We start from the raw sequence: 48,795 nt of genomic DNA, 5'->3' as shown, positions 1-48,795 counted from the left end.
CATCCGTAGAACTGGTTAAACTCGCTCCTATTTGTTCAATATCCCGCCGTTGCCCACCAAAAATGGTGAGTCGACTCCGCTTATCGAGTAGCCATTTTCCTGAAATTCCATATTTAAACTTATCATCCCTAAAACCATAAGCTATAAAACCTTCAAGTCGCCATAAATCGTTTTGTCCAAAATAGGTTCGACCACCAGTCCGTAGCCTTAAACCTTCGACTTCATTAAATCCAATTGTTGAAAATATTGGACCATAATCAAAATTGATACTTGGGAATTCAATATAGCCAGAGGCCAGAATACTTCCTATATTATAAAGTGTTTTGAATTTCTTAACCGTTTTAAGGGTATCTAACATTTTATAAACACCCCTTTCGTCCTTATTTAAGGCTTCGAGTCGGTTCTTCTCCCAAAAGTCATCTTCACGATTATACACATCTGCATCATAATTATAAACCACCTTGTCGTAAAACTTTCGATCTTTTGGTTGATTAAATTTATAATTGTCATACAAGGTTGTTCGTTTCCCGTAGACACCTCTTGATCTTTCCTTTTTATTAAGTGCAAAATCCGACAAGAAATAATCGCGCTTAATCAAGAACACCGAGTCATTCAGCACTTCAAATTCTTGCTCAATATAAATCTCTTTTACCCAGTTAATGTTAGCACTTTTAGAAGCCTGAAGATTGATCTCTTTTATGGCGTAGGTAGAATCGTTAACCCAAAAGTCACCTTTAAATGTTAACTCATTCTTTCGCCTAGGGTAGTAGATAATATTGTAGCACCATTTATTATCTATATACGCACTATCGGATAACACATAATTATAGGTCTGAATACCTGTTCTACCCAATGGACTGACGAAACTTTTATCGAAGAATTTTAAGTAATTGTCATAAACATTGTAATCGGAATACAAATCATCTATAAAATCTATAATAACTTGATTATTGTCGAAGCCAGAATTTTTATTCCCGATTAAATCTTCGCGCTTTTTATTAGTAACATTATCACCATAGATTTTTTTTACGGATTCATTTAAGAAAATGGGGAGATATGTTTTTCCAGTAACCGAAGAGGTATCCACCTCTTCAAAAACAAACTCCATACCCTTAAACAATTTACTTTTTATTAATGCGCTATCTATAGTATTAAGGTCGAATTCTACTTTTTCGTACTGATCGTATTCGTATTGCTTAAACTGATTTAATCCGTTTTTGCGTTTACGCTCCCATATCTTTTTGAGAATTCTAATTGCTGGATTTTCTGAAGCTTTTTTGGATTGTTTTCCAGTAATAATAACGACTTCATCTAGTGATGATGCTTCCTCTTTTAAAACAAACTTTAAGTCATAGTTAACACGTTTGTTCAAAGGAATTTCAAGTATCTCGTAACCGATAAATGAGACTATTAAAGTTGACCAGATCTCATCAGACTCTAAATAAAACCTACCATCCTCGTTGGTGATAGTCCCTTCAGTAGAACCTTTAAATAATACATTGGCAAAAGGAACAGGCTCATTTTTTTCATCGAAAACATAACCACTAACTTTAGTTTGAGCAATTACTGTAATAAAACCAAAAAGTAAGAAGAGTGTAAGTAGTCTTAATTTCATATTTAAAAATAAACTTCATCAGCAACCATACCAAACTTATGTTTTAGGTTACTAATGAAGTTCCTTAAACGCAGAAATCTGCAATTTATTTATTTATACATTACTTTTTTTACGGCCTTTATAACATCGTTACTATTTGGCAACCATTCTTCTAAAAGTACTGGTGAATATGGCGCAGGTGTATCTGCAGTATTTAATTTTACTACAGGCGCGTCTAAATAATCGAAGGCTTCTGACTGTACCAAATACGTAATTTCGGTAGCGACATTGCCAAATGGCCACGCTTCCTCTAGGACCACCAAACGGTTTGTCTTTTTAACGGATTCTAAAACCGCATTTCTATCCATAGGTCTTACGGTGCGTAAATCGATAATCTCACAAGAAATACCTTCTTTTTCTAACTCGTCCGCAGCTTTGTAGGCTTCTTTTATAATTTTCCCAAAAGAAACGATAGTGACATCAGTACCTTCACGTTTAATATCGGCAACACCTATTGGAATAGTGTATTCACCTTCAGGTACATCCCCTTTATCACCATACATTTGTTCGCTTTCCATAAAAATTACAGGATCATCATCTCTGATAGCTGATTTCAATAAGCCTTTGGCATCATATGGATTTGATGGTACTATTACCTTTAGGCCTGGTGTATTAGCAAACCAGTTCTCGAATGCCTGCGAGTGCGTTGCTGCCAACTGACCTGCAGAAGCTGTTGGCCCTCTAAATACGATAGGGCATTTAAACTGACCACCAGACATTTGTCTAATCTTAGCTGCGTTGTTTATAATCTGATCTATACCCACTAAAGAGAAGTTAAAGGTCATGTATTCTACGATTGGACGATTACCTGTCATGGTAGAACCAATAGCAATTCCTGCAAAACCAAGCTCCGCAATTGGAGTATCAATAACGCGCTTAGGCCCAAATTCGTCTAACATCCCTTTTGATGCTTTATAGGCACCATTGTATTCTGCAACTTCTTCTCCCATGAGATAAATACTTTCATCCCTGCGCATTTCCTCACTCATGGCCTCAGCTATAGCTTCTCTAAATTGAATCGTTTTCATTATCCTTTTTTTAAACGGAAAACAAAAATAAGGATTATTAAAAAATTAAATAAATCAAATTTCTTTAAAATTTATTATGCACGCATAGTAAAAATTCGAAATAAAATATTTACCTTCGTAACCGCAATATTCTAGGGTAGATTTTACCCTAAAAATTTGTAAAATTAAGACGTTTTATGCTCTATTTACGCAAACGTTTTAGTTGCTTAATTAAACTATTTACAAATTTATAAATAATATAAATTATGAAGATTTTAGTATGTATTAGTCATGTTCCTGATACGACTTCAAAAATTAATTTCTCAGATGGTGGTACCAAGTTTGACACTAATGGTGTACAGTTTGTTATTAATCCTAATGACGAGTTTGGTTTAACCCGAGCTATGTGGTTTAAAGAAAAACAAGGAGCAAGTGTTGATGTAGTCAGTGTAGGTGGTGCTGAGACAGAACCTACTTTAAGAAAGGCACTAGCTATCGGAGCCGACTCTGCAATCCGAGTTAACACAGAAGCAACAGATGGTTTTGCTGTTGCTAAGCAACTTGCCAAGATAGTCACTGATGGTGATTATGATTTAGTGATTGCAGGAAGAGAATCTATCGATTATAATGGAGGTATGGTGCCAGGTATGTTAGCTGCTATGACCAATGCCAATTTCGTGACTAATTGCATTGGACTTGAGATAGATGGCACTAATGCTAAAGCGGTTAGGGAAATTGATGGAGGTAAAGAAGCCGTAAACACATCTTTACCATTAGTAATCGGTGGCCAAAAGGGATTAGTAGAAGAAAGTGATCTTCGTATCCCAAATATGAGAGGTATTATGATGGCTCGTAAAAAACCGTTAACAGTTGTCGAGCCAACTGAAGCAAATTCGGAAACCAAAGCCGTAAGTTTTGAAAAACCTGCACCAAAAGGAGCCGTAAAATTAGTTGATGCAGATAATATTGATGAATTAGTAAGCTTGCTTCACAATGAAGCTAAGGTGATTTAACACACAATACTTGGTCATTGAGGCTCTCGAAATGACCATATAAAATAACATCTAAACGTCGCTTCGAGAACCTCAGCGACCAAAAAATAAATATTATGTCAGTCTTAGTATATACAGAATCAGAAAACGGAAAATTTAAAAAAGCAGCTCTTGAGGTGGTCTCCTATGCAAAAGCTGTTGCAGACCAAATGGGAAGCACAGTCACTGCTGTTGCAATTAATGCAGATAATGCTGATAGTTTAGGAATCTATGGAGCCTCAAAAGTGCTTTCAATAACAGATGATACCTTAAATACTTTTAACGCCAAAAAGTATGCAGCAGTTATAGAACAGGCCGCAAAAAATGAAGCTTCTAATATCATCATATTAAGTTCTAGTGCAGATAGTAGGTATTTAGCGCCACTATTAGCAGTAGGATTAGAAGCTGGTTATGTTTCCAATGTTGTGGAAGCACCATCTAGCACTTCTCCTTTTACTGTAAAGCGCACTGCTTTTACCAATAAGGCTTTTGCCAATACAGAAATACATTCAGATGTGAAAATCGTAGGTTTATCCAACAATTCGTTTGGTGTGGTTGAGTCTGGAGGTACTGCAAATGTTGAAAGTTTTTCACCTTCATTGCCAGACTCGGGTGTTACCGTAGAATCCGTAGATAAAGCAACAGATAAGGTAAGTATTGCAGATGCTGAGATTGTTGTCTCTGGAGGAAGAGGATTAAAAGGTCCTGAAAATTGGGGAATGGTAGAAGAACTTGCAGACGTTTTAGGAGCGGCAACAGCTTGCTCAAAACCAGTATCTGATTTAGGTTGGAGATCACATGGCGAACACGTTGGTCAAACCGGTAAGCCCGTAGCATCCAATTTGTATATCGCTATTGGCATATCTGGTGCTATTCAACATTTAGCAGGTATCAATGCATCTAAAGTAAAAGTTGTTATCAATACTGATCCCGAAGCACCATTCTTTAAAGCAGCAGATTATGGAGTTGTAGGAGATGCTTTTGAAGTTGTACCTGCTCTTATAGAAAAACTGAAAGCTTTTAAAGCTCAAAACGTATAATTTTATTACCTTGTAATAGTATAAGGACTGTTTAAATTTAGATATTCTTAATAGAAAAGCGTTTTATCGAAAGTATTAAGAAAAACATCCAAATCTGCTTTTAGCAGTTGGTAAAGTCCAAATTTAAACAGTTCTTTGTGTTTTATTATTTATGAGCTTAGTTCGTTTAAATATCAAAGGGATTTCTTATAGCCAGACACAGAATGGCGCCTACGCTTTAATTCTTAATGAAGTAGACGGAGACCGAAAATTACCAATTGTTATTGGAGCATTTGAAGCACAATCCATTGCTATTGCCTTAGAAAAAGAAATTCGTCCTCCACGACCTTTAACTCACGATTTATTCAAAAATTTTGCCGACCGATTTGATATTGTGGTGAAGCAAGTTATTATTCACAAATTGGTCGATGGTGTTTTTTATTCGAGTCTGATTTGTGAGCGCGATAAAATTGAAGAGATCATTGATGCCAGAACAAGTGATGCTATTGCTTTGGCACTGCGATTTCAAGCTCCTATATTCACTTATAAGAATATTTTGGACAAGGCTGGCATCTATCTTAAAGTTAATCCTAAGAAAGAGGATGAAGAACAAGACAGTATCTTGGTTGACGACCTCATTGCTGAAGAAATCGAAACTGCAACTGCAGAACAACAAAGCTATAAAGATAAATCCTTAGAAGAACTTCACAGTCTCTTGGAAGAAGCCGTAAATAATGAAGACTACGAAAAAGCTGCTAAGATAAGAGACGAAATTTCAAAGCGCTAACCAACAACCCTCTTTATGAATCATTTTTTCAAGGCCCTTATTGCGTTATTTATTGGATTTTCTGCCATAACAGCACAAGAACTTGAAAAATCTACTAACAATCCGATTTCCGTAAAAACAGATGCCGATTCGCCTACATTGATTAATGATGTTCAGGATTTAAAAATTAACAATTGGCAGCTATTCAGACATACAGCTTATGAAAGTTATCCCGATAGTATTTCTGGTGATTTGGAGTTCATAAAAGGCAAAGAGTTTTTAGCACTTAATAAAAATGGTGAGTATTCGGCTATACTCAATAATACATTTAATAGCGGTGTTTGGCTTCAAAACAATAATCTTTTGGTATTCAAACAAAAAGTACCGACAACTATTGACATCTATTATGAAATATTAAAACAAGAAGATACCATCCTTCAATTAAAAAATGGTAATAGCGTTCTCACATATATCACAGAAGAACACCCCAATCATATTCAAAAAGAGGCTTCAACTGGTACCATAATTAAAAGTGAGGGTTTTAGTTTTAAAAGTTTTTGGCGTGGTGCATTAGGCATGATATCTTTAATATTTATTGCTTTTCTGTTTAGTAGTAATCGAAGGGCAATTAATTGGAAAACTGTTGGAATTGGCTTAATATTTCAATTACTTATAGCCATAGGTGTACTGAAAGTAGACCTTATTAAAGGTGCTTTTGAAGCTGTTGGCCAAGTATTCATAAATATTTTGGATTTTACCAGAGCGGGTAGCGAATTCTTATTTAGTGGTGTTATGGACGTAAATTCTTATGGGTTCATATTTGCTTTTCAAGTCTTACCAACCATCCTTTTCTTTTCGGCATTGACTTCTGTTTTATTCTACTTAGGTATTATTCAAAAAGTAGTACAAGCTTTTGGATGGTTACTGACTAAACTCTTAAGGATTTCAGGTGCAGAAAGCTTAAGCGTTGCTGGTAATATTTTCTTGGGACAAACCGAAGCCCCTTTATTAATCAAGGCTTATCTTGAAAAAATGAATAAGTCCGAAATCCTATTGGTGATGATAGGCGGCATGGCTACTGTTGCAGGTGCTGTACTTGCTGCCTACATAGGGTTTTTAGGAGGAGATGACCCAGCCCTTCGTTTGGTATATGCCAAACATTTACTGGCTGCTTCGGTAATGGCAGCACCAGGAGCCATTGTTATTTCTAAAATATTATATCCACAAACCGAAAAGATTAATACGGATGTTAGGGTATCCCAAGAAAAAATAGGTGCCAATTTATTAGATGCCATTGCAAATGGAACTACCGAAGGATTGAAACTTGCCGTAAATGTGGGTGCCATGCTTTTGGTATTTGTGGCATTTATTGCTATGGTTAATGGTATTCTAGGTTGGGTTGGTAATGTCACTACTCTAAATGGTTGGATGGCAGCCAACACTCCTTATCAAAGTTTTTCGCTCGAAGCCATTTTAGGAACTGTATTTGCTCCTTTGATGTGGCTCATTGGAGTGGCCAAAGAAGACATGATGATGATGGGACAATTATTGGGTATTAAATTAGCAGCAAGCGAATTTGTAGGCTATATTCAATTAGCAGATTTAAAGAATGTTTCTAATGCTACCCACCTTACTTATGAGAAGTCTATAATCATGGCCACTTACATGCTATGTGGATTTGCCAATTTTGCATCAATCGGTATTCAAATTGGTGGTATTGGCTCACTAGCACCTGGTCAACGAAAACAGCTATCTAGATTTGGTATGAAAGCATTAATTGGAGGTACTATTGCCTCATTAATATCTGCTACGATAGCAGGTATGATTATCGGATAATAGTAGTTAATAACTTTTCATATTTGAAGGGTGGTAAATTAATTTAACTTTAGGCTTTTTAGTTAAATTCGTTCCTTGAATTTATTCTTAATCTTTTAGAACGTTTCTTCCCTTGTGCTTACAATAAAGTTATAACGGCATATGGAGGGAAATACAGATAATGGGCTTATGAAACAATATCACGATTTAGTAAAGTACGTTTTAGAAAACGGTAACGAAAAAGGAGACCGAACAGGCACAGGTACCAAAAGTGTGTTTGGCTATCAAATGCGATTCGATTTAAGCGAAGGCTTTCCAATGGTTACCACAAAAAAATTACACCTTAAGTCTATTATTTATGAACTCCTTTGGTTTTTAAAAGGAGATACCAACATCAATTACCTCACAGAAAATGGCGTTCGTATTTGGAACGAATGGGCTGATGAAAATGGAAATCTAGGACCAGTTTATGGTCATCAATGGCGCAATTGGGCAAGTGAAGAGATTGATCAGATTAAAGAGGTTATCCAAACACTTAAAAACAACCCCAACAGTAGAAGAATGTTGGTCTCTGCTTGGAATCCTTCCGTATTACCAGACACATCAAAATCCTTCTCAGAGAATGTTGCCAATGGTAAAGCAGCTTTACCACCATGCCATGCATTCTTTCAGTTTTATGTCGCTGATGACAAATTATCTTGCCAACTCTATCAAAGAAGTGCAGATATCTTTTTGGGAGTACCATTTAATATTGCATCTTATGCGTTGTTTACCATGATGATAGCACAAGTTTGTGGTTATCTGCCTGGTGAATTCATCCATACTTTTGGCGACGCACACATATATAATAATCACTTAGAGCAACTAGAATTACAAATGTCTAGAGACATACGACCATTGCCAAAGATGATTATTAATCCTGATGTTAGGAATATTTTCGATTTTAAGTTTGAAGACTTTACACTTATCGATTACAATCCTCACCCCCACATAAAGGGAGTCGTTGCTGTTTAAAAAAGAAGGACATACAAACTATAAAAAAAGCGTCTCAATTGAGACGCTTTTTTGTTTCTTCCTTAAAAAGTGATTACAAGTTTAAAACACCATTCTCAGCACCTGCAAAGTCACTCCAAGCATAAGAATCTGCTTGCTCATCGTTGATGTAGGTACCATCAACAACATATCTAAATTCGTATGAGCTTTCGCTAGGTAAATCAACAGTGCCTTTAAAGATACCGTTTTTTAATTTCTTTAATTCAGTAGCTTCAGTATTCCACTCGTTAAAGCTTCCAACAACCGCTACATTTTTTGCCTCTTTTGCTGGAACAGAAAATGTTACTTTACAAACTGGCTTACTTTTTAAATACTGCTTCTTAATTGCCATAATAATTAATTTAATTCTAGGGGCAAAAGTATAAAAGAAAAAATCACAAATTAAAGTTTAAATTGCATAAGATCAAAGAATTATCATTTTCATAAAATAGCCTTTACTTTTTGATAAACTATTTAATTTTTTAGTACTTAATTTACAAGATTAACAACAATAAAATAGGGTCTTTTTAGCTGATAATCAACGATATCGTTTTCGAAAAATCTCAATTAGTACCATCATAAATTTAAAACATCGCTTTAGCTAAAAAGAGCTATCTTTATAGTCTCAAAATCGGATTATGTTCGGAAAGAAAAAACAAGTTTCTTCTATAGATAAAGACCAACTGGAACTCATAGAAAATGCACAAAAACGCATTAGACAAAAAAAGCGTTTATATATCCATTTTGTCATTTTCTTAATAGGTGCGGTATTCTTGATTCTTGCCAACACTATTCTTGGTATTGGAAAGGATTTCACCATTGCTGGCATTAATTGGTTTGTCTATGCTATTATGGCTTGGTTATTTTTATTTATATACCATTTTGTGACTGTATTTATTACCCATAAATTCATGGGCAAAGATTGGGAGAAACAACAACTCGATAAATTAGTAAACCAACAGCAACAACGCATAGATAAGTTAAAGGAGGGCTTCCTAAAGGAAGAAAGAAAGATGGCACAATCCCAAGCCTATAGTAAAACCCAAACGCTTGAAGCCGAAAAGAAAAACTCTAGAGAACTAACGATTATTGTTGCTGCTGGAGAAGATAATGCCATAGGTAAGGACAACGATCTTATTTGGCATTTAAGCAATGATTTAAAGCGTTTTAAAGCACTAACTTCTGGCCACCATATCATTATGGGTCGTAAAACCTTTGAGAGTTTTCCAAAACCTCTGCCAAATAGAACACATATTGTCATTACTAGACAAAAAGACTACAAAGCCCCAGATGGTGTCATTGTGGTCAGTAATCTTGAGGATGCCATTGATGCCGCTAGAAAAGACAATCAACCTTTCATTATTGGTGGTGGGGAAATTTATAAGCAATCCATGGCCTTGGCAGATAAATTAAAAATTACAAGGGTTCACAGTACTTTTGAAGGCGCCGACACCTTTTTTCCTGAGATAGATGCCACAAAATGGAAAGAAGTCAGCAGAACAACACATGATGCCGATGAGGACCACAAATATGCCTTTTCGTTTATAACTTATGAAAGACGGTAAATGCTCCTATTTTTCTACCGTAAAAAACTAAATCTTTGTCTAAAAAATAAACAAAATTTAGTCTCAATTCAGGAGCCACTTCCCTAGTCCATAAATTTTTTTATTTAGTTATTTGAGAATTTTCAAATGAAAAAATTCATGTACTTTTGCAGCACTAAAATTTAGTCCATATGAATGCACATATTTTTCCAGGTCAAGGTGCACAGTTTTCTGGCATGGGTTTAGATCTCTATGAAAAATCCCCTTTAGCACAAGAGTTATTTGAAAAAGCCAATGACATTTTAGGCTTCTCAATTACCGATGTCATGTTTGAAGGCTCTGCCGAAGACCTAAAACAAACCAAGGTCACGCAACCTGCTATATTCTTACATTCTGTAATCTTAGCTAAAACTTTAGGAGATACTTTTAAACCAGATATGGTCGCTGGTCATTCGCTTGGAGAATTTTCGGCATTGGTTGCAGCCGGAGCATTAACTTTCGACGATGGCTTAAAATTAGTATCACAACGTGCCCAAGCGATGCAAAAAGCATGCGAATTACAACCAAGTACTATGGCAGCTGTTTTAGGTCTAGATGACGATGTTGTGGAAAAAGTTTGCGCGATGACTGAAGGTATTGTTGTAGCCGCCAATTATAATTGTCCTGGCCAATTGGTAATTTCTGGAGAAATCGATGCGGTAAACAAAGCTTGTGAAACGCTTAAAGAAGAAGGCGCTAGGCGTGCTTTAGTATTACCTGTAGGTGGTGCATTTCATTCACCTATGATGGAACCTGCTCGTGAAGAACTCGCTGCGGCAATAGAGAGAACTACTTTTGGCAAGACCAATTGCCCTATTTATCAAAATGTTACGGCTTCAGCTGTTATCGATGAAAACGACATAAAAACCAATTTAATCTCTCAATTAACTGCTCCTGTGCGTTGGACACAATCCGTACAACAAATGATTACCGATGGCGCTATCCATTTCACAGAAGTAGGTCCTGGTAAGGTATTGCAAGGTTTAGTTAAAAAAATAAACAGAGAAGCAGAAACAAGCTCTGCAACTTTTGAAACTAACGCATAAAAATCTTCTGTTTTGAATAGAAATCTATTTATCACACTTCTCATAATATTTAATTTAGCCATAGATCAAATCTCTAAAGTATGGGTGCGTGCTAATTTTCAATATGGGGAAACTAAGAGCATTATTGGTGATAAGTTTATTATGCAATATGTTGAAAACAAAGGTGCATTTCTAGGCATGGGAAGTAATATGAACCCTACACTTCGTCTTATTTTTCTTCTGATTTTACCAACTGTAGTTCTGTTATATGTCATCTACTATATTTTAAAGACGAAAGAGCTTGATCGCCTAAGTCTTATCGCTTTTTGTTGTATTATCGGTGGTGGAATCGCCAATGTTTTTGACCGAATCGCTAGAGGTGAAGTCACTGATTTCTTTTTTATAAATTTAGGAGGAATTTTTAAAACAGGAATTTTCAATGTAGCGGACTTATCCGTTACTACTGGAATGATTATGTTGTTATTTAGTGGTGTTTTTAATAAAAAGAAAGAAGAGGTTACTATTTAATTTTTTTATAATCCACATCATTTTCATCACGAGACTAGACTCATTTTATGATAGAAAATTCTATTTATTTCTGATTTTTTGTTCCCATTTCCAGGCAGAAGCCATCGCGTCATCTAAAGTCAGTTCAGTTTTCCAACCTAGAACATTATTCGCCTTATTGGTATCTGCATAAGCTGCTATGACATCACCTTCTCTTCGACCTGCAATCTTATAATTCAATTGTTGTCCTGACACCTTTTCGAAGGATTTAATGGCTTCTAAAACAGAACTTCCTTTACCTGTCCCTAGGTTAAAAACCTCAAAATTTGACTCATTTTTATCATTTAGTAGTCTTTGTAAAGCTACAACATGAGCTTTAGCCAAATCCACAACATGAATATAATCCCTAATACAAGTACCATCTTCAGTTGGATAATCATCTCCAAAAACAGATAGCTGCTGCCGTAAACCTATGGCTGTTTGCGTAATAAATGGCACTAAATTCTGTGGCACTCCTTTAGGTAATTCACCTATTTGGGTTGATGGATGTGCGCCAATAGGATTAAAATACCTAAGGGCAATGCTTTTTAATGACGCATTAACTTTACAAGTCTCTTTAATGATTTCTTCTCCTATTTGCTTGGTATTGCCATAAGGTGATTCTGCAGGTTTTACTGGCGCATTTTCTGTAATGGGCAACTTATCTGCCTGGCCATAAACCGTACAAGATGAACTAAAGATAAAATTTTGATGCTCTAGTTTTTCTATTTCCTTCAGCACATAAACTAATGTATTAATGTTATTCTCATAATACATCAATGGTTTTTGCACACTTTCACCAACAGCTTTACTGGCTGCAAAATGAATAACTCCAGCGATGTCATTATGTGTCGCAAAAAAGCCCTCAACTTTTGACCGCTCTTTTAAATCCAATTTCTCAAAATGCGGTTTTACTCCAGTAATCGCAGTAATGCCATCTAAAACATCTATCGAAGAATTACTTAAATCATCAATTATGATGACATCAAAGCCTTCATTTTGTAATTCAACAACCGTATGAGAACCAATAAATCCAAGTCCTCCTGTTACTAATATTTTCATTGCTTAAGAATTGCTATTTATAAAGTTTAAGACTGTTGACGTAATAAATTCAATCTGTTCATGATCTAACTCGGTGTGCATTGGCAATGAAATCACAGATTTAACCAATTTGTTAGTAACTGTAAAATCATCCTCATTGTAACGCTCATCTTCATAAGCTTTTTGTTTATGTAATGGTATTGGGTAATACACTCCACAAGGAATGTTCTTTTCTTGTAAATGGGCTACCAAAGCATCTCTGTCTACTCCTTGTAGTTGTAATGTATATTGATGAAAGACGTGGCAATCGCAAGTGTCACAAATGCCATCACAGGTAGATTTACCTGTTGGAGTTACAATACTAGGATGATTTTTAAAAGCTTCTGTATATTTTCTAGCTGTATTTCGCCTTGTCTTATTGTAATCATCCAAATGTGGTAATTTAGCATCTAAAACCGCTGCTTGGATTGAATCTAATCTCGAATTCACCCCAACGACATCATGGTGGTATCTTTTATACATACCGTGATTTACTATACCTCTAATTGTATATGCCAACTCATCATCATTGGTAAAAATAGCTCCACCATCGCCATAACATCCTAAATTTTTGGATGGGAAAAACGATGTCGATGCCACATGTCCTATGGCTCCTGTTTTAGTTTTTGTTCCGTCTTTATGTGTATAGTCAGCACCAATGCCTTGAGCATTATCCTCAATGACGTAGAGATTATGCTTCTTAGCCAAGTCCATTATGGCATCCATGTCTGCCGCTAGACCAAACAAATGTACAGGAACTATCGCTTTAGTTTTTGGAGTAATTGCCTTTTCAATTGCATTGATATCAATGTTAAATGTAATTGGATCCACATCAACTAAAACTGGAGTTAATTTTAATATTGCTATCACCTCTACTGTTGCTGCAAATGTAAAATCTGCAGTAATGACCTCATCGCCTGGTTGAAGATTCAGTCCCATCATAGCTATTTGAAGCGCATCTGTTCCATTAGCACATGGGATGACATGTTTAACGCCTAAATAATCTTCTAAATTTTTTTGAAATTGATGTACTTTAGGGCCGTTTATAAATGCTGCATTGTCCACCACTTCTTGTATAGATGGATCTACAACATTCTTGATTTTTGAATATTGACCTTGTAGGTCAACCATTTGAATTTTTTTCATTTGAAGATTCTAATTAATGTGAGCAACTTTGGCTTAGGTGTAAGGCGAAAATACAAAATTGTAAGCGCTATGCCAATGCAATTAATTGAAAGAACTGTATTTTAGCACAAATCTAAATTATTGAGACAGCTCTATTCCATAGGAACCCATATTGCAGGTTTTGTGATTAAAGGTTTAGCACTTTTTAATTCAAAATTAAAATTAGGTGTTATTGGGAGAACAACAACCTTCGACAAGCTCAAAGCTTCAATTAAACCTGAGGATAAAACCTTTTGGTTTCATTGCGCATCTTTAGGAGAATATGAGCAAGGTTTACCTGTGTTTGAAGCATTAAAAGAAAAATACCCTAACTATAAAGTGGTGCTTTCTTTTTTTTCACCTTCGGGCTATGAAGTAAGAAAAAATGCAAAAATTGCTGATTTGGTAGTTTACTTACCGCTCGACACTAAAGCAAATGCTAAGCGTTTTTTGGATATGGTTAATCCTGACTATATCATTTTTGTCAAGTATGAGATTTGGCCCAATCTCTTAACAGAAATAAAAAGACGTCAACTAAAAGCCATTCTTATATCCGCGGTTTTTAGACAATCTCAAAGCTTCTTTAAGTGGTATGGTGGGTTTATGAGGTCTTCTTTATTTGCTTTTGATCACATTTTTACACAAGACAAAAACTCTAAAGTTTTACTTGAAAAAATAGGCTATCCCAACATTACCGTTGCTGGTGACACACGTTTTGACCGTGTTACTAATCAATTGAATACCAATAATATGATAATGTTTATTGAGGATTTTAAAAATGGCAAGGAATGTATTGTGTTTGGTAGTACATGGCCAGAGGACGATAAACTATTTTTAGATTACATAAACTCTAATAGGAGTAAGAAATTTATCATCGCACCACACAATATAAAACCAAGTTATATAGCTTCGTTAAAGTCTCAACTTAGGACAAAAACCGTCTGCTTTTCTGAAATGAACACTAAAAATCTTTCTGATTATAATGTCTTTATTTTGGATACTATAGGTTATTTGAGCAGAGTTTACAACTATGCTAATATTGTTTATGTGGGTGGTGCGGCAGGACAAACAGGATTACATAATATTCTTGAACCTGCAGTTTTTGGTAAACCTATAATTATTGGCAAGAATTATGGTAAATTCCGAGAAGCGAGAACACTTATTGAATTAGGTGGTGTTATATCGGTAGCAACATCTTCGGCTTTTGAATCTGCAATTAATGCTTTAATTAATGATCCCGCACTAAGCGTAGAGAAAGGAAACACCAATAAAGGATATATTAAGAAAAATCGAGGCGCAGTCGTCCAAATTATAGACGCTATACGTATATAGGCTAATTGTACTTTTAATAACTATCAAAATTTTGTTAAGGTTTCCTTAAAATTGTTATTTTAGTGCTTTAACAACAATTAACACTAAAACTATTAAAATGAAAAAAGTTGTATTAAGTCTAGCACTTGTTGCTGTACTAGGACTATCATTAACTTCCTGTAGAGAGACTAAGGAAAAAACAGATGAAGCCGTTGAAAACGCAACTGAAGCTGCAGATGATGCCGCTGAAGCTGCAGGAGAAGCCGTAGACAATGCTGTTGATGCTGCCGGAGAAGCCGTAGATGGCGCTGTTGATGCCGCAGGCGATGCTGTGGATAGCGTCAAAGAAGGAGCTAAAGAAATGGCTGATGATGCCAAAAAAGCCGCTGATGAGGCTGTTGACAAAGCTAAAGAAGCAGGAAAGGATGCTGTAGATAAAGCTGCTGATAAAGTAAAAGGTGGTGGAAACTAATTAATAATCATCATGAAACAGAGAGCCTGGTTTACATCAGGCTTTTTTTATTGATTTTATTTTGTGGATTCTCCTAATTTAAGATCAATCGGAACAATAATGGTTTGTAGTTGATGATCCTCAGTATTTAAATGGTCAATCAATAACTCTACAGACATCTTTCCAATATCAAAAGCCTTTTGGTGAATAATTGAAATTTTGGGGCTTGACAACAACTGTGTATGCTCATAACCAAAACCAATAACAGACAAATCTTTTGGAACCGTTTTCCCTATCTTTTTTGCCATGTTTATAGCGATAATACCTGTTATATGATCGATAGAAACAATGGCATCTGTTTCTGGATGGTCTCCAATATATTGGTAGACATGCGCTTCAACATTTTCGACCTTGCTGAGTTTTAAAATTTTAGGTTTCAGACCAGCATTCTCTATTGCTTTTTGATACCCATTAATTCTCAACTTGCCAACACTCAATTCTTCAATATTACTAACCAGTAGAATATGCTCTCGACTTTCCTTTTTAATCAAATATTCCGTAGCATCATAAACCGATTGAAAATCATCCACGATTACTTTATCGCAACTAATTTCGTTAACCACCCTATCAAACATTAACACAGGGATTTTATTGTCAATAACATCTGTTATATGTCCTGACTGTTCTTTGACTTGGCTCTCTCTCGCTACGGCCATTATAAAGCCATCAACACTACCGTTAGATAACAATTCTAAACTACGTTTTTCTTTTTCTAAAGATTCATCCGAAAGGCAAACAATAATATCATAATTATTAGTTGTCGCTGATGTTTCAATGCCGTGGAGAACTTGAGCAAAAAATGGATTCGTAACCGTTGGTAAAATAACACCAATGATTTTTGTCTTATTGGTTTTTAACTGCTGGGCTATACGATTGGGCTTATAGTTTAATTTGTCAGCTAACTCTATGACCCTTTTCTTGGTATTTTCACTAATTTCATGACTATCATTTAGTGCCTTTGACACTGTAGATACTGATATATTTAGGAGCTTTGCTAATTCTTTTAATGTTGTCATATTACTCATTTTAAAATCTGACCTACAGCTTTATTGACTGTATTTACAGGAAGTTTACATGTACCATTAACGCAAACATAAATCAACGTTTCATCTTGATTAAACTTATTTTTTAATAGTGGTAAATCACTTTCAGTTGTTGCCCCTGAAATAAGGATATTTGGTATGTATAATGCCTTAAGTTCTTTTAACTTATCTAGTGCTTCAGTGCCAGAAATTGCAACTTCAAAATATGGGTTGGAATGACTTAAATACAATGAGAGCCAATTGGTATAGCCAAATGGTGTCTTTAACATACCTTCATTAACATTCTTAAGCATTTGGTTAGCCAATTCTGAATACGCTTTATCAGCGTAATAATGCCCTAATTTGAATAAACATTCTGCCAAAACAGAGTTTGAAGACGAAATAACATTGTCAAAAACCTCTGTTTTTCTAGTAATAAGATTACTTGCATAATCAGATGTAAAATAAAACATTTGGGTTTCATCATTCAAGAAATGCTTTATGGTATAATCCATCAACTGCTTTGCATCCTGCAACCACTGTTCATTAAGGGTAACTTGGTAGAGGTCTAAAAAAGCTGTTATCGTGTGTGCATAATCTTCTGAAAAGCCATCAACGGTACTTTTACCGTCTTTATAACTATGGTACAACGAACCATCATCTTTAAGCTGATTCTTTTTGATAAATTTTGCATTAGCAATCGCCTTAATTAAATAATTTTCATTTCCAATAGCTTTGTAGGCATCTACATACCCTTTTAACATAAGGGCATTCCATGATGTTAATACTTTATCATCTAGCCTTGGTTTATTTCGCTTGTTTCGGGCCTTAAAAAGTTTTTGTTTCCAATCATAGCGTTTAGATTCTAAGTCCGAAAGACTAAGTTGATGGTCTGCAATAAACTCTTCATCACTAAGCGTTTTATAAAGAACATAATTAGCTTTTTCCCACTTACCTATAGTATTGATGTTATAATAGGCTTTGAATAACTCATAATCATTTTCCAATAATGACCTCAACTCATTCTCTGTCCAAATATAAAATGCTCCCTCTTCCAATTCTTCCTCAGAATTTTTACTATCAGCATCTAAAGACGAAAAAAAAGCCCCTTCTTCCGCAGATAATTCCTTATCTATAAAACCTAAAGTCTCTTCAATAATTTTCTTATAGCCCTTATTATTAGTTAGTTGATAAACTTTTGAATAAACACTAACCAATTGTGCATTGTCATAGAGCATTTTTTCAAAGTGAGGAATATGCCATCTTTCATCAACCGAGTATCTTGAAAAACCACCACCTATTTGATCATAAATACCACCATTAGCCATTTTATCTAATGTTGTTAATACATAAGCTTTTAATTCCTCTCTGTCCGTTTGAAAGCTATAGCGCAATAAAAAGTCTAAATGACCAGGCATAGGGAACTTTGGTTCACCTTTTTGACCACCCCGCTTAAAATCCAAGGACTTTTTTAATTCATCAACTGCAGCACTTAAAGATATGGCGTCGAACTCAACAGGCTCATCATTTACAATTATTAAGTCAGAATTCTTTACACCTTCTGTAAGCTTCTCTGCATAGGCAATCATCTTTTCGGGATTATCTTTATAAAGCTGAGACACATCTTTTAATATTTTTGTCCACTGCGCTTTTGTAAAATAAGTACCTCCAAAAACAGGTCTACCATCAGGAAGCGTAATACAATTTAGCGGCCAACCTCCTCCTCCTGTCATTAGTTGCACGGCGTTCATATATACCTGATCGACGTCTGGTCGTTCTTCGCGATCAACTTTAATATTTATAAAATTAGCATTCATCAGCTTGGCGATAGAATCATTCTCAAAACTCTCTTCCTCCATAACATGACACCAATGGCAAGCTGAATAGCCTACGGAAATAATTATGAGTTTGTTCTGTTCTTTGGCTAACTGTAAAGATTCATCATTCCAAGCTTTCCAAGCTACAGGATTATAAGCGTGCTGTAATAAATATGGGCTGGACTCATTAATGAGATCATTAGCCTTTTTTGTGTTCTCATTCTTTGCAGTAGTATTATTTTGAGAACATCCCATCAATAATAGTATTGAAATGATATAGTAACCTATGTGTCTTAGCATTTAATCCTTTTATGTAAAGTTATAAATAATTGACAGCTATCTCATAAAAAAAGCGTGTTTACATTCTAAACACGCTTCTTATTTTTCTATTTGTACGCTATTAATTATTCTCTTACTAACTTAATTGTTTTAGAACCATTAACACCATCAATTCTTGCGAAGTAAACACCAGTTCTTAATGAAGAAGCATCGATAATAGCTTCGTTTGAATTTGGCGCTAAAGCTAAAACTTGCTTTCCTAAAATATCGTAAACCGCAACATTGGTAATCGTATTTGAGCTAGAAAGATTCCAATCGGTATTTGTTGGGTTAGGGGATACCTTAAATTCAGACGTTTCAAAATCATTAGTACTTAACACTGTATTATTATGGAAGTAGATATTATCTACATAAAATGGACCGTAAATATCTGGACCATTTATTTGAACAATAACTTGTTGTATCTGATCTCTTGGTTGACCAGAAGCGAAACTATCAAATGTGACATCGATTTCGTGCCAGGTGTTAGACGCTAAAGCAGTAACATCAATATTGTTTTGAACAGCATTACTTCCACCGTTATATTGTGCAATTACTGTGAAAAATGTGCCTGCTGTTGTTGGCGCACCTTCAAAATAAAAGTCAATATGCATGTGAGTCATAGCTGATAAATCTAAGTTGCTACCAAAATATTGATACTGAAATCCTGCACCAGGAAGTGGTGTTGTTGCAGAAATAATCGCATTACCTGAAAAATCCAATTCTGTAACAACCGCGTCACCAAATGATTGCCTTTGTTCTGTTGTTTCATCTGTGTAGGCATCACTAAACACAGAAATAACATCTGCTGGCGCTCTATTTGGTGGCGTTGTAGGTGGACCAGAAGGAGGATTCGGACATGCATTTGGGCATGTACCTCCACAATCTATCCCTTCTTCACCTGCATCTTGTACGCCATTTGCACATGGATCTGGTGCAGAAGGCGTACCAGTTATATTGTCAACATAAACTGTTCTTGCAATAGCAGGATTTATATAACCATTGCCGGCCGAATCCCAGTTTGGATACACTACAAAATTTGTATAAGTACCATTTGCAGTAGCTGTGTTATCCTGACCAGTGTTAAATGTTACCGTAATAGTTTCCCAACCCATTCCTGTGTGGTTGGCTTCTACCGAAGAATCTGGACCTCCATCACCGCTTCCAGTGACTTTAACCAATATCGAAATTGCAGAGGTAGAATACACATCAATAGACATTGTTTTATCAGTTGTTAACTCAACATTTTGATCAATATTAATGTTGGTTCCTTGCCAAACCTCTCCAGCAGTTGAAGCTATAATCTCGGCAACTTGACCACGAGTTCCCATTGGTTCAGGGTCTGCCACTATAGATGCAGAAGCTAAACCTCCAAAAGGGTCACCAAGTCCACCACTCTCAAAATCTTGAAGCACTTCTTGTTGAGAATAACTCAACAAAGCTGTAAGTGCAAAAAATAAAAATGTAATTTTTTTCATACTTTTTTAGTTATTTATTAATTAATACTACAAGAAACTGAATTTTATTCAATTTTAAGTTATGAAATACCTATACAAAAACTATACAACTCAAAAAATCGAAAGTGTATATCATTTTAAAAAATGAACTTATACTGCTGATTTATAAATCTTTAAACACCAACTAAGTTGGATTCATACTTAATGATACAGCTATACACTTTTATATTTTAACTTTTAAACCTAAAAATACTAGTGGCTGAGTTATTATTAGTAACCATAAGTAGCACTTCTCCTGAGTTATCAATTAACGAGAGATTCCTTGTATCATGAGGTGTGTAAAAACCACTTTCTTGAGGAGTGATAAAGTTGAAATTATTATTTCCATCACCTAAAAGTATTCCTCCATATCCAGCATCATAACGTGTGGTTTCAACCTCAACTCCATAATGATTCCCGGTAACAATTATGTCTTTATTCCCATCCCCATTAATATCCATAACTGTTGAGGACTTTATTGGTGAAATCTGAACTTCATTTGGCAATGAATTCTTAATAAGCTTCCCATTTTCATTTATCAATACAATGCTTTCGAAGTTCTTAATTTCATAAATAACAGCATCTTCAACTTTTTCTTCCGGGAGAATATCTATTAACTTAGAAGACGCAAAACTATGGTAATCTTTAAATTTTTCAGCAACGTACGGCATTTGTTGACTTGTACATTCCCTTCCACGTACTGGTACATAAGCATCTTTGTAATACTTAGCTAATAAAATATCGTTGGTACCATTATCGTCAAAATCATTGACATATACTTTGAATGGATGCTCCTCAGAAGCTTTAAATTTATTGTTTGTACCTAAATTACCTATGACATAATCATCATCACCATCATTATCAATATCACTGGCCGTAATTGACCACCATATACCTCTAGTATCTTCAAGTCCATACGATTTAGATGCATCTTCAAAAATACCATTATTGTTGGCCAAAATCTTTATCTCCATCCATTCTCCTACAATCATTAAGTCGTCATCGTTATCATTGTCGATGTCTGTAAAAACCGCATCGGTGACCATTCCGATATTAGTTAGTGCAGGTGCGTTTTCTTCTAAAGCCTTTACGAATTTTCCATTATTATTAATAAGTAAATAACTCGTTGCAGGAAATGCATAGGACTTTGCCACCAAGCGTATTCCAACGAATAAATCTATGTCACCATCTAAGTCAACATCAGAGGCCGTAACGACTTGAGAACTCTCTCGTATATCTGGCAAAGCATTATCGCTTTTAGTGAAATTTCCCTTACCATCATTGATATACAATCTATCCCTTAAGGATACGTGTCCTCTCATATATTCACTACCTCCACTTGCTATGTATAAATCTAAATCGTCATCATTATCAATATCGATAAACAAACATCCTAAATCCTCGGAAGTTTTATCTTTACCCCAAGGTTGAGATTCATTCTTTGAAAAAGTGCCATTTATATTTTGAATATACAAGATGCCTGATTGATTCATAGCCCCACCAATAAAAATATCGTCTAAACCATCTTTGTTGATATCACCAGTTGCCGAAAAAGGGCCGTTTTGGGAAACATTATGTGGCAAGAGAATCTCTTCCGTAAATTCATCGAACTCATTTTCCAGATGTATAAAATCTATACCTAATTCGTCTGTGTTGATTTTAGTCATCAAGGTCTTTTCGTTTTTTCCTTCTTTTGACTTTGTCTCTGCTTCGGACATTTTAGCCACTAGTACTTGGTTAGCTTCAACATTTTCGAATGTGTTAACTTTTCCATTAGGCCAAATCACTTCAACTTTTTCTATTTCCGTATGCTTTCCTAGTCCAAAAAACATACCGTGCTCGACAGAAGATATAAATCCTCTAGTCACCGTATTTTCTACAATTTGCGTCTTGTCATTATAATAAATAATAGCCTTAGCACCTATACCAAATCTATTTTTTTCAGAACCTTCTGCGTTAATCTTTAAAAAATTTCCTGTTGCTTTGTTTTCATAAACAAAAGCCGGAGCATCAATATTATTGGTAATAATATCTAAGTCACCATCATTATCCAAGTCGCCATAGGCCATACCATTAGAAAAACTTGGGGTGTCAAAACCCCATTCTTTAGACACTTTTTCAAATTTAAGATTCCCTTTATTTTGAAATGCATAATTACTTATTGGATGAGAAGGAGTTTTCTTACTATATTCAAATAGTTCTTCTGAATTAATTTTCTTGTCTACATTACTCACTAACCTTCTATAGTCGTTATTATCTATATCTTTTTTAATTCCATTAGAAATGAATAAATCTTTAAATCCATCGTTATCCGCATCCATTAAAAGGCTTGCCCAGCTCCAATCTGTGTTAGAAATACCCGCGAGATTGGCAACATCTGAAAACCCGCCTAAACCAGTATTTACCTGTAAAGTATTAGTCATATACTGATAACTTTCACCTTTTTCTATTAATTCCTTAAAAGCTTCTGTATTCATAGAGGCCATATTCATTTTTGACCTATAATGATCTTCAGGAGTCATATCTGTAGTAATTAAATCTATGAGACCATCATTATTAACATCTCCTGTATCAGAGCCCATACTATACTGTGACATATGTTTTAACTTCTCAGTGGTAACACTACGAAATGTACCATCCCCATTATTATAATACATTACATCTGGCGCACCATAATCTCTAGAGATATATAAATCCAAAAAACCATCATTATTAAAATCTGAAGTATTAATACTTAAACCATAGGCCATTTCTCGATCTATGCCTGCTTCATCCGAAAAATCTCTAAACTTTCCATTATCATTAATATATAACCTATCTCGATAAAGCTTTAACCGTTCTTTAGGAATTTTATTTACTAATAAGAGTTTTTTATCAGGTGGCTGATTTACCTGATACATATCTAAATCACCATCATTGTCCATATCAAAAAAAGCCGCTTGTGTAGAGAATCCAACATCTGCTAATCCATATTGAATGGCTGACTCCTTAAACGTTAGGTCTTGATTGTTTATATATAATTTATTTCTCCTATCCTCTAGTTTCATTGAGTTACCATTTCTACTGACGTAAATATCTAAATACCCATCTGCATTAACATCGGCCATGGTCACTCCCCATGTCCAGCCTGAGTTTCTAGCTACTTTAGATGTTTTAGTGATATTTTCGAATTGAAGATTCCCTTTATTAAGATATAGCCTATCTTCAACCTGATTACCACCAAAAAATACGTCTGGCAACCCATCGTTATTGATATCACCAATAGCCACACCAGACCCTACATACATTTGACTATAATAGTAATGGTTGAAATATGTAGACTCTTTAATCGTATTTTGAAAATCTATACCCGTTTTTTCGGGTGATAATAATTCGAAACCACCAACTAATTCAGCTGGACATAAATCGCGTTTTGGAGCATCATTACAACCTACAACCATGAACAAAAAAGTTGTAATTGCCAAAAATCTAATTCTAAGGGTTTTCATCTTAATCAGAGAATTTTTTAGTTCTGTAAAGATATGGAAATGATAAACTATATGAACTCGCAGAAATACTGTAGAATGTTAAAATATATACAACTTAATATTTAAGTTTTTCATTTTTATCCCAAATACCCCAAAAAGCACCAACATCTCCTTCACCACCAACTTTCCATGATTCATCAAAGGCAGAAAAATAGAAGATATCTATTTCCTCTTCTTGTGCCCATTTTTGTGTATTAAGGAAGTATTTTATGGCATTAGCTTCCGATGGAAACGCACCTTGCAAATTAGTGCCTTCACTTGGCCAGCCTGTTTCTGTGATTATTACTCTTTTTCCATTTCCCGCACGAAGGGCTTTATGGTACATGTCTTTCATGTACAGCAACGAATAATCTAAATCGCAGCCTTCCCAAAATGGATAACAATTGGCAAGGATAATATCGCATGCATCAGTTATTGAAGGGCGCTCCTGAAATTCGTAATAGGCATCGACATAACCAACAGGTATATCTAAATCTTTAGTCGATGCTTTAACATAATGGATTTTATCTAAAAGTTCTTCTTCGGTTAAGTCACCTCTATACATCACTTCGTTACCAACTGCAGCGACGTCAACCAGACCTTCATGGCACAAACTTATTAAGCTTTCTAACTCACGCTCATTGATTTCAGGATTATCACCTAACCAAGCACCTGTAAGCGTTTTTATCCCCATTTCTCTGGCAATTTTTGGAATCAACTCATTACCATCGGTACACGAAAACGAACGAATCCATTTTGTGTACGGTTTCATCTTTTTTAATCGACGACGAATCTGTTCTTCCGAAAGTTGGTCACCAGGTTCTTGTCCTTCTTCATAAGGGCTTGCACATAAACCATGCACACCTGCTTTTAAGGATTTTCTAAACATTTTCCTCAAGTCATTGATAGACTTACCTTCGTAGTCTATGGATGCAAGCGCAAAAAATTTTTCTTTCCTTAAAGACATTACTATTATAGTTGATTTTTAACTGTACTTTAGATGCTCATGTTTATCCCAAAGTCCCCAATATGCACCTACTTCACCTTCTGGACCAACTTTCCAAGACTCATCGAAGGATGAAAAATAAAAGATAGGAATATCGTTTTCTTTAGTCCAACGCATGGCATCGATAAAATACTTCATGGCGGCTTCCTCACTCGCAATGGCACCTCTTAAACCTCCTCCTTGACTCGGCCATCCGGTTTCAGTTATTATAATTGGTTTGCCTTGGGCCGCATCTACAACTTGACCATACATAGCCTGCATATGACCTAATGCATACTCTATTGGACAACCTTCCCAGTAAGGGTATAAATTAGCCAAAACGACATCTGTACTTTCCACTAGTATTGGATGACGAGAAAACTCATAATAGGCATCCACATAACCAACAGGAATATTCATTCCTGCAAGTGCTTCTTTGACACGATTTATATAACCTACGAGCTCTTCTAAGGTTAAATCATTTCGGTATAGCACTTCATTACCAACTGCTGCAACGTCTACACAACCTTCTTTCGCAAGTTGAATTAAGCCCTCTATTTCTTGTTCGTTATCATCTTTATCATCACCTAGCCATGCACCAACAAGCGTTTTCACACCATGTTTTTTAGACATCCGTGCTACGTGTTCATTACCCTCAATACAAGAAAACGAACGAATCCACTTAGCATAAGGTTTCAATATCCCTACTCTTCGGTTTACTTGTTGTTCTGTAATAGTATCTCCTGGTCTCTGACCATCTTCATACATACTAAAGCAAATACCATGCATACCTTCTTCTAAGGTCTTTCTCCAAAGTGCTTTTAATTCTTCTAATGAATATTTTGACAGGTCTAAACCTGGAATTGTTTTTTGGCTATAACCGCTCTTTTTAAAATAGTGTCCTTCTCTAAATGACATACCTTTAATTTAATATATTTATTTTCGTTTTTCTTTCTTTTAACTCTAAACGCACCTCATTGGCGCGTTCTTCAGAAACATTATAGTTCCACATGATTGCGATTGCCGTTAAGGTTCCTAAAATTGGAAGACCAGAATATATTAATCGTAATCCTGTTATTGCACCTTCTGGCTGAACATCCAAGTCATTATCGAACCCGACGGATTTCATAAGTAAGGCTGTTAATAAGCCTGCAATAGCAAATCCAAACTTCACCATCCACCAATAAATTGCACCATATATACCTTCGCGACGCTTGCCTGTTTCAAGCTCATCTAAATCAATAACATCTGCAGTCATTGACATCATAAGTGTAAATAGACCACCTATTCCAAAGGAGAAAAAAGGCAAGGCAAACAGAAACATATAGGGCTTACCTGGAATGAATAAAAACCAGAATAGAATGTATCCAATAAGTGATATAGATTGCGATACTAAAAATGCTTTCTTTTTACCTATTTGTTTTGATAGCCAGGTAATAATTGGAATAACCATGAACGTGGTTAAAAGCGCACCTACACAACCATGTAACGTAGGCCAAATCCCTGCATCTCCTGCGTTACCACCAAACATGTAATATACAATTATGAAAAATGAGAACCCGGCAATAGTATTGAAAGAGTTAAATATCAAAAAGGTCGCTAAACATAACTTTTTGAATGGTTTAGATTTAAATGCTTCTTTAAAACTCTTAAAAATATGTTTTAGGCTACTTCCCAATGATTTGATGGTTATATCAGCATAACTAGTTTCATTTAGTGTTGATTTACTTTTAATAAAAATTGCGGGAACCATGGCGCATAGCATACAACCTATACCAACCCAGACCGCAAGGTTTCTTGTAGCAACTTCACCTGAAGAAAACCAATCTTGATCATACATAATAACCCAAAACCATGGTGCAATTACCCATGCCCATTGCCCAATAAACTGAGCTACTGCCATGATATGGGTACGCTCGTGAAAATCATCACTCATTTCATAACCCATAGCCACGTAAGGCACACTAAAAATGGTTAATCCTAAGTAAAAGACAATTGACCAAAGTAGAAAATACCAAAAATTATAATCTAAGGAATTATTCTTATATAACTGCCACATTATTACAAATGAAACACCCATAATAAGGGCACCTAGCAAGACATACTGTCTTCGTCTACCCCATTTTGATTTGGTATTATCAGATATAAATCCCATCAAAGGATCCGTAATGGCATCAAAAGTGCGAGGCAAAAAATATAATATGGCCCACATGGTAAGTGAGAGGCCCAGGTCTTCAACCAAAACGACAAAAAATATTGCCATTGTAGCCGGAAACATCTGATTGGCAAACATGCCTACACCAAAGGCCACCTTTTGACCAAACGCAACTTTATTTTTTTTCATTTTGAACATTGAACGACTAATATTCAAGAATTAAAATACTCCTCTACAGTTTTTTCGTGTATAAATCTTAAGACGATCTACTTCTTTGGCGCCTGATGGTATTTCTTCAAATTTTAAACCTGGATAATCATCAGCTGCTTTCCATTTTTCAATGGTTGCGCTAAAAAATGACGATGATTCGGCATCTGCTTCGTAAATAATTAAGTCATAAGCTTCTCCCAAATCACCTCCAAAACGTGTGACCACCTGCCACTCACCATCTCTTTTGTATGATGTATTTGTATGATCGGATTGGGGATAATATCTATCATCAGTTGGTCTAATCATTACCCATATATCCTTAGCATGTCCTTCTGGATAAACTCCCATAGTCAGGATACGGCAATCCACAGAATCTTGATCTATAGGTGATACCACTTTTATATCGGTTACTGGCCCTTCAACCTTTAGTTTATTCCCAATCGAGACTTGTTCTAATTGGTTATTAACACCAACTAATTCGGATGAATAACTACCATACGTCATCATTAAGACGCCAATAATTGCGAAAAAAACTGCAATTTTGGTGTTGAGAAGTCTTTTGCCTGAACTCCCTTTAACAATACTACCTATTACTGCTATCAGTGCAAGTGCTAGCCCTACTAATACGATTATTATTTTTGTTGACATTTTTCTTGATTTAGTTTGAAAATAAGCTTAATATTTATAAAACTCCTCTTCGCTCTTCTAGTTGAGCTTTAATCTCTTTAGCTCTTTCTTCAGAAAGACTATATTTCCACATAACCCAAATAGCAAGTGCTGCAGTAACTACTGGAAACACAATATCGGCAATTCTAAGATTCACTAAAGTTTCTTCGGATTGTGTAGCCAGACCTCCGTCAAAACCAATGAGTTGCAATACCAGACCTCCAAATACCAATGCCAAACCTTGTCCAAGTTTCACAACCCACCAATACAAAGCACCAAAGGTGCCCTCTTTACGTGGCATACCATTTACCAATTCATCCAAGTCACAGACATCTGCAGTCATACTCATCATTAGCGTAAACAAACTACCCAAACCAAATGATATCAATGGAATTGGAATAAACATTAACCACGGATTATCTGGGGTAAACGTCCACCATTTTAGCACATAACCAATAATGGAGAGTGCTGTTGATATAATAAATGCATTTTTCTTACCCCATTTACTGGCCATAGCAGAAACAATCGGAATAACAACGATTGCAGACACTAAAGCACTTACTGAACTAAACCATGCTGGCCAGGTCCCTGTGGCACCGTAATCCCCATTAAACAAATAAAATACAATGATAAAAAAACTAAATGAGGCGACGATTTGAAACCCATTAAAGACTAAAAATGTTGCACCGCACAATTTCATAAATGGCTTGTTTTTTATAGCCTCTCCAATACTAGCCACCAAGTCTTTTAGATTACTAAATATGGTTTTAAGTGTGAGTTTCTTTCTGTCTTCCATATTTCCGGCATCAATACCCCTACAAAAAATGGCAGGCAAAATTCCTAAAAACAAACAACCTGCACCAACATATAAAGCTAAGGTTCTAATACCAATTGCTTGACTTTCAAAAAGGTTTTCATTTGGTATCATTGGCCAAAACCACGGTACAATGACCCAAGCTACTAAACCAACCGTTTGAGAGAAGGCCATTAAACGTGTTCTTTCGTTATAATCCGTTGTCATTTCAAAACCAAGGCCCACCAATGGTGTCGCAAACATGGTATTTCCAATTAAAAAAACAAGGGACATAATTAAAAAGTACCAAAAATTGAAAGTAGCCGTGGCATTTTCATCCATTTGCCAAAGCAGAACAAAAAATATGGCGCTTAATATGGCACCCACAAAAATATAAGGCCTACGTCTGCCGTACTTTGAACTTGTATTATCTGATATAAACCCCATTACCGGATCGGTTATGGCATCAAAAATCCTTGGTAGTCCCCCTAAAATTCCGGCCTGAAGGGGATCCATTCCAAAGACCGTTAATAAGAAAAACATAAAAACTCCCAATGCTCCAGGTAATAAGTTTAATACTAAATGACCTGCACCGAAAGCAGCCTTCTGACCTAAAGGCACTCTATCTTTTGCGGCTGTTTTCTGATTTGACATAATATTGATTTTTAGTTAGTTGGTATTATGATGGTTTGAATAGCTTGTGGGCTAATTCCTATTTGTTTGCTTGCATTATTAAGTCCTAAGCTGAAACTTTTCGGTTCCTTACCTTCATTAAAAACTACTACAGCAATTGAACCGTCTGTATTTTTGGCTGCGGCAACCATTAAATCATCATCTGTTTTTTCAACATCTATAATTTCAGCATCAGGACGTATGTACTTGCTAAAATGTGTCATTGTATAATAGAGTGGTGTAAAATAGACCTCATCCTTATCTGTATCAACAATGACTGGTGCAATACACCAATTTTTAAACCAGTTAGGTCCACCTTTGGTATCAAGAACCATATTCCAATCAACCCATCCATCGACCCAATTATTCAAACAACCAATAATATCTCTTGCGTACCTATTAACAGGCGAATATTTAGGGTGTAGATGTTTATCTTTTTCTGGTGCCCAATCCCAGCCCCAATCCGTAGCCTCTTTCTTCCAATACCAAGCATCGTCTTTCCATACTGGCACTTCAGCATCAACACAAGCTTCTGACTGAATTAAATATTTATCTGGCGCCTTGTTATGCGCATATTGTAATTCTTCGGGGAAGTAATGAAATGTACTTGCATACCAATGAATAGCTGTTCCATCAAAATATTTTGAGGTCTCTTCATTTTTATATTGAGAATCTACCCATTCCTTTAAATGTTCTCTATTTTGATCGTATCCTAAAATCTTTAAATTGCCTTTGCCATCTGCTTCTAACTTAGGGCCCAAATAATTTTGAACGAAATAGGTCATCTCATCTGGTGTGAAATGCATACTCTCCCAATTATTGCCGTTACCTAAAGGTTCATTTTCAACGGTAAAGCCCCAAATATCAATACCCTCTTCTTGATACGCATCAGCATATTTTGAAAAAAACAAAGCCCAAGTATCGTAATACTCTGGCAGTAATTTGCCACCAACATAACTGTTGTTATCTTTCATCCAAGGTGCCGCTGTCCAAGGAGAGCCAAATATTTTAAATCCTTCTTTAGAGGCTTTCATAGCATCTTTTATAAAAGGGATTAAATCTGCTTTATCTTCTTCAATAGAGAAATGTTTTAATTCTTTATCGCCTTCAACTGGTGTGTATGAATAGTTGCTGAGTGAAAAATCGCAAGAATTCATATGGGTTCTAGTTAAGGAATATTTTGCTCCCGATTCTCCAAAATAAGCTTCAATAATTTTTGCTCTATTCTCTTTGCTGAGCTTATTCAACAAGTAGGCTGACGACTCTGTAAACGCTCCGCCAAAACCAGTAATGGTCTGGTATTTCTTTTCTGGATTTAAGGTAATTTGAGATACACTATCGGTCAATTCAAATTCCGTAAGCTGTGTTAGTTGATTTCCACTTTCGGAAGTTTCATACACTTCCAAGTTCAACTGTTCTTGTTTTTCAGCACAACTCATAAGCATCAGAATTAAAAAAAGAATCGAATAATGGTTAATTGATTTCATGTTTACATTTGTTAATTTGAATGATGAGCTAAAACTTCTTCCTCTGTTGGTGGCACTAAGACATCCTTCATTAACGCTTCTTTATCGCCATTGTAAGTTTTGCTAATTGGATTTCCATTTCTTGTTAATCCGTTAAACACACCTTTATCGACCATATCCCAAAGTGCATATTTGGCTTTGCCTTCAACTGTGAACAATCCAAAATGATTTTCTGAACCTTCTGGGTTTGTTGCATCTTTCCAAGGCTCATCAAATCCTTCGAAATAAAAGCAAGCGATTTTATTTTTATTGGTGTAATTTCGTATCAACTCATGGAATCTGGCTTCTTTAAATTCATCAGTAGCCCTTGAACCATTGGGTCCATAAAAACTATTAGATACGGTTGCCCAACCTGTTTCTCCAATATGAATTGGCTTATCTGCACCGATGCCTTTTACGTAATCCGAAACACTTTGATATTGACCTTTAGAATATTCTAAGGAGCGAATCATTGCCGATTCAATCTTTTCCATATCTGAAAGCCCCACCTCATCATCAGGCACATACCAAAACCCTGGATTGTAGTGCGTATCGTGCATTGGGTAGGTATGCATGGAAATAAAGTCTACTGCCTTTATAAGACGATTTAAATCCTCAACATGGTACTCTTCGCCACCGCCACCCCAAGAGGCAAAGTTATCGGAACTAGTAATCCATAAATCTTTAGGCAATTCGCCATCAGTTTTAAGCTTTTGAAGATGGTCAACCCATTTTAAAATCACACCTGGTTGCACATAGTATAAAGCTTGCCATTTAACCATGGCTTCATTACCAACGGCAATCACTTTTACGATATCTGGATATTGCTTAGCCAGAGCCACTGCTTTATCGATCTCAGCGGCATTTTCCTCACTTTCTTGACTATGGTCAACTTGGTCCGTAAATGCATTCTTGCAATTGATCCAGGCCCCAAGCATCACATACATTTCAAAATTTGGGTCTTCTTTTTTTAGTTCTGAAATCGCTTTTAATACATTTGAAGCATGTGGTAGGAACACTTTGTAAGTTCGAATGATTCCGACTCCCATAGCAGCCAGAAGTTTCATGTCTTCCTTTAATTCTTCAATGGTAGGTTCAATGTCATGGTCAACATTTCTATAGCCTCCATAAGACATGGCAAGATATTCAGGATTACCTAAAATATCTTTTGCTGTCAACATCGTTTCAGCTTGTTCTTGTTCTTTCAATTTTGGGGTTTCTTTACAAGACCATATCATCATTGAAATAAACGCTATGGCCCATATATATTTACTCAATTTCATTTTACAGTCTTTATTAATTTTTTCTTCTTTACAATCTTATCTTGCCATTATTTCTTCTTCTGAAGGTGGGACCAGTACGTCTTCTAATAGCAATGCTTTATCACCATTATAAGTTTTAGTTATGGTCTTACCTCCTCTTGTTAGCCCTTCAAAAATGCCTTGGTCTACCAAATCCCAAATAGGGTATTTAGCTTTAGCATCAATTGTAAATAATCCAAAGTGATTTTCTGATCCTTTAGCATTATGGGCATCCTTCCATTTCTCGTTAAACGCTTCAAAATAAAAACAAGAGATACCAGATCCATTCGTCCAGCGTCTCATGGATTTATAGTACAATCCTTGCTTATATTCATCTGTAGCTCGAGAACCGTTATTTCCATACTGTCCGTTAGAAATAGTTGCCCAACCGGTTTCACCAATGTGAATAGGTTTATTTACACCCAAACTCTTCATATAGTTGGTAACACTATCGTATTGTTTCTGTGCAAACTTTAACGCACGCTCCATAGCCATCTCAATTTTTGTAGAATCTGGCATGCTTTTATGCGCAGTTGGCACACCCCAAAACGCTGGATTGTAATGTGAATTATGATAAGGATAGGTGTGCATAGAGATAAAATCTACTGCTTTTACCAAGTTCTCCAAATCCTCAACATGGTATTCATCAGAGCCGCCACCCCAAGATGAAAAATCATCAGAACTTGTAATCCATAAATCTTTTGGTAACTTGCCTTCTTTCTTCATTTCCTGCAAATGGTTCACCCATTTTAAAATTACTTCTGGTTGTACATAGTATGAGGTTGCCCATTTTACCATGGCTTCATTTCCTACGGCTATAATCTTTACGATATCGGGATAAGTATTAGCCAATATCGCTGCTCTTTCAATCTCACCAGCATTATTTGGGCTTTCCACGCTGTGATCTGGTTCTTTATCTGTCCAAGCGTTTAAACAATCGATCCAAGCCCCAAGCATCACGTACATTTCGAAATTCTCATCTTCAGCCTTTAATTCGCTAATGGCTTTTAAAACGTTGGATGCATGTGGTAACTTAGGCTGAACGTTGTACGTTCTGAGCAATTTAACACCCATTGCTGACAAGATTCTTAAATCTTCCTTTAACTCCGGAATAGTAGGTTGGCTGTCTCTTGATCGCTCTCGATAACCTCCATAGGATATCGCCAAATATTCTGGATTCCCTAATATTTCTTTCGCTGTCACTTCTTTCTTAATTTGGGTTGAAGACTTTTCGTCTTTTTTCTTTTCACTGCAAGACATCATGAATACCAGAGATAAAACAAAAATCATAACAACTCCTTTTTTCATGACCATTAATTTTATTTTAGGTATTCTTCTTTAATATGAATTGTAACCGCTTTGATACTTCCGGATCGGCTGAACACTTCAGCACTTGTACTTTCATCCAGACCAAGTCCATCTAAAGAGGCTTCTGTTCCATCATTATAGGTTACTACTGTTTTATATTCATTGGCAATGGCATATACAATCGGTACTTGGCAATAGGTAAATACTAATTGTCCATTTACAATAGTCAGTGTGGATTCCTCACCATCTGCAGAGATATAATTAAATGTTTGGTCTGCTGACACAAATTCATCTTTACGCAGCATACAAGGATTAAACACAAGGTGACCATCCTTGACGAAAACACCTAACTCACCAAATCGGCTTAAGATATCTTCCTTTACTTGCCCAGTCATACCAGGTTGCTGAGCACCTTTCCCTGCTGGAGTATGCGAATAGGGGTCCGTCGGAAATGCGCCATACAACTCTGGCGATTTGTGGACTCCGATACCTTCATTAATTTCATAATAGTGCTCTAAAAGCCTACCAACAACTTCATCACTTTCGTTGTCTTCAATAGCTTTTTGACAACATTCCATTACGGCCAGGAGTAGCTTAGAAACCATATGCCAATAAATAGACCCTAATCCTTCGTAACCGTAGAATGTCCCTGAGCGCCCCGTGAATGCTTTATGGTTGAATAAGTCTTCAAAAATTTGAAGCACTTTAGATTCATCATTTGCCGCAAGACTTCCATAATCTGTTCCTGCTAAAGCATCAAGAGCTTCTTTGAGGTCATTGGCATTTTTGAAGTTGCCATTAAAGTGATATTCACCATTAATATCTTTTTCAATGATTCTAAGGTTGCCATCTGCCACCAATGTGGTTAGCAACTTGGAACTTTCTACCGCAGTTGTAGGTACGGTATTTCTATCCATAAACCCTTTCAGGTTTTTAAATGGATACAAGATGTAACTATACTGGTCGTCTCTAAAAAGCGAGCTGTGTTTAAGACCGTCTAATACTGCCAAATTCTCGCGAGATGATAAGAATCCTGAACTCAGTGCAGCCACTTGCCCCTCCAGCATCTCATCTAAGTATGAAATTGAAACACTATCGTCGGCATTTACAGTCATAATATTATACGCATGGTATAGATCATCTGAACGTTTATTGGCTTTAATCGAATGTTCTAGATATTCAAGACCTACCTTAATAAACTCTTTTATTGAACTCACTTCTACACTCGACTTGTGTCCAGAGAATGCTTTATGATAGATTTGTTCTCTATATTGACTTCCTGCTTCTCCTAATTCATCCAAAACTTTTTTACGGTCGGTATCATTAATTTCACCAGCTAATATATACTGGTGGTTTTTGAAGGTTTCTGATACTGAATTATAGAATGAGAGTAATTCATTGGATAGCTCAACAGACTCTGTGGTAAGATTAGAAAACACCGTGTCAAAGAATTTTAAGAAGCGTCTTAAATAATACAAGGTGACCATAGACACACCATTACCCACCAAGGCGTTGTTGGCATCATTCCATTCTGGGCGTTGTGTGTTCATCCAAATACCACCTTCTGGAATAAAATTGGATAGTTTGGCTAAAGTTGTTGCAAGGATTTTTTCAACGAAATTCACCTTAACTATTAGTCGGTTTTCATCTCGTAACAAAGCTCCATCCGCACCCAACTCTAGTCGATCTTGGCGAATTCTTTGATCTAAATCTTCGTCGAACTCAATCGTGTCTTTTGGATTTCGAAGTAAGTCTGCATACGGCTTTATTTTATAAGGTACGTTGGCATATACAAATAAATCCTTGTCGAAGAAGCTTTCTAATTGTCCTGGATTATGACCCTCGATAAATTCTAAAAACTTCAGTAAGTATATAATTTGATGATCTCCCCAATACCCGATGTAAGACCATGGGTCGTCTGGCTCTATTATTTCCCAATCGAAACCATCTTTTGTAATTCTATAAGGGTTATAACCATCAAAAGTTGTTGCATTCAAGAATTTATGGATCATGCTTTCTACAAATTCAGGATACGAATGCGCTAAAGCTTCCCAATTCTGGAATATATCGCGCCAGTTACCTTCATAGTCTAAAATCTTCGTGCCATCTATTTCGCTTCTTGTATTTATTGAGAACTTATTCCAAGGTCGACTAGGATCGCCATGTCGACGACTAAACTTCAATGGCATATACTCTAAACATAAACGTCTAAAGTTTTTATCATCAGATTTATAAGCAATATCCTTTAGATAAGTTACCGAAAATGTATCTGGCATAGCCTTAACAACAGCTTCTAACTTTCTAGATACTTTTTTATTGGCTTTGGACAAATAGTTTTTGAAATCCCATTTTTCAATGGTATAGCCATCATCAAAAATACCACCTCTCATGATGTTGAAAAGTGTATTCGAAAAATGTCTTGTATCCCTAAAGTTATCTGACGTTAACTGTAAACCGTCTGAAGAAGCATTCAATTTAATAAGCCTTTTGGTACCTAAATTGATATTCTCTTCAATTCTGCTCGACAACTGTTTATCTTCACTTATTTGTTTTGAAATCTCAATAATTGCCGAGTGGTCTTGGTTTACATTGGCGACAATCATCCAGTCTTTTGATGCTTTAGTTTCTAATTGAACTTGAGAGTTTATAAAATAGCCCCCTTTCTCAGCTTTTACATCGGTTTCCTGATGGATGTCTTCAAAATTCCTGAAGTTATCTAGTTGAAGTGAAGATAACAGATAACGTACATTCTCTAGGCCTAAAGACCATGCAATATTTGCTTTTAGTGCTTCACTAGGTTCAGCTTTATCAACAATGATAGCACTTAGTGCAAATACTCCAATACCTGTTTGTTCTACTAATTCGGTACGCTTGTAGGCATCGACCAAGTTGCTACTCGCATTTTGCAGTGCACTACTTACTCCGTAAGGCAAGACGTTTTGAATACCATCTAAAACATTCACAGAAATAGGTAAGGCAGAATTATTAATAAGCTTTGACTTTTTAACAAAACCAAACCTATTACTTGAGCACCATTCGTATCTAAATATGACATCTAAATCTAGATTTTCTTCTTCAAAAATTATAGCATTGCCATAAACACTTTTATAAAGGTTGCGTTTAATATTATAATTATCTTGAAATCTGATTGAAAATGGCTCCCAAATAAATCTTTCACCATTCTTATTAATCTGGAAAATAGATTTTGCACCTGTTAATTCTGAGGACTCTGTTATTTTATCATCAGAATAATAAGGAAATAATGCATATTCAGAATTTCTGCGGCCTGCTGTTAAGCCACCATTACTCGATATAAACATCCAGTGGTTAGAATCACTTACAATGCTCATAAAAAATGGGCGCATTTTGTCGTGATTGGTGATTTTAAAATAAGGTTGATTATTTAATATAACCTTTTTTAAAACTATAGATGTGTCTAGACTGTTATTGGTCATATTTAGGCTCATACAATTAAATATATTGAAAAAACAATTTCAAAATTCTTTTAGTTGCTAAATGCGGCTTTAATATACATTAAAGCCGCATAGTTATAATTCAAAATTAGCTTTGGGAAAAATTATAAAAGATGGGCATTTAGATAACATCATCCTTTTAAAATTTATTAATCGTTTAAAGTGAGAATAACATTGTCGATATTTACTACTCCTGCTTCTCCATTTAAATCGAATAACACTCTTGCATCTGGAGCCCCAAAGTCTGCAGAAGATAACGACGTTAATTCATAATTAGTTTGAGTCGTAGTAATTGCTACGGTCTGACTCGTACTACTAAATGGTGGGCCACTTAATCCAATACCTGCAATGATATTTCGGCCTGCTGCTTGATCAGTCCAAGCATCAAAGGAAAGGGTGTAAGTTTGCCCTTGCACAATTTCTAGTTTTTGACTTAGATTAACTAAAAAGACTGCATCTGGATTTGGACTGGTAACATTAACAGTATAAAATGTGTTGCCTCCCTCGGTGATAATAGGTGCAGGGTTGTTATCGTCAACACCTTGAATCCATGGGGCTGCCCCTAGTTCGAAATCACCATTTGTTAGCAAGCCGCCAAAAGGTACAGGAACGTCAACGGTGACTTCATTTTGGAAGGTGTCGGTATTTCCAATTTCATCTGTTGCCGTTAATGTAATTGTATATGTACCTGAAGCCTCATAGGTATAAGTAGGATTAGCTACTGTTGATCCATCACTACTATCCCCAAAATCCCAAGAAAAGCTTTCACTGCCAGTTGAAGTATTAAACAATTCAACAGTCCCCACTTCATTATTACTAACAATAAATCGTGCATCTAAATCTGGAAACGTTATACCGCTTTCATTATCCTCACAGGATACTATTGTAGAGGATAATATAATCGCAGCTATCATAATTAATTTATGCTTTAGTAATCTCATGTTTTTAAGTTTTAATTAGTTATACACTCTTACATAGTCCACAAACATTCGTTGAGGAAACACTGTTTCAGCATTTGGTGGTCCAGGTAAATTTCCCCCAACCGCTATGTTCATAATTATGTAAAAAGGTCTGTTAAAAACCCACTCTCCTGCATTATCGAGGTCACTATCGGCAATAGACTCCTCAGCTTCATCGGCTATTGATTCTGGTGTGAGGGATTGATATAATACATCATCAACATAATAATTAATTCGATTGGGGCTCCACTCTATTCCAAAGATGTGGAACTCAGTATCAAATCTATTATTTTCTAACTCATAGTCTTTACTCACAGAATCACCTCCATTATAACCAGGTCCATGGACACTCCCAAAAACCACTGTTGGTTCATCACCAAGGTACTCCATAATGTCTATCTCACCACAATTTGGCCAAGGATTTTGATCACAATCATTACCTAACAACCAAAATGCTGGCCATAAACCTTTACCTAACGGTAAACGAATACGGGCTTCAAAACGTCCGTATTGTTGCTCAAATAAATTTTGAGTAGTAATACGTGCTGATGTATAACTTGAGTTTTCAAAAGACTCTTCTCTAGCCGTAATAACTAACATGCCGTTTTCAACAACAACATTTTCTGGCCTGTCAGTATAGTATTGTAATTCCTCATTTCCCCATCCAGGAATTCCTTGATCAGAACCATCACCGATATCATAGGTCCACATAGATGGGTTGGGTGCTCCATCAACATTAAACTCATCTTGCATTACGATATTAGTAAGTGTGGCTACTTCTTGCGTTTCATCTAAATCACAGCTTGTGTTAATTCCAATAATTATAATCAAGCTTAAAGCAATACACGCTTTATTCAATTTGATGCTTTTATATTTTTTATTCATAATATTTAAACTGAAAGATTATTATTAATTAGGGGGTTAGTCAATGTAGAAATATATATTGTCTAAAATAAAATTAGGTCCACCGACCAATATAATTGCTCCTATATTATCTCTTTGAGTAGCTAAACTACCAGCAAGAGGAATTGGCACACGATTCCATTGACCAGGAGTTAGATTTGTGGGTGTAAATCTGTAATCAGCATCATCCCCCTCGGGAAAACCTGTAAATTGATTAGTTTCAAGCATTTGGTTTGCCCCTATGTCTCTAATTTGAAACTCAATCGAAGTAACGTCATTAGGGACTAAAATATCAACATTCATAAAATCCATGGCGCTTGCATCTACAGGTGAATTATCAAAGTTGATGCCTGTAAAATTATTATTGGCATATTCTGCCACATTATTACCGCTAATCTGTTGAATTGTAGCAATAGTTGTTGAACCTCCAAAACCTGGAGTAAAATTAGGATTAACCGCATTGGTGTAAAAATCACTAAAGATTGAAATTACTTCATTTTGAGGTTGTGTGGGGTCATCTGGAACAGGGAAAGCTCCGTTTGAAATAACTTCTAATGAGCCTTGAGCTAAAACATTATCTATAGTCGCCGTAATCGTTGTAGCTCCTTCTTGCCCAACTATAACAACACCATCAACAACTTGTGCAACACTAGGATTTACATTATAATCGAAATAAGCCGGTGCAACATCTAACGTTATATTCTCCCCAGACCCTAGACTAAAGGATTGTGTACAATTGGGTATTTCAATTTCACTACCAGTAAAGGCTTCTACTGTTTGGTCTTGGGCTCCTAGTATTTGTGCTCCAGTAGTTAAGTTAGTCCCTAGCGTTTCAAACCTAATTTCATCTAACCAAAATGTGAAACCTATATTATCGCTAAATGAGTCACCATCAAAAGGATTATCATCTTGTAAAACATCATAAGACCCTGCAGAGAATAGGAACATTCCTTTTTCTTGTACTAACTTCGACGCATTGGGGATAGGGATAATATATTTCTTCCAACCAGTTGTTAATTGAATATTATTTCTGCTTGCAGGGAAATTGCCATCCTCAAAATCTACTCCAAATCCCACGGTTCCAATGGCAGCAGTTATTGAGCCTTTTGCATAGAATGTAAGTGCATCATACTGGGTTAAATTTCTACCTTCACCTCTATCTTTAAAAATTCCACCTATAAAGGTTCCATCAGGATCATTTGGTCCGGGCACATCAATTCTTATAGAAACATTACCTTCAAAAGCCTCGTTCTCGTCCGTGCCAAAGCCTTGTGTATTTGCCCCCAAAGCTGGATCAAAAGAATCAAAAAATTCATCCGTTAAACCTACTGGAGCATCTGTAAAAATGTCAGGGGTATTAGGAAAGGTAGCTGGCACAACTTCATCTGTGAGATCTCGCTCACAGCCTATTGTAGCAATTAATGCCACAATTAAAAGAAAAGTGTATTTTGTTATTTTAAAATTTTTCATCATTTACTTTTTTATTTGCCAATATTAATATGTATATAAGTTCTAATCTCCCATTCTGATCCATTAGGGAATCCTACAGGGCTAATAATTGGTGGTTGGTTAGGATTAGTCGCATTCGGATCTGTAGCTAGAGGTGAAAATCTTGGTGAGAATTCATCTAATGAACGCCACATACCGCGAATACCAACCTGTGTACTTGGTAAAATAAACCAATCTGGCTTCCCTAAAGTCGTAGAAACATCTAGCATTAACTGCAATGGAAATGTTAAGTTGAAATCTCTATGGTAATCAAAAGGTCCCCAGTCATTAATTTTGACATGAGACATAACTTTAATCTTTTTATATAACATTCTGATATCGCCACCGAAACGTGTTATTGTTCTATCAGAATCACCATTACCTTGTCCATTGCCGTAGTAGAAATTTCCAATAATTCCCAGATCTGGGCTTAATTTAGAAACAATTCTTGTATGAGCCTCCCATAAATCTTCTGCAGGTGCTGACTCCCCAAAGGCAAAGAAGGTACGATCTGCTAGGAAACCGATATGTGCATCTTGGGTGGTTGGTAAATGTCTGTATACAAATCCCGCACTCATAGCGAACTTGGCATCCTCTGCTCTATCATTATTCCACTCGTACATCCATGTCCCTGGTGTTGGGTCGAATGTGAATAATATCTCACCTGCCGTCATCTCTCTGTTACCACCTCTCACCGCAAATGGGTCATCGATAAAATTTCTTAGTCTGCCAGGCGCAGCCCCAGCATTTGGCATAGGATCTACCAAAGGCTGTTGCCACATAAAGTTTGGTGCTATTTGTAAGTTTCCTAAGGTGTAAGTGAATCCAGAAAGGAAATTAGTCATATTTCCGCTTCCGGAGTCTAATAATCTCCAACCTGTAAAAGTTCTGGTTTGATCTACACCACCATTGGCTACTAAGCCCATATATGAACCTTGGGCATACCAATTGAAAGGTCCTTTCTGATATGTCACCTTAGCTTTAGCTCCCCAATTATCCTTTCCCTCTACTTTATCAACAACTACTTCTCCATTATCGTTAATGTCTTGAAATGAGCTACCGTTAAGTGGGCTACCCGCCCAAATACCACCAACAGTAACGCCAATACTACCAAAATCTCTCTCTAAAGCGAGAGTAGCTCTCTCTTGAGGCCAAGCAGGAATGATACCAGAGCGTACCTGGTTGGCATCTAAAACACGTCTTCCTGTAACATCAAACTCTAAATCGGTATCTAAATCCCTGTGGTAAATTCCTGTAACATCCCAATCTAAAAATTTCTTTCGATATTTAAAAAGCATCGTAGGGTTAGCACCCCACCATAATTGTGGTCCAAATGCCGCCTTAAGTCCTTCTAACTCACCTTTAGCATCAACTTCTATACCTAAAATTTCACCATTATAAATATCTAAATTGGGGCCATAATTTGCCTCTGGATATAAATTAAAGATATCCCCTTCATATGCCCAATGGTAATGACCCGTTCTATAAAAACCACGTAAGTCAAAGTCTTTAGCATTCCATTCAAATTCAGCTTGGTAAACACGTACTCTATTAAAGTCCGCTATCTCAAGATCTATATCATTTCCATCTTCCACACCCACAACTGTAACTGGTCTGCCTGGATTTTCATAAAAGATTTCGTTTATAGGATTCTCTGCCACGTTACCCAAAATATTGAACTCAACGTTTGCCCGCATATTTGAAGACGGATTTCCTTCTATACCAACAAAGTAAGACTGCATATGGTCAAACCCTAATTGATTTGGAAACTGATTAACGTTGGGGTCTTCAGTTTCTGGGGTCGTTATTAGACTTCCACCTGTATTAAATGTGGTAAATTCTGCTCTTAATCTGCTTATCCCCAATTTACCCGCTGAGCCACCTTCAAGAGCTGCCTTATCTCCTCTAGCTTTTAAGACGGCATCCATTAGGTTAATATTATTGAAATAGTTTTCAAGGAACCCCATATTCATGCCTTCATCATAAGGGTTTAATTGGTGTACTTCCTTAAGCGCATAATAAGCAGCTCTAGGATAAAGGTCATATAAGCCCCTTTCATTGGTTGGCCCTTTGGCACAGATACCAAACCACTCTTCATTCATGTTATTTCCACCTGGCGCTAAGTCTCTAGAGTAGCCACCATTTGGCCAAGTTGCAATGGTGTTATGTACATCGAAATCTTTAGTTTGATTCCATTTCCACCAACCATCACTAGATTGAAAAGTAAAACCACCTATTGAATTTCCAGCTTTTCCTAAACCTGCGGCATTCTGATATATATCTTTCCAGTTACCAACATTATAATAAGCTTGAGAATACTGATCTTCTTTATTTTCTATGGCATTAAAAGCATCTGCTCCAAACTCTGCAAAAAGTATAGGCTTATCTAGTTCGTCCTTAACACGTTGAAAAGCGTCGCCAAAAGAAATTCCTCTATACATGTTTGTTCCATAAATATCAATGTCCTTACAATATTGTTTCACGATATCCAGATATAGTAAATCCCCATTACAGATTGCAACAGGTACGGAATTATCTATTTTTTTTATAGCTAGAGCCGCATCGTTGAAGGCTTTATAAAGCCCTTCTGCCGCTAAACGAATCCCTGGGTCTACACCATCAATTGGTATGGCCTCGGTTTCTGCTCCTGTCCAAGACAAGTGATAGTTGTTTTCGTTACCCACCATATATAATAGAAGTCCTGGCGTACCTTTATACTTATTCGCCATATCAGTTACTTCTTTCATCAAGACTTCTCTAGTAGCCTCATCTGTATAATCGGTTTGTGGTGTCCAAGCACCATTGATTGTAAGACCGTAAGCACCAAATTGGGTGTTTAACATAGTATAGATACCATAATTTTCATAGATATAAGTAATCCATTTAGGCTCTAAACCGTAAGTACGTATCGCATTGACGCCCATATTCTTGAACAATGCCATTTCTGCGTCTAAAGCCGCCATAATAACATCATCCGACTGTGCCCATATACCCTTATCGAGTATGCCATTACCAATTGGGACATAATCCCAATTTACACCATTTACGATCATAGTCTGTCCGTTAGCAACAAGCCTAAAACCATCAGCGCTTTTGTCTATAGTAACTTCATTTGATTGAGCAAATACGGAAATTGAAATTAACGTTAGAATTAAAAACTGGAGGTAATTTCTCATATTGTTAGTTGTTTATAGATTATTTAATTAATAAAACTAAGATAATAATTTACTAATTCTTCAAAATTACCCTATACAAATAGCATACATCGCAAAAAAAACTATGCTTTTCTGCGAATACCATGTTAAGAGACTGTTAAATTGCGAATTACGGTAATTTACGATTAGTTAACAAAAAATGGGGTGAATCTTTAATGTATGGCGAATGTATAGGCAAAAAGACAAATTGTATAGTGATTACAACTCTAAAATATAATCCGTAAGGCTTTGTTCGTGACCCAATCCCATTTTTTTACGCAATCGATATCGTTTAACTTCTACACTTTTATGAGATATATTTAACAAAGGAGCTATTTCTTTTGATGATAGATTCAACCTCAAATAAGCACATAATCTGAGATCGTTAGGGGTTATAGACGGATGTATCGTTTTAATTCTTTTCATGAAGTCTTTATCGACATTGTTGAATGCTTCTTCGAACAATTTCCAGTCGCTGGTATTATTTAAGTTCGTATTAATTAATCTTATTACCCCTTTTACATCATCCAAAGATTTACTTCTAGACAACTCTTCCTTTATTTTATTCAATAATTCATTACGTTTAACTAAATTCATAGTCGCTGTGCCAAGCTCTCTATTTTTGTTCTCTATGTCTAATTGGAGGTTTTTGTTTTTAAACTGGATAAGTTGTTGTTGATTTTCTAGCTGTTCGAGTTCTAATTCCCTTTGTTTTTTCTCAATCAACTTCTCTTTTTGCTTTTTGTAATATCTATTATTAAAGTATTGGATTAAGAATATCAAAGCCAGTCCCATAAGAACATAAGTAACAATAGCCAATGGTTTGAGCAGCCATGGCTTTTCGATTGAAAAAGTATATGAAGCTAAACTATTAGATTCAACTCCACTAGATTGAGCCATAACTTCAAATGCATAATCACCATGCGGGAGATTTTCAAAATAAACCTCTGGCGTTGATGTCCAATCGCTCCAGTTATCATAAAGACCAACTAAACGGTATCTATATTTCTTAGACGAAAATTTATTATAATCTGTTATGCTGTACTTAAAAAGGATACTGTTGTTCTTATTCCCTAACGTTACACTTTGATTTAAATCTAACTGAATGGGAATGGACTCATCATGTAACGAATTATGAGATATATAATCTATCTTAATCTCTTTAGAATTTTGCTTTAGCTTATTCAAGTCGACTATAAGATACCCTTCTGTTGTTCCAATTAAATACTTATTGTCGTTAAGACCCAATATATTCTCATAGCCTACCTTGCTATTTCTCAATTCGTGAGGGATTGAAATCTTACTTGTTTTTGGCTCATACGAAAGTGTTCCCGGCTCGACATAGGCGATATCATTCTTAGAAAAAAGCCATAATCGATTACTAGAATTATCAACTACCAATTTGCCTGATAAATAATTATATCCTTTAATTAATTCACTTAAAGTACTATCCTTAACAAAATTTGATTGTTTTTCATTATAAGCATAAACACCTTCTTTATTGCTATATAGTATTCTATCTTTATATTTTGCAATACTTGACTTTGGACCTTCTTTAATATCCAACTTGTTGGATTCTAAAACTTGAAAATAATCAGAATCAACCGCTACTTTATACACCCCTTTATATTCATGGCTTATGAGTAATTCGGTGGCATTTACAAAGTCAAAATATCTAGAAGAGATATCAAAACCTCTTATCTTATTTCTATGGGACCAAATTCCATTTTTCAATTCCAAAACACTCAAGCCCTCATAATTTCCCTGAATGAGAAGATTAGGATTCTCTGTCTCCTTTATTAGCCATGTTCCTATTTCCCCCTTAATGTAAGTAGCGTTTCCATTCTTCACAACAAAGGTTCCTTTATCATGCCCACAAAATAAGTCTCCTCTTAGGTTGTTTAAATACCATACCTGGCCTTTTGTACCCTTAACAAGCCTAAAGTTATGATTCTCCTTTTCGTTCTTGTAAAATAGACCTTGATTGCTCCCTAAGTATAAATAATCTCCAACCTTTATCGATGTATAAATAGTTCCTAAAACGCCCTGTTTGTCCTTATATACTATATAAGGTGATTCTAGGTTTATACAATTTATTCCATTATCTAATCCTAACCATATATTACCCCTATTTCCCTCAAGTAGTGATAATATTGTATTATTACTTAAACCTCCTGATTGGTCAATTTTTAAAATCTTTTTTCCATCTGACGACATTTGAAGTACTCCTTCAGAAACAGTCCCAAGAAGGAAGCTTCCATCCTTGAGCTTAATACTACTGTATATGCTCAAACCATTAAGCACATTATCGACTTCAATATTTGAGCTAAACAAATCTCCATTGGAATAGCTATACATACCATTTTCTTTAGTCAATAGTAATAAACCTGTATCATCCTTATAAATGTTTACAATCTCATTGTCATTAAACTTATCTGATGGTATGACTAATTGCTCAACACCATTTTTAATCTCGCATATTCCAATACCGTTTTTTTGGAAGAAAATATTCTCATCAACTTTAAATATTTTGTTTATTCTGCTCTTAGAATCGATTATTTTAAAACTATCATTTTCAATACTATAAATGTATATGCGGTCTAAGGATTGAAACAAAATATAGTCTTCAATTTCAATGATGTCCCAAAACTGTTCGTCCTCCTTAACTTCAATGTCTCGTCCTGTTATTAATGAGGTATAGGCTAAACCTCCATAATTGTCTTTTTCCCAATAACCGAAGTCCATATAACAGCCCGTATAGATTTTATCACCAATAACATTAACCGACCTTAAAATCGATTGATTTGGGGAGGGAAATAGCTCCCATCGAGCACTGTTATACCTAAGTAAACCCTTGTTATTCGCAAAATAAACAATACCTTCATTATCTTGAGAAATATCCCAATTTTGATCTTCGGCCTGATAATCTTGCTGCGTAAAAATTTGAATTGGAGGAATCTCTTGCGCGAACAGAGAAATGCCAATAAGGAATTCTATAAATATGAGAGCTTTATTAAGCCTAACCATTAACCACAATTTAATGATTGTTGGGAGAAAAAAAGCACCACAACAACCATGTTAAGTCACTAAGGTAAGTAAATATAAGTACTTTGAGAAGTTTTGTAGTGTTATTCTGAATAAAAAGCTTTAATCAAAAATTCTTAAAACTCACAGAAAAAAATCGAACTTTATAATAAGAGAGCTAGAGTTATTAAAAAACCGAGTACTTGCTTCAACATGTTGAGAAAAGCCACTCACTACGCATGAGTAGTTATTTTTTGCCTAAACCTCAACTAAGTAAACTTAATCCGATCTGGAGCAAAAAAACCAAGACAAGTGTCTTGGTTTTTCATCTGTACTGAAGGCGGGACTTGAACCCGCACGGCCATAATGGCCATTGGATTTTAAGTCCAACGTGTCTACCAATTCCACCACTTCAGCATTCAAATTACGGACTGTAATCTAATCGGTATATATTGTATAGAGCGAAAGACGGGATTTGAACCCGCGACCCTCACCTTGGCAAGGTGATGCTCTACCCCTGAGCTACTTTCGCGTCATCTTTTAATGAACTTTTTCGCCATAAAAGCGGATGCAAATTTAAACTATTTCTTAGAATTGCAAAGACTTTTTTTAAATAAATTGAATGCGCCTAAGCTTGTTTTTTCTTTACCAACATGCGCTTTATTTCGTTGAGCTTCATAAGGGCTTCCACAGGTGTTAAGGTGTCTATATCAGTGTGAAGAATTTCATCTTTTATTTCTTCTAACAATGGATCATCCAAGTTAAAAAAGCTCAACTGCATATCATCCTTCAAGGACTTTACCTTATCCGTAAGCTCTTCACTAGAATGGGACTTTTCGAGTTTAGATAATATTTTATTTGCACGTCTAATGACTTGTTGTGGCATTCCTGCCATTTTAGCCACATGAATTCCAAAACTATGCTCACTACCACCTTCAACCAATTTACGTACAAAAAGCACATTATCTTTTAATTCTTTAACTGCAACATTAAAGTTTTTAATACGTGGAAAGGTCTCTGTCATTTCATTAAGCTCATGGTAATGTGTCGCAAATAAGGTTTTTGGCTTTGCAGGATGTTCATGCAGATATTCGCTAATTGCCCATGCAATTGATATGCCATCATATGTACTGGTACCACGCCCTATCTCATCTAAGAGGACCAAACTACGGCCTGAGATATTATTGAGAATAGAGGCCGTTTCATTCATCTCCACCATAAAAGTGGACTCTCCCATAGAAATATTATCGCTGGCACCAACACGCGTAAATATCTTATCCACTAATCCAATCCTAGCCTCTTTTGCCGGTACAAAACTTCCTATTTGGGCCAAAAGAACTATTAGTGCAGTTTGCCTTAATATGGCCGATTTACCCGACATGTTGGGACCCGTAATCATAATGATTTGCTGTGATTCTCTATCGAGATACACATCATTGGCAATATATGATTCGCCCAAAGGTAATTGCTTTTCTATAACAGGATGACGACCGTCTTTAATTTCTAAACTATAACTGTCATCGATTTGAGGATAATTGTATTTATTGGATTTTGCCAAACTTGAAAAACCACAAAGGCAATCGAGCTGCCCGATCAATTGGGCATTTTGTTGCACTTGTAAAATAAACTGATGCATCCATGTTACCAACTCTGCAAACAACTGCTGCTCTATGGCTAGAATACGTTCTTCAGCACCAAGAATTTTAGCTTCATATTCCTTTAGTTCTTCAGTAATGTAACGTTCTGCACTGACTAAGGTCTGCTTTCGTATCCATTCTTCAGGTACTTTGTCTTTATGCGTATTTCTGACTTCAATGTAATAGCCAAAGACATTATTTGAGGCAATTTTCAAGGACGGAATACCTGTGCGCTCACTTTCACGCTCTAGCATTTCATCTAAATAATCTTTTCCGGATTTTGATAGGCCTCTTAATTCATCAAGTTCTGTTGAAAATCCTTCAGCAATCGTATTTCCTTTTAGCACATTTACTGGTGCTTCCTCATTTAAAGTTTGTTTAATCTTTTCACGGAGCAAATCACAATCATGCAGATTTTCGCCTATAATTCTTAAAGCTTCATTATTACAGTTTTCCGCCACAGCTTTTATGGGTACAATAGCCTCCAGCGAATTTTTTAGTTGAATGACTTCCCTTGGGTTGACTTTGGTAGTTGCAATCTTAGAAATTAAACGTTCTATATCTCCAATGTGCTTTATCTGACCTTGAATCTTTTGAAGCACTGACCCATTATCCAATAAAAACTGAACCACCTCATGACGTTGCTTTATCTTATCCGCTTGTTTTAAGGGTAATGCTAGCCATCGCTTTAAGGTTCGACCTCCCATTGCTGAAATCGTTTTGTCAATGACATTAATAAGCGTTACGGCATTGGCATTTGTTGAATGGTATAACTCTAGATTTCTTATGGTGAACTTATCCATCCAAACATAATCATCG

Annotated in this window: 34 protein-coding genes and 2 tRNA genes; 10 read left to right on the top strand and 26 right to left on the bottom strand. The window is 35.9% G+C overall.

Annotation, left to right across the window (positions count from 1 at the left end; translation table 11 throughout):
• Both Q0992_RS03615 and Q0992_RS03610 read right to left on the bottom strand, forming a co-directional pair.
• The coding region (locus tag Q0992_RS03615; RefSeq protein WP_299520561.1) for a DUF5686 and carboxypeptidase-like regulatory domain-containing protein at nucleotides 1-1,615 on the bottom strand (1,615 nt) is incomplete at its 3' end.
• Between the two features lie 89 nt (nucleotides 1,616-1,704).
• Nucleotides 1,705-2,682, bottom strand: a complete 978-nt coding sequence (locus Q0992_RS03610) for a pyruvate dehydrogenase complex E1 component subunit beta (RefSeq protein WP_299520554.1) — start codon at nucleotides 2,680-2,682, stop codon at nucleotides 1,705-1,707.
• Nucleotides 2,683-2,927: 245 nt separating this feature from the next.
• On the opposite strand from Q0992_RS03610, the gene Q0992_RS03605 reads away from it, so the two are divergent.
• The 5 genes from Q0992_RS03605 (at nucleotide 2,928) to Q0992_RS03585 (ending at nucleotide 8,306) form a co-directional block, all read left to right on the top strand.
• A complete protein-coding gene (locus tag Q0992_RS03605) occupies nucleotides 2,928-3,674 on the top strand; it encodes an electron transfer flavoprotein subunit beta/FixA family protein (RefSeq protein ID WP_299520546.1) in 747 nt (248 codons plus the stop codon).
• Between the two features lie 95 nt (nucleotides 3,675-3,769).
• Nucleotides 3,770-4,732, top strand: coding sequence for an electron transfer flavoprotein subunit alpha/FixB family protein (locus tag Q0992_RS03600; protein ID WP_299520539.1), 963 nt, complete (start codon nucleotides 3,770-3,772; stop codon nucleotides 4,730-4,732).
• A 151-nt stretch (nucleotides 4,733-4,883) separates the two neighbouring features.
• Entirely contained in the window at nucleotides 4,884-5,498 is a 615-nt protein-coding gene (locus tag Q0992_RS03595; protein ID WP_299520532.1) for a bifunctional nuclease family protein, read from the top strand.
• A 15-nt stretch (nucleotides 5,499-5,513) separates the two neighbouring features.
• A complete protein-coding gene (locus Q0992_RS03590) occupies nucleotides 5,514-7,313 on the top strand; it encodes a NupC/NupG family nucleoside CNT transporter (protein WP_367277936.1) in 1,800 nt (599 codons plus the stop codon).
• 168 nt (nucleotides 7,314-7,481) lie between these two features.
• Nucleotides 7,482-8,306: a thymidylate synthase gene (locus Q0992_RS03585; protein ID WP_299520574.1), complete on the top strand. Its 825-nt coding sequence runs from the start codon at nucleotides 7,482-7,484 to the stop codon at nucleotides 8,304-8,306.
• A 73-nt stretch (nucleotides 8,307-8,379) separates the two neighbouring features.
• Here Q0992_RS03585 and Q0992_RS03580 read toward each other — a convergent pair whose 3' ends face one another.
• Nucleotides 8,380-8,676, bottom strand: coding sequence for an isoamylase early set domain-containing protein (locus tag Q0992_RS03580; RefSeq protein WP_299520513.1), 297 nt, complete (start codon nucleotides 8,674-8,676; stop codon nucleotides 8,380-8,382).
• A 286-nt stretch (nucleotides 8,677-8,962) separates the two neighbouring features.
• On the opposite strand from Q0992_RS03580, the gene Q0992_RS03575 reads away from it, so the two are divergent.
• From Q0992_RS03575 to lspA, 3 genes are all read left to right on the top strand, one after another.
• Entirely contained in the window at nucleotides 8,963-9,889 is a 927-nt protein-coding gene (locus tag Q0992_RS03575) for a dihydrofolate reductase (protein ID WP_299520507.1), read from the top strand.
• A gap of 170 nt (nucleotides 9,890-10,059) precedes the next feature.
• Nucleotides 10,060-10,953: an ACP S-malonyltransferase gene (gene fabD / locus Q0992_RS03570; protein WP_299520499.1), complete on the top strand. Its 894-nt coding sequence runs from the start codon at nucleotides 10,060-10,062 to the stop codon at nucleotides 10,951-10,953.
• A 12-nt stretch (nucleotides 10,954-10,965) separates the two neighbouring features.
• On the top strand, nucleotides 10,966-11,460 hold the full coding sequence (gene lspA / locus Q0992_RS03565; protein ID WP_299520493.1) for a signal peptidase II: 495 nt from the start codon (nucleotides 10,966-10,968) through the stop codon (nucleotides 11,458-11,460).
• A 60-nt stretch (nucleotides 11,461-11,520) separates the two neighbouring features.
• Here the strand turns inward: lspA and galE are convergent, their stop codons facing one another.
• Both galE and Q0992_RS03555 read right to left on the bottom strand, forming a co-directional pair.
• The gene (gene galE / locus Q0992_RS03560; RefSeq protein WP_299520475.1) at nucleotides 11,521-12,540 is read right to left on the bottom strand and encodes a UDP-glucose 4-epimerase GalE; all 1,020 of its coding nucleotides are present in this window, start codon (nucleotides 12,538-12,540) and stop codon (nucleotides 11,521-11,523) included.
• Nucleotides 12,541-12,543: 3 nt separating this feature from the next.
• Nucleotides 12,544-13,704 (bottom strand): DegT/DnrJ/EryC1/StrS aminotransferase family protein, encoded by a 1,161-nt coding sequence (locus tag Q0992_RS03555; protein WP_299520467.1) that lies wholly within the window; start codon nucleotides 13,702-13,704, stop codon nucleotides 12,544-12,546.
• A 120-nt stretch (nucleotides 13,705-13,824) separates the two neighbouring features.
• Here Q0992_RS03555 and Q0992_RS03550 point away from each other — a divergent pair, with 120 nt between their 5' ends.
• On the top strand, nucleotides 13,825-15,054 hold the full coding sequence (locus Q0992_RS03550) for a glycosyltransferase N-terminal domain-containing protein (protein WP_299520460.1): 1,230 nt from the start codon (nucleotides 13,825-13,827) through the stop codon (nucleotides 15,052-15,054).
• Between the two features lie 97 nt (nucleotides 15,055-15,151).
• The gene (locus Q0992_RS03545; protein ID WP_299520454.1) at nucleotides 15,152-15,505 is read left to right on the top strand and encodes a hypothetical protein; all 354 of its coding nucleotides are present in this window, start codon (nucleotides 15,152-15,154) and stop codon (nucleotides 15,503-15,505) included.
• Nucleotides 15,506-15,561: 56 nt separating this feature from the next.
• On the opposite strand, the gene Q0992_RS03540 is transcribed toward Q0992_RS03545, so the two are convergent.
• The 21 genes from Q0992_RS03540 to mutS all read right to left on the bottom strand — a co-directional run.
• Nucleotides 15,562-16,560: a LacI family DNA-binding transcriptional regulator gene (locus Q0992_RS03540; protein WP_299520449.1), complete on the bottom strand. Its 999-nt coding sequence runs from the start codon at nucleotides 16,558-16,560 to the stop codon at nucleotides 15,562-15,564.
• A gap of 5 nt (nucleotides 16,561-16,565) precedes the next feature.
• Nucleotides 16,566-18,683, bottom strand: coding sequence for a thioredoxin domain-containing protein (locus Q0992_RS03535; protein ID WP_299520445.1), 2,118 nt, complete (start codon nucleotides 18,681-18,683; stop codon nucleotides 16,566-16,568).
• A 104-nt stretch (nucleotides 18,684-18,787) separates the two neighbouring features.
• The gene (locus tag Q0992_RS03530; RefSeq protein ID WP_299520441.1) at nucleotides 18,788-20,179 is read right to left on the bottom strand and encodes a T9SS type A sorting domain-containing protein; all 1,392 of its coding nucleotides are present in this window, start codon (nucleotides 20,177-20,179) and stop codon (nucleotides 18,788-18,790) included.
• A 209-nt stretch (nucleotides 20,180-20,388) separates the two neighbouring features.
• The gene (locus tag Q0992_RS03525) at nucleotides 20,389-23,685 is read right to left on the bottom strand and encodes a VCBS repeat-containing protein (protein ID WP_299520440.1); all 3,297 of its coding nucleotides are present in this window, start codon (nucleotides 23,683-23,685) and stop codon (nucleotides 20,389-20,391) included.
• A 94-nt stretch (nucleotides 23,686-23,779) separates the two neighbouring features.
• Nucleotides 23,780-24,670, bottom strand: coding sequence for a glycosyl hydrolase family 17 protein (locus tag Q0992_RS03520; protein WP_299520438.1), 891 nt, complete (start codon nucleotides 24,668-24,670; stop codon nucleotides 23,780-23,782).
• 18 nt (nucleotides 24,671-24,688) lie between these two features.
• Nucleotides 24,689-25,606, bottom strand: coding sequence for a glycosyl hydrolase family 17 protein (locus tag Q0992_RS03515; protein WP_299520436.1), 918 nt, complete (start codon nucleotides 25,604-25,606; stop codon nucleotides 24,689-24,691).
• 4 nt (nucleotides 25,607-25,610) lie between these two features.
• Nucleotides 25,611-27,032, bottom strand: coding sequence for an MFS transporter (locus Q0992_RS03510; RefSeq protein ID WP_299520434.1), 1,422 nt, complete (start codon nucleotides 27,030-27,032; stop codon nucleotides 25,611-25,613).
• 30 nt (nucleotides 27,033-27,062) lie between these two features.
• Nucleotides 27,063-27,701: a hypothetical protein gene (locus tag Q0992_RS03505; RefSeq protein WP_299520432.1), complete on the bottom strand. Its 639-nt coding sequence runs from the start codon at nucleotides 27,699-27,701 to the stop codon at nucleotides 27,063-27,065.
• 34 nt (nucleotides 27,702-27,735) lie between these two features.
• Nucleotides 27,736-29,166: an MFS transporter gene (locus Q0992_RS03500; protein ID WP_299520430.1), complete on the bottom strand. Its 1,431-nt coding sequence runs from the start codon at nucleotides 29,164-29,166 to the stop codon at nucleotides 27,736-27,738.
• Nucleotides 29,167-29,177: 11 nt separating this feature from the next.
• Nucleotides 29,178-30,671, bottom strand: a complete 1,494-nt coding sequence (locus tag Q0992_RS03495) for a glycoside hydrolase family 30 protein (RefSeq protein ID WP_299520428.1) — start codon at nucleotides 30,669-30,671, stop codon at nucleotides 29,178-29,180.
• Between the two features lie 11 nt (nucleotides 30,672-30,682).
• Nucleotides 30,683-31,927, bottom strand: a complete 1,245-nt coding sequence (locus Q0992_RS03490) for a glycosyl hydrolase family 17 (protein WP_299520568.1) — start codon at nucleotides 31,925-31,927, stop codon at nucleotides 30,683-30,685.
• Between the two features lie 81 nt (nucleotides 31,928-32,008).
• On the bottom strand, nucleotides 32,009-33,298 hold the full coding sequence (locus Q0992_RS03485; RefSeq protein WP_299520426.1) for a glycosyl hydrolase family 17 protein: 1,290 nt from the start codon (nucleotides 33,296-33,298) through the stop codon (nucleotides 32,009-32,011).
• Between the two features lie 11 nt (nucleotides 33,299-33,309).
• On the bottom strand, nucleotides 33,310-36,753 hold the full coding sequence (locus Q0992_RS03480; RefSeq protein WP_299520424.1) for a hypothetical protein: 3,444 nt from the start codon (nucleotides 36,751-36,753) through the stop codon (nucleotides 33,310-33,312).
• Nucleotides 36,754-36,920: 167 nt separating this feature from the next.
• Nucleotides 36,921-37,712, bottom strand: coding sequence for a PKD domain-containing protein (locus Q0992_RS03475; protein WP_299520422.1), 792 nt, complete (start codon nucleotides 37,710-37,712; stop codon nucleotides 36,921-36,923).
• A 15-nt stretch (nucleotides 37,713-37,727) separates the two neighbouring features.
• A complete protein-coding gene (locus tag Q0992_RS03470) occupies nucleotides 37,728-38,615 on the bottom strand; it encodes a glycoside hydrolase family 16 protein (RefSeq protein ID WP_299520420.1) in 888 nt (295 codons plus the stop codon).
• 36 nt (nucleotides 38,616-38,651) lie between these two features.
• The gene (locus tag Q0992_RS03465; protein ID WP_299520418.1) at nucleotides 38,652-40,106 is read right to left on the bottom strand and encodes a glycosyl hydrolase family 16; all 1,455 of its coding nucleotides are present in this window, start codon (nucleotides 40,104-40,106) and stop codon (nucleotides 38,652-38,654) included.
• An 8-nt stretch (nucleotides 40,107-40,114) separates the two neighbouring features.
• Complete coding sequence (locus Q0992_RS03460) at nucleotides 40,115-43,297, bottom strand: glycoside hydrolase family 2 TIM barrel-domain containing protein (protein ID WP_299520416.1); 3,183 nt, start codon at nucleotides 43,295-43,297, stop codon at nucleotides 40,115-40,117.
• A 237-nt stretch (nucleotides 43,298-43,534) separates the two neighbouring features.
• On the bottom strand, nucleotides 43,535-46,342 hold the full coding sequence (locus Q0992_RS03455) for a triple tyrosine motif-containing protein (RefSeq protein ID WP_299520414.1): 2,808 nt from the start codon (nucleotides 46,340-46,342) through the stop codon (nucleotides 43,535-43,537).
• A gap of 329 nt (nucleotides 46,343-46,671) precedes the next feature.
• Nucleotides 46,672-46,756 (bottom strand) — tRNA-Leu (locus Q0992_RS03450).
• 43 nt (nucleotides 46,757-46,799) lie between these two features.
• Nucleotides 46,800-46,871: transfer RNA gene (locus tag Q0992_RS03445), tRNA-Gly, on the bottom strand.
• 96 nt (nucleotides 46,872-46,967) lie between these two features.
• On the bottom strand, nucleotides 46,968-48,795 hold a 1,828-nt coding region (gene mutS, locus Q0992_RS03440), incomplete at its 5' end, for a DNA mismatch repair protein MutS (RefSeq protein WP_299520412.1).

It is taken from the genome of Winogradskyella sp. (assembly GCF_028289625.1).
Taxonomy (GTDB): Bacteria; Bacteroidota; Bacteroidia; order Flavobacteriales; family Flavobacteriaceae; genus Winogradskyella.
The sequence above is the reverse complement of the archived record's forward strand: the minus strand, read 5'-3'. Positions and strand labels throughout refer to the sequence as shown.

Bases quoted from the DNA above. Each gene is read 5' to 3' on its own strand.
- Q0992_RS03610 (WP_299520554.1), bottom strand. From the start codon at position 2,682: ATGAAAACGATTCAATTTAGAGAAGCTATAGCTGAGGCCATGAGTGAG.
- Q0992_RS03605 (WP_299520546.1), top strand. From the start codon at position 2,928: ATGAAGATTTTAGTATGTATTAGTCATGTTCCTGATACGACTTCAAAA.
- Q0992_RS03600 (WP_299520539.1), top strand. From the start codon at position 3,770: ATGTCAGTCTTAGTATATACAGAATCAGAAAACGGAAAATTTAAAAAA.
- Q0992_RS03595 (WP_299520532.1), top strand. From the start codon at position 4,884: ATGAGCTTAGTTCGTTTAAATATCAAAGGGATTTCTTATAGCCAGACA.
- Q0992_RS03590 (WP_367277936.1), top strand. From the start codon at position 5,514: ATGAATCATTTTTTCAAGGCCCTTATTGCGTTATTTATTGGATTTTCT.
- Q0992_RS03585 (WP_299520574.1), top strand. From the start codon at position 7,482: ATGAAACAATATCACGATTTAGTAAAGTACGTTTTAGAAAACGGTAAC.
- Q0992_RS03580 (WP_299520513.1), bottom strand. From the start codon at position 8,676: ATGGCAATTAAGAAGCAGTATTTAAAAAGTAAGCCAGTTTGTAAAGTA.
- Q0992_RS03575 (WP_299520507.1), top strand. From the start codon at position 8,963: ATGTTCGGAAAGAAAAAACAAGTTTCTTCTATAGATAAAGACCAACTG.
- fabD (WP_299520499.1), top strand. From the start codon at position 10,060: ATGAATGCACATATTTTTCCAGGTCAAGGTGCACAGTTTTCTGGCATG.
- galE (WP_299520475.1), bottom strand. From the start codon at position 12,540: ATGAAAATATTAGTAACAGGAGGACTTGGATTTATTGGTTCTCATACG.
- Q0992_RS03555 (WP_299520467.1), bottom strand. From the start codon at position 13,704: ATGAAAAAAATTCAAATGGTTGACCTACAAGGTCAATATTCAAAAATC.
- Q0992_RS03545 (WP_299520454.1), top strand. From the start codon at position 15,152: ATGAAAAAAGTTGTATTAAGTCTAGCACTTGTTGCTGTACTAGGACTA.
- Q0992_RS03540 (WP_299520449.1), bottom strand. From the start codon at position 16,560: ATGACAACATTAAAAGAATTAGCAAAGCTCCTAAATATATCAGTATCT.
- Q0992_RS03535 (WP_299520445.1), bottom strand. From the start codon at position 18,683: ATGCTAAGACACATAGGTTACTATATCATTTCAATACTATTATTGATG.
- Q0992_RS03530 (WP_299520441.1), bottom strand. From the start codon at position 20,179: ATGAAAAAAATTACATTTTTATTTTTTGCACTTACAGCTTTGTTGAGT.
- Q0992_RS03525 (WP_299520440.1), bottom strand. From the start codon at position 23,685: ATGAAAACCCTTAGAATTAGATTTTTGGCAATTACAACTTTTTTGTTC.
- Q0992_RS03520 (WP_299520438.1), bottom strand. From the start codon at position 24,670: ATGTCTTTAAGGAAAGAAAAATTTTTTGCGCTTGCATCCATAGACTAC.
- Q0992_RS03515 (WP_299520436.1), bottom strand. From the start codon at position 25,606: ATGTCATTTAGAGAAGGACACTATTTTAAAAAGAGCGGTTATAGCCAA.
- Q0992_RS03510 (WP_299520434.1), bottom strand. From the start codon at position 27,032: ATGAAAAAAAATAAAGTTGCGTTTGGTCAAAAGGTGGCCTTTGGTGTA.
- Q0992_RS03505 (WP_299520432.1), bottom strand. From the start codon at position 27,701: ATGTCAACAAAAATAATAATCGTATTAGTAGGGCTAGCACTTGCACTG.
- Q0992_RS03500 (WP_299520430.1), bottom strand. From the start codon at position 29,166: ATGTCAAATCAGAAAACAGCCGCAAAAGATAGAGTGCCTTTAGGTCAG.
- Q0992_RS03495 (WP_299520428.1), bottom strand. From the start codon at position 30,671: ATGAAATCAATTAACCATTATTCGATTCTTTTTTTAATTCTGATGCTT.
- Q0992_RS03490 (WP_299520568.1), bottom strand. From the start codon at position 31,927: ATGATATGGTCTTGTAAAGAAACCCCAAAATTGAAAGAACAAGAACAA.
- Q0992_RS03485 (WP_299520426.1), bottom strand. From the start codon at position 33,298: ATGAAAAAAGGAGTTGTTATGATTTTTGTTTTATCTCTGGTATTCATG.
- Q0992_RS03480 (WP_299520424.1), bottom strand. From the start codon at position 36,753: ATGACCAATAACAGTCTAGACACATCTATAGTTTTAAAAAAGGTTATA.
- Q0992_RS03475 (WP_299520422.1), bottom strand. From the start codon at position 37,712: ATGAGATTACTAAAGCATAAATTAATTATGATAGCTGCGATTATATTA.
- Q0992_RS03470 (WP_299520420.1), bottom strand. From the start codon at position 38,615: ATGAATAAAAAATATAAAAGCATCAAATTGAATAAAGCGTGTATTGCT.
- Q0992_RS03465 (WP_299520418.1), bottom strand. From the start codon at position 40,106: ATGATGAAAAATTTTAAAATAACAAAATACACTTTTCTTTTAATTGTG.
- Q0992_RS03460 (WP_299520416.1), bottom strand. From the start codon at position 43,297: ATGAGAAATTACCTCCAGTTTTTAATTCTAACGTTAATTTCAATTTCC.
- Q0992_RS03455 (WP_299520414.1), bottom strand. From the start codon at position 46,342: ATGGTTAGGCTTAATAAAGCTCTCATATTTATAGAATTCCTTATTGGC.